Source organism: Marseilla massiliensis (genome assembly GCF_023336985.1).
GTDB lineage: Bacteria > Bacteroidota > Bacteroidia > Bacteroidales > Bacteroidaceae > Prevotella > Prevotella intestinigallinarum.
Window position 1 is genome coordinate 115,343 of sequence record NZ_JAMBLP010000007.1, and the last position, 45,440, is coordinate 160,782.

36 protein-coding genes and 2 pseudogenes (1 of these 38 cut by a window edge) are annotated in these 45,440 nt (G+C 49.4%); 31 read left to right on the plus strand and 7 right to left on the minus strand.

Annotated features, from left to right (window positions below; all coding sequences use genetic code 11):
- The 6 genes from M3089_RS07390 to rodA all read left to right on the plus strand — a co-directional run.
- Window positions 1-512, plus strand: the 3' portion of a protein-coding gene (locus M3089_RS07390; RefSeq protein ID WP_249082998.1) for an IMP cyclohydrolase. Its footprint begins 82 nt before the window's first position; 512 of the gene's 594 nt are visible here — the last part of the coding sequence; the start codon falls outside the window, past its left edge; it ends in the stop codon at window positions 510-512.
- Between the two features lie 39 nt (window positions 513-551).
- The gene (locus M3089_RS07395) at window positions 552-1,574 is read left to right on the plus strand and encodes a rod shape-determining protein (RefSeq protein ID WP_205110838.1); all 1,023 of its coding nucleotides are present in this window, start codon (window positions 552-554) and stop codon (window positions 1,572-1,574) included.
- Between the two features lie 175 nt (window positions 1,575-1,749).
- Window positions 1,750-2,616 (plus strand): rod shape-determining protein MreC, encoded by an 867-nt coding sequence (mreC, locus tag M3089_RS07400; protein ID WP_205110836.1) that lies wholly within the window; start codon window positions 1,750-1,752, stop codon window positions 2,614-2,616.
- 26 nt (window positions 2,617-2,642) lie between these two features.
- Window positions 2,643-3,143: a rod shape-determining protein MreD gene (mreD, locus tag M3089_RS07405; RefSeq protein ID WP_205110835.1), complete on the plus strand. Its 501-nt coding sequence runs from the start codon at window positions 2,643-2,645 to the stop codon at window positions 3,141-3,143.
- Window positions 3,140-4,990 carry a penicillin-binding protein 2 gene (gene mrdA, locus M3089_RS07410; protein ID WP_249083001.1) on the plus strand — a complete coding sequence of 617 codons (1,851 nt, stop codon included), beginning with the start codon at window positions 3,140-3,142 and terminating at the stop codon, window positions 4,988-4,990. The genes mreD and mrdA overlap by 4 nt, the downstream gene beginning before the upstream one ends.
- Window positions 4,971-6,440, plus strand: a complete 1,470-nt coding sequence (gene rodA, locus M3089_RS07415) for a rod shape-determining protein RodA (RefSeq protein ID WP_205110832.1) — start codon at window positions 4,971-4,973, stop codon at window positions 6,438-6,440. Before mrdA ends, rodA begins: the two co-directional genes overlap by 20 nt.
- 323 nt (window positions 6,441-6,763) lie before the next feature.
- Here rodA and M3089_RS07420 read toward each other — a convergent pair whose 3' ends face one another.
- From M3089_RS07420 to M3089_RS07435, 4 genes are all read right to left on the minus strand, one after another.
- Entirely contained in the window at window positions 6,764-7,231 is a 468-nt protein-coding gene (locus tag M3089_RS07420; RefSeq protein WP_249083003.1) for a gliding motility lipoprotein GldH, read from the minus strand.
- Window positions 7,218-8,588: a PSP1 domain-containing protein gene (ricT, locus tag M3089_RS07425; RefSeq protein WP_249083006.1), complete on the minus strand. Its 1,371-nt coding sequence runs from the start codon at window positions 8,586-8,588 to the stop codon at window positions 7,218-7,220. The genes M3089_RS07420 and ricT overlap by 14 nt, the downstream gene beginning before the upstream one ends.
- A 61-nt stretch (window positions 8,589-8,649) precedes the next feature.
- Window positions 8,650-9,789: a DNA polymerase III subunit gene (locus tag M3089_RS07430; protein ID WP_249083008.1), complete on the minus strand. Its 1,140-nt coding sequence runs from the start codon at window positions 9,787-9,789 to the stop codon at window positions 8,650-8,652.
- A gap of 321 nt (window positions 9,790-10,110) precedes the next feature.
- Window positions 10,111-11,073 (minus strand): methylenetetrahydrofolate reductase, encoded by a 963-nt coding sequence (locus tag M3089_RS07435; protein ID WP_205110826.1) that lies wholly within the window; start codon window positions 11,071-11,073, stop codon window positions 10,111-10,113.
- A gap of 303 nt (window positions 11,074-11,376) precedes the next feature.
- Here M3089_RS07435 and M3089_RS07440 point away from each other — a divergent pair, with 303 nt between their 5' ends.
- The gene (locus M3089_RS07440) at window positions 11,377-13,368 is read left to right on the plus strand and encodes a KUP/HAK/KT family potassium transporter (RefSeq protein ID WP_249083010.1); all 1,992 of its coding nucleotides are present in this window, start codon (window positions 11,377-11,379) and stop codon (window positions 13,366-13,368) included.
- An 84-nt stretch (window positions 13,369-13,452) separates the two neighbouring features.
- On the opposite strand, the gene M3089_RS07445 is transcribed toward M3089_RS07440, so the two are convergent.
- From M3089_RS07445 to M3089_RS07455, 3 genes are all read right to left on the minus strand, one after another.
- Window positions 13,453-15,429, minus strand: coding sequence for an alpha-L-arabinofuranosidase C-terminal domain-containing protein (locus M3089_RS07445; protein WP_249083012.1), 1,977 nt, complete (start codon window positions 15,427-15,429; stop codon window positions 13,453-13,455).
- Between the two features lie 46 nt (window positions 15,430-15,475).
- Window positions 15,476-16,114: an energy transducer TonB gene (locus M3089_RS07450; RefSeq protein WP_249083015.1), complete on the minus strand. Its 639-nt coding sequence runs from the start codon at window positions 16,112-16,114 to the stop codon at window positions 15,476-15,478.
- Between the two features lie 1,319 nt (window positions 16,115-17,433).
- A complete protein-coding gene (locus tag M3089_RS07455; RefSeq protein WP_249083018.1) occupies window positions 17,434-18,756 on the minus strand; it encodes a histidine phosphatase family protein in 1,323 nt (440 codons plus the stop codon).
- 253 nt (window positions 18,757-19,009) lie between these two features.
- Here M3089_RS07455 and xylE point away from each other — a divergent pair, with 253 nt between their 5' ends.
- The 24 genes and pseudogenes from xylE (at window position 19,010) to M3089_RS07575 (ending at window position 44,806) form a co-directional block, all read left to right on the plus strand.
- Window positions 19,010-20,470, plus strand: coding sequence for a D-xylose transporter XylE (gene xylE / locus M3089_RS07460; protein ID WP_249083021.1), 1,461 nt, complete (start codon window positions 19,010-19,012; stop codon window positions 20,468-20,470).
- Between the two features lie 465 nt (window positions 20,471-20,935).
- Window positions 20,936-21,805 (plus strand): head GIN domain-containing protein, encoded by an 870-nt coding sequence (locus M3089_RS07465; protein ID WP_249083022.1) that lies wholly within the window; start codon window positions 20,936-20,938, stop codon window positions 21,803-21,805.
- 674 nt (window positions 21,806-22,479) lie between these two features.
- Window positions 22,480-23,055 (plus strand): UpxY family transcription antiterminator, encoded by a 576-nt coding sequence (locus M3089_RS07470; protein ID WP_249083025.1) that lies wholly within the window; start codon window positions 22,480-22,482, stop codon window positions 23,053-23,055.
- A gap of 156 nt (window positions 23,056-23,211) precedes the next feature.
- Window positions 23,212-24,441, plus strand: a complete 1,230-nt coding sequence (locus M3089_RS07475) for a lipopolysaccharide biosynthesis protein (protein ID WP_249083029.1) — start codon at window positions 23,212-23,214, stop codon at window positions 24,439-24,441.
- On the plus strand, window positions 24,438-25,754 hold the full coding sequence (locus M3089_RS07480) for a hypothetical protein (RefSeq protein ID WP_249083032.1): 1,317 nt from the start codon (window positions 24,438-24,440) through the stop codon (window positions 25,752-25,754). The genes M3089_RS07475 and M3089_RS07480 overlap by 4 nt, the downstream gene beginning before the upstream one ends.
- A 146-nt stretch (window positions 25,755-25,900) precedes the next feature.
- Window positions 25,901-26,530 carry an LbetaH domain-containing protein gene (locus tag M3089_RS07485; protein ID WP_249083037.1) on the plus strand — a complete coding sequence of 210 codons (630 nt, stop codon included), beginning with the start codon at window positions 25,901-25,903 and terminating at the stop codon, window positions 26,528-26,530.
- 18 nt (window positions 26,531-26,548) lie between these two features.
- Window positions 26,549-28,303 carry a glycosyltransferase gene (locus M3089_RS07490; RefSeq protein ID WP_249083039.1) on the plus strand — a complete coding sequence of 585 codons (1,755 nt, stop codon included), beginning with the start codon at window positions 26,549-26,551 and terminating at the stop codon, window positions 28,301-28,303.
- A 148-nt stretch (window positions 28,304-28,451) separates the two neighbouring features.
- Complete coding sequence (locus M3089_RS07495; RefSeq protein WP_249083041.1) at window positions 28,452-28,772, plus strand: acyltransferase family protein; 321 nt, start codon at window positions 28,452-28,454, stop codon at window positions 28,770-28,772.
- On the plus strand, window positions 28,724-29,446 hold the full coding sequence (locus M3089_RS07500) for an acyltransferase family protein (RefSeq protein WP_394802262.1): 723 nt from the start codon (window positions 28,724-28,726) through the stop codon (window positions 29,444-29,446). Before M3089_RS07495 ends, M3089_RS07500 begins: the two co-directional genes overlap by 49 nt.
- A gap of 15 nt (window positions 29,447-29,461) precedes the next feature.
- Window positions 29,462-30,508, plus strand: a complete 1,047-nt coding sequence (locus M3089_RS07505; protein WP_249083045.1) for a glycosyltransferase — start codon at window positions 29,462-29,464, stop codon at window positions 30,506-30,508.
- Window positions 30,509-30,879: 371 nt separating this feature from the next.
- A pseudogene (locus M3089_RS15925) lies at window positions 30,880-31,131 on the plus strand (DapH/DapD/GlmU-related protein); the annotation flags it as partial.
- The gene (locus tag M3089_RS07515; protein ID WP_249083049.1) at window positions 31,128-32,405 is read left to right on the plus strand and encodes a glycosyltransferase family 4 protein; all 1,278 of its coding nucleotides are present in this window, start codon (window positions 31,128-31,130) and stop codon (window positions 32,403-32,405) included. The pseudogene M3089_RS15925 and the gene M3089_RS07515, both read left to right, overlap by 4 nt.
- A 39-nt stretch (window positions 32,406-32,444) precedes the next feature.
- A complete protein-coding gene (locus tag M3089_RS07520) occupies window positions 32,445-33,725 on the plus strand; it encodes a glycosyltransferase family 4 protein (protein WP_249083052.1) in 1,281 nt (426 codons plus the stop codon).
- Window positions 33,726-34,236: 511 nt separating this feature from the next.
- A pseudogene (locus M3089_RS15930) lies at window positions 34,237-34,425 on the plus strand (DapH/DapD/GlmU-related protein); the annotation flags it as partial.
- 120 nt (window positions 34,426-34,545) lie between these two features.
- Window positions 34,546-35,679 carry a DUF1972 domain-containing protein gene (locus M3089_RS07530; RefSeq protein WP_249083055.1) on the plus strand — a complete coding sequence of 378 codons (1,134 nt, stop codon included), beginning with the start codon at window positions 34,546-34,548 and terminating at the stop codon, window positions 35,677-35,679.
- 25 nt (window positions 35,680-35,704) lie between these two features.
- Window positions 35,705-36,613: a glucose-1-phosphate thymidylyltransferase RfbA gene (rfbA, locus tag M3089_RS07535; protein WP_249083057.1), complete on the plus strand. Its 909-nt coding sequence runs from the start codon at window positions 35,705-35,707 to the stop codon at window positions 36,611-36,613.
- A gap of 4 nt (window positions 36,614-36,617) precedes the next feature.
- Entirely contained in the window at window positions 36,618-37,178 is a 561-nt protein-coding gene (gene rfbC, locus M3089_RS07540) for a dTDP-4-dehydrorhamnose 3,5-epimerase (RefSeq protein WP_249083058.1), read from the plus strand.
- Between the two features lie 12 nt (window positions 37,179-37,190).
- On the plus strand, window positions 37,191-38,102 hold the full coding sequence (rfbD, locus tag M3089_RS07545) for a dTDP-4-dehydrorhamnose reductase (RefSeq protein WP_249083060.1): 912 nt from the start codon (window positions 37,191-37,193) through the stop codon (window positions 38,100-38,102).
- 27 nt (window positions 38,103-38,129) lie between these two features.
- Window positions 38,130-39,266, plus strand: a complete 1,137-nt coding sequence (locus M3089_RS07550) for a dTDP-glucose 4,6-dehydratase (protein ID WP_249083062.1) — start codon at window positions 38,130-38,132, stop codon at window positions 39,264-39,266.
- 23 nt (window positions 39,267-39,289) lie between these two features.
- A complete protein-coding gene (locus tag M3089_RS07555) occupies window positions 39,290-40,441 on the plus strand; it encodes a galactokinase (RefSeq protein ID WP_249083074.1) in 1,152 nt (383 codons plus the stop codon).
- A 5-nt stretch (window positions 40,442-40,446) separates the two neighbouring features.
- The gene (locus tag M3089_RS07560; RefSeq protein ID WP_249083064.1) at window positions 40,447-41,181 is read left to right on the plus strand and encodes a nucleotidyltransferase family protein; all 735 of its coding nucleotides are present in this window, start codon (window positions 40,447-40,449) and stop codon (window positions 41,179-41,181) included.
- 144 nt (window positions 41,182-41,325) lie between these two features.
- Window positions 41,326-42,435, plus strand: a complete 1,110-nt coding sequence (gmd, locus tag M3089_RS07565) for a GDP-mannose 4,6-dehydratase (protein ID WP_205110791.1) — start codon at window positions 41,326-41,328, stop codon at window positions 42,433-42,435.
- Window positions 42,436-42,486: 51 nt separating this feature from the next.
- The gene (locus tag M3089_RS07570; RefSeq protein WP_317236429.1) at window positions 42,487-43,431 is read left to right on the plus strand and encodes a GDP-L-fucose synthase family protein; all 945 of its coding nucleotides are present in this window, start codon (window positions 42,487-42,489) and stop codon (window positions 43,429-43,431) included.
- 7 nt (window positions 43,432-43,438) lie between these two features.
- Window positions 43,439-44,806 carry a sugar phosphate nucleotidyltransferase gene (locus M3089_RS07575; protein WP_249083067.1) on the plus strand — a complete coding sequence of 456 codons (1,368 nt, stop codon included), beginning with the start codon at window positions 43,439-43,441 and terminating at the stop codon, window positions 44,804-44,806.
- Window positions 44,807-45,440: the final 634 nt, after the last annotated feature.

A 45,440-nucleotide genomic window follows, 5' to 3' on the forward strand; every position in this document is an offset into this window, starting at 1 on the left:
ATTCAGAAGGCGTTAAATTCCTCTCGACGGGAGGCACGCAGAGTTTCATTGAGTCGCTTGGCTATGAGTGCCAGAAGGTAGAGGACGTTACAACATACCCCTCAATCCTCGGCGGGCGCGTAAAGACGCTCCACCCGAAAGTGTTTGGCGGCATCCTTGCCCGCCGCGACAACGAAGGCGACCGCGCCCAGATGGCCCAATACGAGATACCCGAGATAGATCTCGTCATCGTCGACCTGTACCCGTTTGAGGACACCGTTGCCAGTGGGGCAAGCGATGCCGACATCATCGAGAAGATAGACATAGGCGGCATCTCGCTCATCCGTGCCGGTGCAAAGAATTTCAACGACGTGGTAATCGTGCCGAGCAAGGCCGAGTATGGCGTGCTTCTTGACATACTCAACAAGAAAGGCGCACAGACCGACCTGGCCGACCGGAAGATGTTTGCCGAGCGTGCCTTTGGCGTAAGCAGCCATTACGACACGGCCATCCACAACTGGTTCGCACGTTAATCCCGCATATCAATCATATATAAGCATCAAGGAGGGTTTATGGGATTCTTTTCTTTCGTCCAGGAAATAGCAATGGACCTGGGCACAGCTAACACTATCATCATCAGCGACGACAAGATTGTGGTCGACGAACCGTCGGTCGTTGCGCTCGACCGCCGCACGGACAAGATGATTGCCGTGGGCGAGAAAGCCAAGATGATGTATGAGAAGACACACGACAACATACGCACCATCCGCCCGTTGCGCGACGGAGTGATAGCCGACTTCTCGGCTTGTGAGCAGATGATGCGCGGACTTATAAAGATGGTTCATACGGGCAGCCGGCTCTTCTCGCCGTCGCTCCGCATGGTCATCGGCGTGCCTTCGGGCTCAACCGAGGTTGAGCTGCGCGCCGTGCGCGACTCTGCCGAGCACGCCGACGGCCGCGACGTCTACCTCATCTTCGAACCCATGGCGGCTGCCATAGGCATAGGCATCGACGTAGAGGCGCCCGAAGGCAACATGATTGTCGACATCGGAGGCGGCTCAACCGAGATTGCAGTGATATCGCTCGGCGGCATCGTGAGCAACAACTCGATACGCATAGCCGGCGACGACCTCACTGCCGACATCCAGGAGTACATGAGCCGCCAGCACAACGTTAAGGTCAGCGAGCGCATGGCAGAGCGGATAAAGATTCATGTGGGCTCGGCGCTCACCGACCTGGGCGAGGAGGCTCCCGAGGATTACGTTGTCCACGGCCCCAACCGCATCACGGCCCTGCCCATGGAGGTGCCGGTGTGCTATCAGGAGATAGCCCACTGCCTCGACAAGACCGTGGCAAAGATAGAGAATGCGGTGCTCTCTGCCCTTGAGAACACACCGCCCGAGCTGTATGCCGACATCGTCAAGAACGGCATTTACCTCAGCGGCGGCGGCGCATTGCTGCGCGGTCTCGACAAGCGCCTTGCCGACAAGATAGGCATCAAGTTCCATATTGCCGAAGACCCGTTGCACAGCGTGGCCAAGGGCGCGGGCATTGCCCTTAAGAATGTGGACCGTTTTTCGTTCCTCATGCGATGAGGTCATTGCGCAACCCGTGACCGTCAATCCATTATCGGCTGCTCCGCGGACGGCTCGTGCCGGCCATGGCAGCGGCGGCGCCTTGCGGCGTGGCTCTGCTGCCATGCCGTAAGGCGTCGGCAGTGCAGCCGGTTGTGGGTTGTGGGTTGTGGGGCGCAGGGTTAAAACATCTGTTATGCGAAACCTCTTAGAGTTCCTTGCAAAATACAATCATTGGATAATCTTCGTACTGCTTGAGGTGGTCAGCGCGGTGCTTCTGTTCCGTTACAACACCTATCAGGGCAGCGTATGGTTTTCCACGGCCAACGCCGTGGCAGGCAAGGTGTATGAGTGGAACTCGGCGGTTGAGTCGTTCTTCTCGCTGACCCGCGTCAACGAAGAGCTCGCATTGCGCAATTTCTACCTCGAGCGGCAGGTCAACCAGCTGTCGAGGCTGTACGGCGAGCTCACCCGCGACACGTCTTTCCTCGAGCGCAGCGAGCGCCAGTTGCTGTCGCAGTATCAGCTGTTGCCGGCCAAGGTGGTCGACAATTCGCTCGACAAGCCCTACAACCTCATGACCATCAACCGCGGGCGGCTCGACGGAGTGAAGCCCGACATGGGCGTGGCCTGCGGCAACGGCGTAGTGGGCATAGTCTACCTCGTGGCCGACCATTACTCTGTGGTCATGCCGGTGCTCAACCTCAAGTCGCGCATAAGCTGCACCATACGCCGCCGCGGCTACGTGGGCTACCTGGCGTGGTATGGCGGCGACCCTACGGTGGCTTACGTTGAAGACATTCCCAGGCACGCCCGCTTCCGCCGTGGCGACTGGGTCGAGACGAGCGGATACTCGTCGATATTCCCTCCCGGCGTGCTCGTGGGAAAGATACTGCAGGTGTACAACTCGCGCGACGGCCTTTCATACAGGCTCAAGGTGCAGCTTACAACCGACTTCAGCAACCTGCGCGACGTGCTGGTAATTACCGACAGCACCGTGGCCGAGCGCGTCAAGCTGCTCGACGCGGCACGCGACTCACTGCGCATAGGTGCCGATGATTAGTTTGTTTCCCTAATGTCAACTGTAAAATGGCTATAGATATACTGAGGCGATTGCTGCTTTTGTGCGTCTTTTGCGTGGCCCAGGCACTGGTGTTGAACCACATCCACCTGTTTGGCTTTGCCACCCCTCTGCTTTATGTCTACATGGTGCTGTCTTTCCCCATGGGCTATCCGAAGTGGGCGGTGTTGCTGTGGAGCTTCGCCCTGGGCCTGGCCATCGACACATTCTCGAATACCCCGGGTGTGGCTTCGGCCTCGCTGACGCTCATCGGGGCCATCCAGCCTTATTTCTTCGCCCTGTTCGTGCAGCGCGACGAGCCCGAGAGCATACGCCCGTCGGTGCAGTCGCTTGGACTGATGAAGTATTCGTTCTACGTGTTTGTGCTCGTACTGCTTTATTGTGTTGTCTTTTTCGCGCTCGAGATGTTCAGTTTCTTCCACTGGCTTTGGTGGCTCGAGTGTGTTGGGGGCAGCACTCTGCTTACCGTTTTGCTTGTGTTGACATTAGAGAGCGTTAGGAAGCGGTGAAAGACTACGAGCTCAGCAACAGGCGATACGTCATCGGCGGCGTGGCGACATTTATCGTTGTCGTCTACATCATACGCCTCTTCACGCTGCAGATAATGAGCGATGACTACAAGAAGAATGCCGATTCAAACGCATTCCTCAAGCGCATCGACTATCCGTCGCGGGGCATAATAACCGACCGCAAGGGCCGCCTGATGGTTTACAACCAGCCGGCCTACGACATACTTGTGGTGATGAACGAGGCCCGGGGGCGGCTCGACACCATGGAGTTTTGCCGCACGGTGGGAATGACCAAGGAAGAGTTTGTGGCCCGCATGGACGCCATCAAGGACAGGTCGAAGAATCCAGGCTACTCGCGTTTCACCCAACAGCTCTTCATGGGGCAGATACCCGACAAGGAGTTCAGCCAGTTCAGGGAGAAGATATTCAGGTTTCCGGGCTTTTACATACAGAAACGCAGTGTCCGCCAGTATGAGTACCCGTATGCGGCCCATGTCATCGGCGACGTGGCCGAGGTGTCGCCGTCGGACATAGAGAACGACGACTACTACCAGCCGGGCGACTACATAGGCAAGCTCGGCGTAGAGCGCAGGTATGAGAAGCAGCTGCGCGGAGAGAAGGGCGTGCAGATTCTGCTGCGCGACGCCCACGGACAGATACAGGGGCGCTATCAGAACGGGCGCTTCGACCGCTCTCCCGTGCCGGGCAAGAACCTCACCCTGAGCATCGACCTCGAGCTCCAGGCTTTGGGCGAGCGCCTGCTTGAGGGCAAGATAGGCAGCATAGTGGCCATCGAACCGTCGACGGGCGAAGTGCTGTGCATGGTGTCCTCGCCTACTTACGACCCGCGGGTAATGTCGGGGCGCAACCGCAGCAAGAATCACTCACGGCTGGCTGTCAACCCATGGAAGCCGCTGCTCAACCGCAGCATCATGGGCCTTTATCCGCCGGGGTCGACGTTCAAGACCACCCAGGCCCTCACTTTCCTGAGCGAGGGCATCATCTCTCCGGGCACGATGTTCCCCTGCCACCACGGCTTCTACTACCGCGGACTGCACGTGGGCTGCCACGGCCACAAGTCGCCGCTGGCCCTTGTTGATGCCATCAGCACCTCGTGCAACGCCTATTTCTGCTGGGGGCTGTACTACATGATAGGCAATCGGAGCAAGTATCACGACGTGCAGCAGGCCATGAACACGTGGCGCGACTACATGGTGAGTATGGGATTCGGCTACAGGCTGGGCATCGACCTGCCCGGCGAGAAGCGCGGGCTTATACCGAATGCCGAGTTTTACGACAAGGCATACAACGGTTCGTGGAACGGGCTTACCGTGATAAGCATATCGATAGGGCAGGGCGAGGTGACGCTCACGCCGCTGCAGATAGCCAACCTGGGTGCCACCATTGCCAACCGAGGCTATTATTACATACCCCACGTTGTGCGCAAGGTGCAGGGCGAGCCGCTCGACACCGCCTTCACCCGCCGCCATTACTCCATGGCCAGCCGCTCGGCATACGAGACGGTGGTGCAGGGCATGCGCAGTTCGGTGATTCGCGGCACATGCCGGGCTGCCAACCGGCCCGAATACGAGGCATGCGGAAAGACCGGAACGGCCCAGAACCGCGGCCACGACCACTCGGTGTTCATGGGCTTCGCCCCCATGGACAATCCCAAGATAGCCATTGCCGTTTATGTTGAGAACGGCGGTTGGGGTGCCGACTACGGCGTTCCCATTGGCTCGCTCATGATGGAGAAGTACATCAACGGGCACCTTTCGCCCGAATCGGAAAAGAAAGCTGATGAATTTCAGCACAGACGTATAGCGTATGACTCAAGGAACAGATAAGCAACCGGGCGTTTTGCGCTCGCTCGACTGGTGGACAATAGGCATATACCTCGCGCTGCTCACTTTCGGGTGGCTCAGCGTTTGCGGCGCGAGCTATACGTATGGCGACACCGACATATTCAGCCTCGACACGCGGTCGGGCATGCAGATAGTGTGGATAGGCACGTCGGTGTGCCTCGGCTTTGTGCTGCTGATGCTCGACGACAGGTTTTACGACACCTTTGCCTACGTCATCTTCGGGGCCCTCTTGCTGCTCCTTTTCGCCACCATATTCAATCCCCACCAGATAAAGGGGTCGCGTTCGTGGCTTGTGCTCGGCCCTCTGCGGTTGCAGCCCGCCGAGTTTGCCAAGTTTGCCACGGCCCTGGCTCTGGCCAAGTTCATGAGCACCTACGGCTACAACATACACCGTTGGAAGCATTTCGTGGCCACCCTGGCCATCATACTCACCCCCATGCTCTTCATCATCCTGCAGCGCGAGACGGGCTCGGCGCTCGTTTACCTGGCTTTTTTCCTCGTGTTCTACCGTGAGGGCATGCCCGGTTGCGTGCTGTTCACGGGCGTGGCCGCAGTGGTTTATTTTGTTGTGGGCATACGGTTTGAGCAGGTTCTGCTGCTCGACACGCCCACGTCGGTGGGCAAGTTTGTGGTGTTGCTGCTCGTCCACATATTCACCGCGGGAATGGTGCGTGCCTACACACCATTGCGCGGCATGGCCTGGGCCATGCTGGCCTATAGCGTTGGCATCACGCTGGTGGCCCTGCTGTTCTCGGTCTTCGTCATACCGTTCGACGTTGTGTGGGTTCAGTTGGGCGTGTCGGTGCTCATGGTGGGCTGGCTTGTGGTGGTGGCGCTCGGCACCCGCATGCGCAACTTCTGGCTCATCACGGCGTTTGCCATAGGCTCGATGGCCTTTTTCTATTCTGCCGACTATGTGCTCAACAATGTGCTCGAGCCCCACCAGCGCGTGCGCATCAACGTGTTGCTCGGCCTCGACGAAGATTTGTCGGGGGCAGGCTACAATGTCCACCAGAGCGAGATAGCCATCGGGTCGGGCGGCCTCGAGGGCAAGGGCTTCCTCAACGGCACGCAGACAAAGCTGAAATTCGTGCCGGAGCAAGACACCGACTTCATTTTCTGCACCGTGGGCGAGGAAGAGGGCTTTCTCGGGTCGGCCGGAGTGCTGATACTTTTCCTTGCCCTCATATTGCGGCTCATCCACCTTGCCGAGCGCCAGCCGTTCCGTTTCGGGCGCATTTACGGCTATGCGGTGCTGTCAATATTTCTTTTCCACGTGTTCATCAACGTTGGCATGGTGCTCGGCCTTACTCCTGTCATTGGCATACCGCTGCCGTTTTTCAGCTACGGGGGGTCGTCGCTGTGGGGATTCACCTTCTTGCTCTTCATCTTTCTGCGCATCGACGCAGGGCGAAACCTTGTGCGCACGTAGCCTGCGCCATTGCCGGCTGAGGGCGGTGGTTGTAAAAATGGTTTACTGCCGGCCATGCCTTGCGCAACGCCCTCGCCGACAGAGGGTTGCGCAAGGGCCTGTTTTGCGTTGCCGTATGGCCCGTTTGGGCCGGCCGAACGGCCTGTATTGCACTGCATTCCGGCCCGTCCGGGCTTGCGCTACGGTGCCGGTGTGCATACGACGGGTGGCTTGTAATGATTTGTTGATGTAAAAATGACAATGGCAAAGGAAGCCGGCCGTGGGCCGTGTCCTTTGCCATTGCTTTTTGTTGTCGGCGCTGCAGGGGGCAGCCATGGCCCGTCTCACCGCCTTGTCACCTTGATGCCGATGTCTTCCAGACCCGGCAGCGTCTCGCGTTTCATGTGATGCCTCACATTGACGAATAGCGAGTCGCCCTTTTTCAGCCTGCACTGTGATGTGGCAAACAGGTATTGGTAGTTGCTGAGCCCGTGGCCGAGGGCATTGCCTCGTTTGTCTATCAGCTTGCAGTTCAGCGTGTCGCTGTGCCTTATGTCGCCGGGCATGATGCGTCTGTCGACAATGATGCAAATGCCAGTAAACGGGTATCGCGCGTTTATTCGCAGTCCCACTTCGGTTGTGTAGGTGCCTTCGGCCTTGGCCTGTGGCACCGCGAATTTCACCGTGTCGGTGCGTTCCCACACTCCTACAGGCCTGTAGCTGTTGTAAACCGTGTTTTCGTCGCAGGCCGACAGGGCGGCAAGCGCGGCAGCCATGGCGGCCAGTGCCTTGCAAACGCTATTCCTTGGCATCCTGCTGCTGGCCGTTAGAAGTTTGCTGGCCGCGCTGTTGCCTGTTGGGCTGGCGCCTTCCGGCACCCTTTTGCTGCCCTTCCTTGTCTTGCGTGTTGCGCGGTTGCTGTTGTTGCCTGTCTTGCTGCCGCTCGGCTTTGGGCTGTTGCCGTTCGTTGCGCGGTTGCTTTTGCGAGTCCTTGCGGTTGTCGGCCTTGCGTGCGGCCGGTCCCTGCGCCTGCTGCCTTTCGCCGTTTGCAGCGGCCTTCTGTGCGCCCTTGTTGCCTTGCTTGCGCTTCTTCTTGTTCTTGTCGAAGCGCGTTATGTTCTCGTTGGCCAGCAGGTCTACGGTCTTCCTTGTCTCCTTTATCTTTCCGTCTTCCTGCAGCGAGAGCGGTTTTTCGCCGTTGCGGTTCATCTCTATTATGGCCTTGGCCCTGTCGGCAGTGATGGTCTCGAGGTTCGATGCAATGTTCTTGTCTGTCGAATAGGTAACCATTCCGGTCAGGATGTCGGCCTTGAAGAAGTAGTAGTCGGCGTCTTGCGTCTGCAGCATCACCTCCTTGCTTGGCAGTTTGCGGCCCGCTTCCACGTAGTTGTCTACTTCGTAGTTGAGGCAGCACTTCAGTTTTGCGCACATGCCGGCCAGCTTTTGCGGGTTGAGCGAGATGTCCTGGAAGCGTGCCGAGTTGGTGCTCACGCTCACGAAGTTCTTCATCCATGTGGCGCAGCACAGCTCGCGGCCGCACGGCCCGGTGCCACCTATGCGCCCGGCTTCCTGCCTTGCGCCTATCTGCTTCATCTCAATGCGCACGTGAAACGTCTCTGCCAACACCTTGATGAGTTGCCTGAAGTCTACGCGCTCGTCGGCAATGTAGTAGAAAATGGCCTTGTTGCAGTCGCCTTGGTACTCAACGTCGCCTATCTTCATCTGCAGCCCGAGCCTCTTGGCTATCTCTCGGCTCTCTATCATGGTGGCGTGCTCGCGCGACTTTGCCTCGTGGAATTTATCCATGTCTACCGGCCTGGCAATCCTGTATATGCGCTTGATGTCGTCGGGCGACTTGATGTTGGCTTTCTTGAGCTGCATCTTTACCAGCCTTCCCGTGAGCGTCACCACCCCGATGTCGTGGCCCGGGCTGGCTTCCACGGCCACGATGTCGCCTTTTTTCAGCTCGAGGTTGTTCACATTGTGGTAGTATCCCTTGCGGGTGTGCTTAAACTGCACCTCCACAAGGTCGGTGCTCATGGCGTTGCCGGGTATGTCGGCCAGCCAGTCGTAAGTGTTCAGTTGCCTGTCCTGCCTGCCGACGGCCCTTTTGCAGAGCCCCCTATCGCAGTCGTGGCATATTTCGAATTCTTTGTTGCTATAGTCCATATATTGTGATTTGATGGTTTCGTTGTTTCGTCTCTGCTGCCGTTGCGCCGTTGTGCGGGCGTCACTTGGCCAGCAGCAGCACTATCATTTGCATCGCCATGTCGAAGAATACAATCTTGGCGTTGGCGTTTTGGCTTATGTCGCGTATGGCGCGGTTGCCCAGCTCGTTCATCTGCAGCACGTTTTTCTCGTTGACAAAGCGTGCGAAATTGCGCGCGAAGTCTTCTTCCTGCTGCGTCATGTAGTTCAGTTCCGGCTGCATGAAGTTGTATGCGAAGTTCTCGCGCACCAGCCTGAGGAAGTATGCAAGAAACCGTTTCTGCTTCTCCCTTCCCATTGTCTGCATGGCCTCGCTCCACTGTTTCAGCTCCTTCACCTTGCGCGAGTAGGCCAGTCGCATCAGCTTTTGGAACATAATGAGAAACTGTTCGTTCTCGTTGTCGGCATCGAGGGCGCCTACAGCCTTTAGCCAGCTGCCGTTGGCAATGCGCGTGATGCGTGTGGCAGTGTCGGCGTCGAGCCCGCGGCGCTCCATGAGCGCCTGCCTGATGCTCGCGTCGTCAATGAGTTTGATGTCAATGCGCTGCGTTCGGCTGCGTATGGTGTCGAGCAGCTTGTCGGGCTCTTCGCACACCATGATGAACACAGTTTGGCTTGGTGGCTCTTCGATGAGCTTCAGGAGCTTGTTGGCGCATTCCGCGTTCATTCGCTCCGGCAGCCATATCAGCGACACCTTGTAGCCGCCCTGGCTCGACTTTATGCTCAGCTTGCGCGACAGTTCGTCGCTCTCGCCGGCCGTGATTATGGCCTGCTGGTTTTCGGCGCCTATGGCTTCCATCCATTGGTTCAGCGAGAAATACGGGCCCGATGCCAGCAGTTGTCGCCACTGGGCTGCGAAGTCGTCGCTCACGGGCTTGTGTTCGGGGCTCATCGACGGAAGCTTTATGGTTGGGAAAGTGAAGTGGAGGTCGGGGTGTGCCCATTTCCTGAGCATGGCGCATTGCCTGCATTGGCCGCACGAGTCGTCGGCGTCGCAGCGCCGTTCGCACAGCAGGTAAGAGGCGAAAGCCAGTGCCAGCGCCATCTTTCCGCTGCCCTCGGGGCCGCAGAGCATCATTGCGTGGGGCAGACGGCCGTCGGCCACCATGCCCTTAAGTCTCTTCTTGGCCTCTTCCTGGCCTATCACCTCGCTGAATCTCATACCTTGTGGTTTGTTTGCCTACCGCATCTCGGCGTGCGTTTCGTGGCGCCTGCCATGCGTATACGGCCGTCTTTGCCTTTTAACGTTTTACATTTAGCTCCTGTTTCCACCGCCTTCCGCCACTTGGCGTGACCGGCCTTCGGGGCCCATGGTTGCCTGGTGGCAGTCTTTGCCGGTGGCTATGGCGGCCATGTGGCGGCCGCCCCCTTGTCTTGTCTCTTTAATATTGTTCCCTTACCCCTTAATCCTTGATACTTAATCCTTAGTTTTCCGCCCCTTTGATTCTTGACTTTCAAATCTTAGTTATCAATCCTTCATCTTTCAACTTCTAAGCAGTCTTTGTGCTATCTCGGCCACCGAGTCGACGGCCGACACCGTGTAGAAGTGTATGTTGTTCACTCCGTGGGCGTAAAGTTCGCGGCATTGCGCCACGGTCCACTCAATGCCAAGCTGCCGCGCCTCTTCGTCGGTCTTGCACTTTATGGCCTCCGAGGCCAGCTCCTGGGGTATGTCGCAGTGGAAAGTCTTCGGTACCACGCCCAGCTGGCTCAGCTTTGCCAGTGGCTTCAGGCCCGGAATGATAGGTATTGTTATGCCCATGGCGCGTGCCTTTGCCACGAAGTCGAAGTATTTCTTGTTGTCGTAGAACAGCTGCGTTACCGCATATTGCGCCCCCATGTCCTGTTTCATCTTGAGAAAACCCATGTCCATCTCCATGTTTGGCGCCTCGTCGTGTTTCTCGGGGTAGCATGCCACGCCGAAGTCGAACGTCTCTCCGGGCACTTTTATGGGCTCGCCGTCGGCAAAGAAGCCTTTGTTGAACTGAGTGACCTGGCGTATCAGGTCGGTGGTGTGCTCGTGGCCGCCGGGCGTCGGGGTGAAAAACCGGTCTTCCTTTGCCTTGTCTCCGCGCAGCAGAAGCAGGCTTGTGATGCCCAGAAACTGCAGGTCGAGCAGCTCATACTCAATGTCTTCCACCGTTGCGCCGCTGCAGATGATGTGTGGCATCACCGGTATGCCAAACTTCTGCTGTATTGCCGCCGCAATGGCTATGGTGCCCGGGCGCCGGCGTATGCGGCGCCTTTCGAGCAGTCCGTTGTCGAGTTGCTTGTAAACAAACTCGCTATGGTGGGTTGTTATGTTGATGAACAGCGGGCAAAACTCCTTCAGCTTGCCTATGGTGGCAAAGAGCTTGTCGGTCCCTGTGCCCTTCAATGGCGGCAGGACTTCGTAGGAGAAGTGCTTCTTGTCTGTTTCTTTGCTTAATAATTCTGCAACTGTCATTTGGCGTAAATATACAATTCGCTGCAAATTTACGAAAAAAAAACGTAACGGCGGGGGCGGAAAGATAATTTAAGAAAACCTCGGGCGCCAGCCGGGGGCGATTGCCGTGGTTGGCCGAGGGGTTGCGGACACTGGCGTAAGGAGGCTTGGCGGACATGTTGTGGGGATGGCTGTGCATGGCCGACAGAAGCCGTTGCACAACCGAAACACGCGCAAAAAAACTCTAAAACGAATGTTTTTATGGATATATGTCTTAATTTTGCACGATGTAGACGATTATTATAGGTATTAAAAAGCAATGAAATGACACAGCTATCTCAAGAAAATGCGGCCTCAGCTACAGGCCGCGCAGGGCTGGCGGGGCTGCTCATGACGCTCGGCATCGTGTTTGGCGACATCGGAACGTCGCCGCTCTACGTGATGAAAGCCATCACCCACACCGGCGAGACGCTCACCGACGACTATGTGCTCGGGGCGTTGTCGTGCATAATCTGGACGCTCACGCTGCAGACCACCGTAAAGTACGTGCTCTTGGCGCTGCGGGCCGACAATCGCGGAGAGGGCGGAATATTGGCTCTCTATGCTCTGTTGAGGCGCCACCGGCGGCGTTGGATATATGCCATAGCCATCATCGGGGCGAGCACTTTGCTTGCCGACGGGGTGATAACTCCGGCCATCACCGTCACCACGGCCATAGAAGGCTTGCGCGGCATCAGCCCCGACCTGCCGGTGTTGCCCGTGGCCCTGGCTGTCATCACGGTGGTGTTCTTCGTCCAGCGCTTCGGTACGCAGAGCGTGGGGCGCTCGTTCGGGGCGTTCATGCTTGTGTGGTTCCTCATGCTCGGGGCGCTCGGCGTGGTGTGGCTTGCGGGTTGTCCGGCCGTGCTCAAGGCGTTCAGCCCCCACTATGCGGTAATGCTCTTGGTGCGTTCGCCCGGTTGGTTTCTCATACTCGGCGCCGTTTTCCTGTGTACAACGGGTGCCGAGGCGCTCTACTCCGACCTCGGCCACTGTGGCAGGCGCAACATAACGGTGAGCTGGATGTTTGTCAAGGCCATGCTCATACTCAACTATCTGGGGCAGGGGGCGTGGGTGTTGTCACATCCGGCCGAGGCCGCCGGGGCCGTAAACCCGTTCTACGCCATCATGCCGCAGGCCATGCTGCCTTTCGGGGTGGCCATGGCCACAGGCGCGGCAATAGTGGCCAGCCAGGCGCTCATAAGCGGTTCGTTCTCTATTCTGAGCGAGGCCATGAACCTGCACTTCTGGCCCCGCATGAGGATAAAGCACCCCACAAGCGTCAAGGGGCAGCTTTACATACCGCTGGTAAACAACGTCATGTTTGTGGCGGTGGTGCTTACGGTGGTCGTTTTCAGAGACTCGGCGCGCATGGAGGCCGCCTACGGGCTTGCCATCACGGTGACCATGCTGATGACTACGCTGCTCCTGGCGTTTTATATGCGCATGATGGGGGCTTCACGCCTTGTGTCCGGGCTCTTCCTCGGCTTCTATGCAGCTGTAGAGGGGCTGTTCCTGGCAGCCAACCTCTCTAAGTTTGCGGCCGGCGGATGGTTCACCCTGCTCATCGGAGGGCTGCTTTGTTTCGTCATGTTTGTGTGGGTCGGGGCGCGGAACATACGCCGTAGGTACATGCACTTGAAGAAAATGTCAGACTACTACGGCATCATCTCGGCCATAAAGGCAGACGACAGCATACCCAAGTATGCCTCGAACCTTGTCTACGTGAACCATGCGCCGGGCGAGGACGAGGTAGACGACAAGCTGCTATATTCGATAATAAACAAGCAACCCAAGCGAGCCGACCACTACTGGCTGCTGCATCTCGACTTCGTGGACGAGCCGGAGACCCTTGAGTACACCGTCAGGCAGCTCGTGCCGGGCACGCTTTTCAGCGTCAACCTGCGCATAGGGTTCAGGATAGAGCCCCGTGTAAGCCTTTACCTGAGGCAGGTTGTGGAAGACCTGGTGAGCTCGCGCGAGCTTGAACTGACCAGCACTTACCCCTCGCTCCGCAAGAACGGCATACCGGGCGACTTCCGTTTCATCATCATCCACCACATCTACTACCCCGAAGACTCGTCAAACCGCCGCCAGAACATGCTCATGAGCCTTTACGCCATTATCCGGAAGATAGGCATCGACGAGCCCAAGGCATTGGGGCTCGACACGTCGGTGGTGGTGGTTGAGCGCGTGCCGCTCATTGTCTCGGGGCGTGCCAGGCACCTGAGGCGCATTGTGCGCACATGGCCCGAGGCCGGACATGGCCAGGGCTGACGCCGCCCAATGCGGCCTGAAAACGGCGAAAGCCGCGACGTCCCGTTGTCGGGAGGCCGCGGCTTTCGCTGTTTCAATCCACGTTTACTTCTTTACCTTGTAGATGCGGAAGGTCATCGGTGCTATCTCGTCGTTGATTACGGTGTTCTTCTTGCCTGCCTCGCAGTTGAGAGAGCCCTCCTGCGGAACAATCTTCTCTGGCTCGTCGAGAGTGTTCTCGGCCATCATGTCGGTGCAGGTCAGCGTTATCGTCTCAGCCTTGCGCTCGCCCTTAATCCCCGAGAGGTTGATGCTCACGGGCTGCTTCTGCTTGTTTGTGTTGATGACTTTCACGATAACGGTGCCCGACGTCTTGTCGATGACAGAGCTGGCAAACAGTCCGTCCTGTCCCTCCTGGCCTGCTATGGGCTGCCCGTCCATGGTCATGGTGAGCACGTTGGTGCCTTTGTTCATGGCATACATCTGCTGTACGTAGTAGCTTACAGACTTGAACAGGCGCACGTTGTCATACCATATCAGGTCGGGACGCCACTGCCAGCCTTCCACGTGGGCCAGCATCGGGGCGTAGGTGGCCATGTGCACTATGTCGGCATTGCGCTCAAGGTCGGTCATGAAGGCCGCTTCGTAGAGCGAAGTCTCGTAGTGGTTCCACTTCTTTCCCTTGCCGTGGCAGGCATATTCGCCAGCAAACACCTTCGGGCCCTTGCGGTCGTATTTCTCGTAACGCAGCCCGCTGGTGAGGAACCACGACTCGGGGCGGTAGAAATGCTCGTCTACCAGGTCTACCTTCTGGCGCTTCATGGCCTCCCATCCGAGGTCGAAGTTCTTGCCTTCGGAGTCGGGTCCGCTCGTGCCTATTATCTGAATCTTGGGATACTTGGCGCGTATGGCGTCGACAAACTTCTGCATCCTGACGAAGTAGAAGTCGCCCCACTGCTCGTTGCCCACTGCAATGAACTTGAGGTTGAACGGTGCCGGGTGGCCCATCTCGGCGCGCTTCTTTCCCCATGTGGTAGTAGTGTCGCCGTTGGCAAACTCAATCAGGTCGAGACAGTCTTGTATATAAGGGTCGAGTTCGTCCACGGGCACATGTGCTTTCTCGTTGTTCCGGTTCTGGTACTGGCAGGCCATGCCCACGTTGAGCACCGGCAGCGGCTCGGCGCCGATGTCTTCCGAGAGTTGGAAAAACTCGAAGAAGCCCAGTCCGTAGCTCTGGAAATAGTCGGGATAGTAGCGGTGTTCGAAGGTGAACTCCCAGCGGTTGCGGTTCAGCGGCCGGTTTTCCACCGGGCCGATGGTGTTCTTCCACTGGTAGCGGTTGTCGAGGCACTCGCCCTCGACGATGCATCCGCCGGGGAATCGGAGCACGCCCGGGTGCATGTCGGCCAGCGCCTGGGCTATGTCGCGGCGCATGCCGTTCTCCCGGTTCTTGAATGTGTTGACGGGGAAGAGGCTGATGTGCTCGAGGGCCACGGGGTTCTTGCCGTCGAGGAAGATGCGCAGCGAAGCCTTGTTGTCGGTTCGCGGCGACTTGATGCGCACCTCATACTTCTTCCATTCCGTGCCGTTGACGTCGAGTTTTGCCGTGGCGAAGTCCTGGCGTTCGCCCATGGTGTTGGCGTCTATTAGCTGTACGCGTATGCGTGCCGTGCCCTTGGGCGCCTTGGCCCAGACCGTGAAGCGGTATTCTTCGCCCTTAATCACGCCGATGCCGAAGTAGCCTTCGTTCACCAGGCCCGTGCGGCGCTCGGAGTGTCCGGCGTAGCCCAGCTCCACATAGTGCGGGCATCGCTCAAACGGGCCGTCGTTTTTGAGCGTCACGTTGCCGAATGTCTGCCAGCCCATGAAGCTCTGCGGAAACTCGAAAGAGCGGTTTTTCACCAGCTCGCCGTACAGACCGCCGTCAGCGGCATAGTTGATGTCTTCGAAAAACAGGCCGTACATGGTGTTCTGGACTGTGGCTCCCGCCTTCTTCGTGTTCACGTCCATCACGTGGGTTTGCGCGAATGAGGCCATGGCTGCGGAGAGTGCGAGTGCACAAGTTAGCAGTTTCTTGTTCATATTCAAATACAGTTGGTATATAAGTTAATGCCACAAAGTTAGCAATTTATTTCTGTTTTGCTTCCTGTTTGCCCGTTTTTTTGCTGCTTTTCTCCTTGTTCGGCCGTTTCATGCCTGTGCTGTCTCGTTGTGCTTTCAGGTATCTCCGCCATTCCTGATAGGCTTTCGGGTCGACTATGGTGCCCGTTGGCATTTTGAAACTTATGGGCAAGGTGTATTTCACGCTCATGTTCTTGCCTTCCCTCCGGCCCGGCTTCCAGTCGGGCATGCCCCTGGCCACCCTCTCGGCCTCGGCGTCGAGCAGCGGATGTACCGACCTTACGGTCTTTACATCAGTCACCCTACCGTCTTCATCTACCACGAACTGCAATACTACCCGGCCTTGTGCGCCCGATTTCATGGCGCCCTTGGGGTATCTGACGTTGTTGCTCAGGTATTTCATCAGGGCCTTTTCTCCGCCCGGAAACTGCGGCATTTCATCTATGTGGCATACAAAAACACCCTTGTCGCGGCCTTTCCCCTTTGCCGTTGCGTTGTTTGTGCTGTCTGTGGCAGCAGTTGCTGTCTGCGCGCAAAGCCCGGCCTGGGGGCAATCGGCGGTGGTGGATTTGGCTGTGGATTGGGCATTTGCAGCCTGTGACAATGCCAGCAGCAATGAAATCAGCGTGAGATAGGTTTTCGTCATTGTTCCTTTTGTTTATATGTATGGTTAATGTTTGCCGTAGGTAGGCAGGGGGCGCCATGGCCGCAAAACGGCCATGGCAAGCAATATCACTACTCCTCGCCATGGCCTACGGTTTGTCTGGCATGCCAACCACTCGAATAGAGTGTGGTGTAGCCGCCGTTGCAGTGGCTCCGGCCAGACCCGGCCAGTCCGGCAACAGTGTGCGGCCGGCATGTGGCACGGTGCCCGTCGGCCGCGGCCCGGATGGCCCGGTTACTGCTTTTGCATTAGTTTGATAGCAGAGGTTAGATGTCAGGCATGATGGCATGATGCCTTTCTGTTGTCGGGCCGCGGCGCCATGGGCCGCGGTGTCGTTTGGCCCGGGCGCTGAACGCATGGTTGCGTTTGCCACATCCTACCGGCCGACGGCATCAATACTTAAGGTGTGGCACCATGGATTTTTGCATTTTTTAGTCGTATAGGCATTGGACGTATGTGTAAATACATTATTATAACCGATGCAAATATACACATTTTATGGATAAATACATACGTATTTGCTTTTTTTATGATTTGTTTTTTGTTTCCGGGCCTGTATTGCTGCGGTTTGGCTGTGGGATTCTGTCGTTGTGTTGAGGTGGTGGGCGCGCTTCGGGGCAGTGCTTCGCAAACTGTTCCATGCCCTTTCCGGCACATTGCTTTCTGCCCTGCATCGGTGCAGTATGCTGTGCTTTAGGTTGGGGCGGCAATCAATATTCATTGAAATATATGCCAATCTCGTGGGTTGCCGCCGTTGTGGCAAGGGCGCGGTGGGCCGGTTGGCTTGCAAGTAGTGGATGGCGGTGGCGGTAGTTTTGCACGTGTCGGTTGTTGGGGCCCGGCGTGGTTCGGTGCTGTTGCCGTTCAGATAGTCAGTCCGCTTAGCCTAAGGAGCGGCGGTTCAGGCTTAGGCAAAGCGGCCGGAAAGATGCTGACAACGGTGTGAAAGCCCTTTGAAGGCTGTGAAAAACCACAAAAGCATGCCACCGGCTGTGTGACGACCGACACGGGTTTTTGTTGCCATCGAGTGCAAGCGCAGGCGGTGCAGCCATGGCGCCTGCCGTCCGCCGGTTGCCCGTGAGGGCAGCATGCTATTGCAGTATGGGCCGTTCGGGCTTGCGATATGGGCCGTTTGGCATTGCCAAACGGCCCATATCGCGCTGTAAAACAGGTCTTGTTGCAACGCGCTGACAGTCAGACGGTTGGCCGCCGTGTGCCCGGCCTGACGCCGCTGCCGCCGCGCGTGGCCCCGTGCCCGCCCATGTTGGCCCGGCCGGGGCTTGCCCGTTGGGCCGTCGGCGTCAGTCGGTCTTCATGCCTTCCGGCTTCTTGGGCAGCGTGATGCTCTCTACCGTATGCATCCATATCCGGCGCAGGTCGGCCCAGTGGTAGAAGGGCCACACGTCGGTAGTGGCGTTGGCCAGGCGTACCTCGCGCTCGTTGAGCAGCGGCTTTACCAGTATGTCGGCGCTGCCCGCCTTGCGGAAGAACACCAGCTGCACGTTGCCGCACATGGGTATGATGCGGTAGGTTTGGTAATACTCGGCTATCGAGTCCCAGTCGGCGGTGGGCCGGTCGAACGTTTCCATCTGCATCAGTGCCACGAGAGGCGCCAGGTTGGTGTCGTGGCCGAAGCGCAGCGTGGCCGCCGGGCGCCCCGAGGCCAGGCAGGTGTCGGCCGTCTCAACGATGTTGCGCAGCAGGTTGCGGGCCAGTCGGGGCATGTGGCCTCCGCTCAGTGGCGACGGGCCTTGCTCGTAGTACCACTCGAAGTTGTTGAGTTGCCACAGGTCGAACAGCTCTTCGGTGGTGAACAGGAAGCCGAGGTCGGGCTGGGCGTATGAGCTCTGGCTTATGCCGTGATACTCGAAGAGGTCGACCATCAGTTGCTGCGGGTCGTCAATCTCGGCCAGGTAGTCGTCGGCAAACAGACTGCGCATCAGCCTTTCGGGCCTGACAAACCGCTCGCGCGCGGCGGCGAAGGCCGAGTCGGCGTTTTGCTGGCAACTGTCTGAGTAGACGGGGTTCTTGTATTTTAGGTAGTAAGCGTCGTGCTCGCTGGCGTCGGTGGTTATGTTGAGGCGCGGGTTGAGCCCTTTCAGTTCGATGCATGCCGCAGCCATCGACAGGAAGGCGCGCGTCTTGTATGTAGAGCGTGCGTCGACATGGGTGCCGTCGGCAAATATCTCCGGATAGTTTGCAAACATGCGGTCGGCCAGGGCGCGGTGCTGGGCGGCCCCCTTGGGCGTCAGTTCGCCGTAGCGGTCGCCGCATTCTTCGGCCAGGGCCTCGACCACGGCCAGCGCCCGCTTGCCCTTGGGCGTCAGCGCGCCGCGGCGGTCGGCCTCGGCCAGCGCCGTGAGCGCCGGCCCATACTTGTCTTCGCCGGTCAGGTAGCGCGAGCCGTGGCGGGCGTAGGTGCTTATGTAGCAGGGGCTGTAGCCCTCGGGTGGCGGCGTGGGGCGCCCCTGCGGGGCCTCATACGCCATATACTTGCCGGCGGCCAGGCGCGGGTTGGCTTCTATTTCGCGCTCGGCGCGCGTTTGGGCCGTGGCCGTGAGCGCGAGCATCATGCCGGCGGCACAGGCCATCATGGCTGATTTAATGTTTGCAGTGGTATTCATCTCGTCGACTGTTTGTTAAAACCGTGCAAAAGTAATCAATTCGCCCGACGTGCCGGTTGCATTCCGTGTTACAATGTTATGAATAAACCCCGCCGGCCACCGCAGGCTGAGCTGCCCCCGGCCGGCCAACTTTCTTCGGGGGGATATGGCCGTTTATACGTATTATTATATAGCCGGCCACAGGCCCGGGGCATCCGTCGGGGCCCGGCCGGCAGGCATACGACAATTGAAAACCTAAAATAACAATAAGACAATGGAACAAAAAGAGAAGGGTAGCATGGGCTACCTCATTTCAATCGTGCTGGTCGCCGTGCTCGGCGGCTTGCTGTTCGGCTACGATACCGCCGTAATATCGGGGGCGGAGAAGGGCCTGCAGGCGTTCTTCCTCGGAGCCGACGACTTTACATACACCGACGCGTGGCACGGATTCACTTGCGCCAGCGCCCTGGTGGGATGCATCATCGGCAGCGCCATCTCGGGCTACCTGGCTTCAAACTGGGGCCGAAAGAAGTCGCTGTTCTTTGCAGGCGTGATGTTTTTCATATCGGCCTTGGGGTCGATGGAGCCCGAGTTCCTGATATTCGAGCATGGCGTGCCAAACTTCGAGCTGCTCGTGGCGTTCAACATCTACCGCATCATCGGAGGCGTGGGCGTGGGCCTTGCCTCGGCCATCTGCCCCATGTACATTGCCGAGGTGGCGCCGTCGAACATACGCGGAACGCTCGTCTCGTGGAACCAGTTTGCCATCATCTTCGGCCAGCTCGTGGTCTACTTCGTCAATTTCATCATCCTCGGCGAGAACGCCAACCCGGTGATTGAGGCCATGAAGGTGCTCAACGCCGACGAGGCCGCATGGACCATATCTACGGGATGGCGCTACATGTTCGGCAGCGAGGCCGTGCCGGCAGGGCTGTTCACGCTGTTGATATGCCTCGTGCCGGAGACTCCGCGCTACCTTGTCATGGCCGGGCGCGACGACAAGGCCCTGGCCATACTGCAGCGCATCAACGGAGCCACCGTGGGCAGCGAGATTCTGCACGAGATAAAGACCACCATCACCGAGAAGACCGAGCGACTGTTCACATACGGCGTCATGGTAATCTTCATCGGCATCATGCTCAGCGTGTTCCAGCAGGCCGTAGGCATCAACGCCGTGCTGTACTATGCTCCGCGCATCTTCGGCGACATGGGCATGACCGACCCCATGGTCAACACCGTCGTGATGGGCGTTGTCAACATCCTGTTCACCCTCGTGGCCATCTTCACCGTCGAGAAGTGGGGCCGCCGGCCGTTGCTCATCACAGGCAGCATAGGCATGGCCGTGGGAGCCTTTGGCGTGGCCCTCACCTTCGGCAATGCCTCGATGAGCATGGTGTGCATGGTGAGCATCATGGTCTACAGCGCATCGTTCATGATGTCGTGGGGCCCGATATGCTGGGTGCTCATTGCCGAGATATTCCCAAACACCATACGCGGCAAGGCCGTGGCCATCGCCGTGGCGTTCCAGTGGATATTCAACTGGATTGTAAGCTCTACGTTTGTGCCAATGTTCAACATGAAGACGGCCGGCGACCCCGACTTCGGCCACTGGTTCACTTACGGACTCTATGGCGTGATATGCGTGGTTGCGGCATTCTTCGTCTGGAAGCTTGTGCCCGAAACCAAGGGCAAGACGCTCGAAGACATGACCAAGCTATGGAGCAAGGGCCGCTGACCGGTATGGCCGTGGCCTGACTTTCGGGGCAAGGCAACCGCAAACACAGGCGGCGCGGCGGGGTGGGGCAGCAGTGCCCTGCTTGCTGTCAGCGCTGCCGCAGGTGTGGCGGCAGCCTTGCCCCGCCTTGTCTTAGGGCGGCGCCCGTGGTGGGGCGGTGCGGCTGCGTGATGTTGGCGTTTGTGGGGCATGATGCGGATGGCGGAACAAACATTCTGCGCATGGTGGCCTGTTGCAGGTAATTTCAGAAACAGGCCATGGTCTGTATGATGCCCGGTTGCGGCCTGGCAAGTCTGTTTTTGCCGCATTCGGTGAAATGGCGGCGCAGACGGTGGCCCTGGCTTCCACCGTTTGTTCTGTTGTGCGGATATTTTGCAGCATCGGATAAATATTTAGGTTCCGATGCAACATTTGTTTCTTCCAATGCGTCTATATAATATAAGTATTAACCAAAAACAGTGTATTATGAGATTGATGGCATTTTTATTTGCCTCTGTAGCGCTTTTATCGCTGGGGGCTTGCACTGAAAAATCAGCGCAGACGGTGCTGCATCAGATTGGCAGCGGAGGCAAGTCTATAAAGGCAAGCGGCAACTATGTGACAAAGAGTTACAGCGTTGGCAAGTTCAGCACCATAGAGGCCTCGGGTGTGGCCACGGTGGTTTACACCCAGACTTCAGGCCCGCAGAAAGTGGAGGTTTGCACGTCTGACAACCTGATGGAATATGTTTATGTTAAGGTTAACGACGGAAACCTCTTGGTGGGCCTTAAGTATGATGGCGCCATACAGTCGCTCGACAAGTTTGAGGTGCGCGTTTCGTCGCCGTCACTCAGTGGGGTCGATCTCAGGGGAGCGTCAAGGTTTGTGGCCGACGGTGCCATATCGGCCCGCACGCTGGACTTGTCGCTCTCGGGCGCTTCAAGGTTTTCGGGGGCATCGGTCAGCTGTACCGACCTCGACGTCGATGCCAGCGGCTCCTCAAACCTGTCACTTGGCAAGCTGAAGGCCAAGACGGCATCGTTTGACATGTCGGGGGCGAGCAAGGTAGACGTAGACCAGCAGGTGGAGAAATCAACCATCGGCCTGTCGGGCGCCAGCAAGGCCTTTGTGAAGGGCACGGCCGTCGACGCCGACTATTCCACCTCGGGCGCGGCGAATGTCAATGCCGAGAAGTGTGTGGCCCAGCGCGTTTCGGCCTCGGCCTCGGGCGCCAGCAAGGTTAATTGCCATGCGGTGGCCTCGCTGAAGGTCGACCGCAGCGGTGCAGCCTCTATCGGTTACAAGGGCAATCCGAAGATGGACGTGCCGTCGGCGAAATGGCTGCACAAGCTTTAAACCGCATCTTGTGGCTGCCGTAGCCCGGCCCTCGGCGGCGGAATGGGGCGCCACGCAAATGTGAATGCGGCCTGCCGGCGTATACCTTGCCGGCAGGCCGCAAACCTGTTCATGGGTGTTGTAGCGGCCGGGCGGCATCCGCCGTATGGGCCGACGTGGCCTGCGCCGCCGCCTGCCTTGCGCCGGGTTATTCGGGCGGCCCGGCTCTTGTGGCTTGGTGGGCCCGGCCAAATGTTAAAAATAAGGTGAGAAACGCATTTTACTTCTGTTTTGTAATATAATTAAAGTGTTGAAGGACAATCCAAAAAACAGTCGCCGCCATACTCTTTTCCCTACTCGTGTGGCCATAATCTATATTAGAACAATTTTCAACATGCGCTTATTTTAGCATTGAAAAGGCCGCCGTCTCAAGTATTTTGTGTATTTTTGCACGCGAAAAAGCCTGCTGCGCATAGGGCGCCATGGCGCCACAAGCTGTGATGCGTGCCTGAGTGATGTGGCCCGGGTGGATTCCCGGACAAGGCTTTAAACAAAGATAAAATGGCAATCGCATTTTGCCCGCAACTTCTTAATGATTCTATTGTAACTTCATGGCTTTCAGTAAGATACACTGCCGTGAGGTACTAAAAGGTTTACTCTTTGGGCAAGAATGACACATACGTAACCCCTTTCTTATGTGCAGCGTTGACGACAGTGTGACGGCTTTGCCTAACGAAGAGTCAGGCGAGCGGAGGCAGTGGTTTGTGCTATGCGACATGAAGCCGGTGCACGCCAAGTTGCCGGCCTACAAGTTGCTTGCCATGCGTGGAATTGTATGTTTCACGCCCATGCACGAGCGCGTATTCACGCAGGGGGGGAAACGGCGGCGGGAGTTGGTGCCTGTGGTGCAAGACTTGCTCTTCGCGCGTTCCACGCTGTCGGTGCTCTCGCCCATCATCGAGGCCACGCCAACATTGCGTTACCGCTTTGTGCGCAATTACCACAACCGCCACATGACCGTGCCCGACGAAGAGATGGAGCGCTTCATGCGTGCGGTAAATACGGCCGACAGTCCACGCTATTACCGCCCCGACGAGATAACGCCGACAATGCTCGGACGCACAGTCCGCATCGTCGGAGGCCCCCTCGACGGCTACGAAGGCCGGCTCCTCAAGCTGCGCGGCACACGCACCCGCCGCCTGCTCGTAGAGCTGCCCAACCTCCTCTCCGTCGGCGTCGACGTCAGCCCCGAGTATGTCGAGGTGGTTTAGTGTTGCTGTTCGTGGTGTGGGGCAAAAGGCTTCAATGCAACGCGTTTTTTTATTCGCGATGCTGTAGTTGTTGACATGATGGGCAGTTGCAAGGCATTTTTCATCAGTGCATTTGTATAATAGTTTGTACAACTAAACTTTCCTTTTTTTTCACTAATGGTGTTGAGCAAGTCAAAAAAACAAATTGTATATTTGTATTGTAGTACGATAGGAGGTGTTTTATTGGGTGTATTGGTTTCAATATTAAACACTCGCTTCTTAATTCCTTCTGAATATGGTGATGTTAGATATGTAAATAACATCATAAGTTTTTTTTCTGGTATTTTTTTGTTTGGATATTTCGTTTCGGGTAGTAGGCTTTTGGCTTTGTCGGAAAGCAAAGAAGAAGCTAGTAGAATAAAGGGAGCTCTTGTTTGCATTTTAGGAATTACTATCCTATTGATGATGATTGTAATGCTGCTTAGTGGAGTCATTCATAATTTTGTTTTGCACAAACCATATTATAGTCTCTTTTATTTCGCCATACCTGTGTGTGGCTCAACTCTGCTTTTAAATTACATCAACACATCTTCGCAAGGTGATAATAGCATTTCTACAATTGCTGCTGCCAGAATATGGCCGCAGTTAATGTATTTATTAACTGCATTTTTAGTTTATAAATATTTTGGTGCGACAAGCAAGCGAATGATACTCATCCAGAATGGTATTTATGCACTTGTCCTTGCAATCTTGATATTTAAAAATTCTCCTAAGTTTTCACAACTCAAAGAAACGTTTAAAAAACTAAACGAGGAAAATAAAAAGTATGGCTTTCAAGTGTATGTAGGCAGTTTAGCTAATGTATCCGTGCAATATATAGCAGGCATGAGTTTAGGTGTATTAAGTAATGACAATACAAATGTTGGATTTTACACCTTGGCACTAACTGTTACCACGCCTCTAATGATGTTGCCCAATGTTATAGGAACTACTTATTTCAAACAGTTTGCCCATCAAAAATTTATACCTCGCAAGGTTATATTAGGCACCTATACAATGTCAATTGTTACATTGGTAGGTTTTTGTGTATTAATATTTCCGATAGTAGATGTACTTTACAATGAATCATATTCAAATGTTGCATTGTATGCTAGTGTATTGGCTATTGGATTCACAATGCATGGTTTAGGAGATGTATATAATCGTTTCTTAGGTGCTCATGGTTTGGGAAAGTATTTGCGAAATGCTGCTTTTATTAGTGGCGGTATTGCATTGGCCGGCTATACAGTTGGCATTTATTTTGGAGGAATAACAGCAGCCATAATAACAAGGATACTAAGTTCTTCAATTTATTTTCTTGTGTTGTTGTTGTATTATAGAAAAGTAACGACGAAAAATGTTATATGAAATTCAAGACTTTGTTTTCGCAATATGGCCGTTTTGAGGTGCTATATATGTTTGTCATGGTCATCTATATGGCTCAGGCAACCAAAGAAACAGGGCGCATGGTCGGTTCCATATCAGGCAATCCCATACCTTTTTTGATACCAATAGTCCTGACTTATTTGTTGTGCAAGAGACATCCTATATCATTTAATAATAAAAATCTTTATATAGTATTGGCAATCTATGCCATTTGGGCATTTTGTTCATTGATTAAATATAATGTTTTTACTACAGAAGAATTATCATACCATTTCTTTATGGTGTATGCTATAGTAATTGCTTATATTCATGTTCAGGTATTTGGGCGCAAATTAATTCCGTTATATGAAAACATACTGGTACTGTTGTGTAAGATTGCAGTAGTCGGATGGTTGATTGCTGTTATTCTTCCCATGTCTTCTTCTTTGTTTCGCTTATTCCCTGAGACGGTTTATGGGAATCATGTTATTTATTTGTTTAATTGGATGGATCCAGTAAAAGGGCAAGTTTATTCTGGTTTGTTGCGAAATGCTGGCTGCTCATGGGAACCTGGGCGTTTTGCGATAATGGTTGTTTTGGCCATCTTTTGTAATTTATGCAGAAATGGAATAAAACTTAAAAATAATAATAACCTATTATGGCTTTTGCTTACGTTGCTTACAACTCAATCGACTACAGGGTATTTTACTGTAATTGCTCTTTTTCTGATTTTTGCAATAAAAAAATTAACTCTTAAGAATGCTGCATTTTTAATACTGGTATTTTTCCCAATTGTTTATGGAATATTTAAACTTGATTTTATGGGAGAGAAAATCACAACAAGAATAGAAGCATCTAAGGATATGACGCGTTTAGACCAGTCTTTTGAATGGCATTCTATGCAGTCGGAGGATGGCGAATATTTAGGTTCGTTAGATAGATTTGATGCTATGGCTTTTGAATGGATTAATTTTATTCATGATCCTATTCTTGGATATGGAATAAACTTTAAGCATTCCTATTTTTATAATAATATCTCTTCTAATTTCAGACTGGCTAATGGACTGATGAATATTCTTTCTGTTTATGGAATATTTCTTGGTTTATTCTTTTTTTATGTTTTGTTAAAATCCTCAAGAGGGATTTCAGAAGACTTTTATGAGAGTAAAAGAATGGCATTGTTTATGCTATTGTGTTTATGTGCTATTTCATACAAAATTTTAGCAATTCCCGTTTTTACAAGTTTTTGGTTTTATGGATATTTTAGAAAGGGTCTAGAGGCTAAAAGTGCAATTAAGAATTTTGATAAGATATAGCTCTTTGGTATTTGTGAGGTGTCTAATTCTTAATATGATATAAAATGAATTTGCGAAAGATTGTTGAGGTTCTTGTTTTATATTCCTAACTAGATTTTTTTGTTTGATTTGAGTTCGATTTATAAGTACCAATATTTTATCAAAATATGATTAAGTCTAAAAAACAACTTTCTTTCTATATCAAAGCAGACCGAATAATGAATGGGCTTCCGAAATCTCGGTCATTTAGAGAAGTGTTAGGCATTGCTCTTACCCCTACCCAGAGGATAGCTAAATTCATGTTGAATATGCGAAGATTAAGTTATTACTCTGCACGTAAGAATAAATCTCTTGCTGAATTTATTGGATATTATATAAGTTCACGACAATATAGAAAGTTATCTCTTCAGCTTGGTTTTTCGATAGGATATGATGTATTTGGCTATGGTCTTTTGATTCCACATCATGGAACAATAGTTGTCAATGGTGGCGTAAGGGCAGGTAATTACTGTGTTTTACACACATCAACATGTATAGGAGGAAGTGATAAAACCATAGGAAATGGACTTTATTTGTCGTCTGGTTCAATGATTATGGGAAAATTGACAATTGGAGATGGAGTTTCAGTTGCCGCCAATAGCCTTGTAAACAAAAGTTTTGGAAATAATGTTCTTTTAACTGGGTCTCCAGCAAATGTAAAACGTAAAGACTATCCAATGTGGTATGTACGTGATGGTGAAAAGTATTCAAAAAGGGTAGAGGCTGTTGAAAAATTGAAAATACAGATGTATGAATAAATTTATGGTTTAAAGATAATGAAAATACATTTTTATATAAATACATCTTTTCCTTATGGCATGGCGGCGGCCAAGCGGATATTGTGCTATGCACGTGGTCTGATGGCGGCTGGTAATAATGTTGACATAGTGGTGTGCCAAAAATGCTTTGAGCAAGGCGAGTATGATAACTTGCCAGCTAAAGGCACTTATCGTGGTGTTTCATACGAATATGTTTGTGGCAAATACAAGCACGCTAGGGGAAACAGGTTTATGAGAGGCATTGACTATCTTGTTTTGGATTATGTGCGTTCATTCTTCTATGCATTGAAGCACGTCCATCACGGTGATGCTGTATTCGCCTATTATTATCCCTTATTCCTGCAAATACTCATTATCATTGCTGCCAAAGTCAAGGGGGCAAAGATTGTAAAGGAGACATGTGAGCATCCTTCTGCTTTAGGTAATGTGAACTCTCGCTTGCATAAGTTTTGTAAATGGTTTGAATACCATTGTGTCATGCCTGGTTACGATGGATTCATTGTCATTTCCCGAGAGCTGAGTAAGTTTGTGATGCGCTATAAGTCTCGTTCTGCAAAATGTATCATAGTACCGATATTAGTGGAGAATCCTTTTGAGACCATTAACATTATCGAAATAAAGAGTGAATATGATGTTCCTTATATTATCCATACAGGAACAATGCAAGAGCAGAAGGACAGTGTATCCAAGATACTCAAAGCTTTTGCACGATTCAAAAAAGCATCCAAGTCTCCTTGCCGGCTTGTTTTTACTGGGCCTCACGCAAATGAAAACTGCAGTTATTTGCCGATGATTAAAGAACTGGGGATTGACGATTGTGTAGATTTGCTCGGGATGGTAAGTATAGAGCGCGTGGTAACTTTGCAGAGCCATGCTGCAATGACAATAATATACAAGAGTGACAATCTGCAAACTCGCAATTGCTTCCCGACAAAATTAGGAGAAATGCTGATATGCGGAGTTCCTATTATTACAACCACTATCGGCGATACCAACCTCTATCTTGAAAATGGTAAAAATGCGTTCATTGTAGAAGAAGATGATGATGAATCATTAGTTTCTTGTATTAAAGAAATATTAGGAAATCCTGCGAAGGCAAAGATAATAGGTGAAGCCGGCAAAAAAGTGGCTGAAAAATATTTCAATCCATTGTTTCAGGGCGAACGATTGTCGGATTTTTTGAATAATTTAAATAACGGTAAGGGTATGTTGAAGAATGCAAAATCGAGTTATATTCGAAAATTATATAAAAGGCTACTCAGTCCAGAAAATTATGCAAGGCTGATAGGAGTGAATATAGGCACAAACAATTTTATTCCGGATAAAAATTGTTGGTCATCGGAACCATATTTGATATCCGTCGGTAGTCATTGTCAAATTACAAATGGTGTGCGAATTTTTACTCATGGAGGTGGACATGTCGTTAGAAAGGCTAATCCTAATTTTGATGTTTTTGGCAAGGTTGTAATTGGTGATTGGGTATATATAGGCAATAACAGCTTGATAATGCCAGGCGTAACGATTGGCAATGGCTCACTGATAGCAGCTGGTTCTGTAGTAACTAAGTCTGTTCCACCAGGTGTTGTTGTTGGTGGAAACCCTGCGAAGATAATCACAACGGTTGATAAATATATAGAACATAATATTAAATATAATTTGGATTCAAAAAGCCTTTCTGTCGAAGAAAAAAGAGTTGTCCTTTGTTCTCTACCAGAAGATAAGTTCATAAAAAAAATGGAATTGAGGCAATAATAATATGTTTGGCTAATTTACACCAATGAGCGTATTTATGAGTTATCTATTTGTATCAGAAAGTCAACACAATGCATTATCGTTCAGTTGTAAGTCCACGCTTCTGATTTTTATCGCATCATGCTTATTAAGCAAGAATATTTAATTTATGGATTTAAATTTATTGAGCAGATACCGCACTATTTTGATGGGATTTGCAGCCATAATGATTATCATGTGTCATGCACCGCAATATGGTGTTGCAATGCCTGAGGTGGTCAGTAGCATACTAAGTCGAGGAGGGTTGGGGGTTGATATATTTCTTTTCCTTTCTGGCTTGGGCTGTTGGTATTCGCTCTCAAAAGGCGGGCCATTGAAACGATGGTATTACAAACGTTTCATTAGGATATTCGTTCCATATTTTTTAATTCAGATACCATTTTGTTTTTTTATTTATGCATTGGGGAATTTGATTGGCGTCATGAGTTAACTGTTTTTTCAACGGCTGGCTTCTGGCTATGGCATGAAGGAGCGTGGTATGTAGCATTATTACTGCCATTATATCTTCTAACCCCTTTAGTTTATAAACTTTTACAGAATGATAAACGGTTGTTAATATCCATAATTTTAATAATATCATTAGTATCTGTTTGTATGTTGAACATTAAATGTGTCAATGGAACAACTCATGAAATATTTAGTAATCTTCAATGGGCTTTCGGTCGTGTGCCAAGTTTTGTAATGGGAATGGCCATAGCTCCTTGTGTAAAGAATGGAATCAAGGTAAATTACCTTTTAATCATATTTTGCTCACTAATTACATATGTATCTATTCACCAGTTTGTCAGCAAAGACGCGCCTACACAATGGTGCTTAGTCCCGCCTGTGCTGGCTGTCATGATATTTTTGCTCAACAACTTAAAAAACTTTAAATGGTTTTTTGTTATCATAGGATGGATGGGAGCAATCTCATTGGAGTCATACCTTGCCAATATTTATCTTCCAAATATTGTTAAGTTTTATTTTGTACCGTACAAAAGTGGATGCCAAATTTTATATGGGGGATACTTGGAATATTTTTTAGTAGGTGTCATAGGAATCGCTTTGGCTTGGGGTATACATTCTCTTTCAAACCCTATAGTATATAGATTGAGCAGCAAATAAAAAAATGATTATAAAGTGAAAAGAAAAGCTTTGTTTTTTATTCCTCCTACTTGTGGCGGAGCGGAGAGGGTAACTATTACGGTAGCAAAATTGCTTATTAACAACGGTCTTAATATTGAATTTGCTATTGTCGGGCAACAGGGCGGAGACATAGAAAAGTTTATTCCTGGTGAATGCGCATTACATTATGTTAATATAAAGAACATCATGGACTTTACGACATTGAAGATTTATTCCTTGTTGGGTAAAGTAAAACCAGACGTTGTGTTCTCGTCGCTATGTTATATTAATTCAAGAGTAGCATTGGCAGCCCATTTGAGAAAGGGTGTCAAGGTAATTATTCGGAACAACAATAATTATTTTACAGAAAAGAATCTGGTTACGAAACTTTTGCGGAGATGGTGCTATCCTTTTGCTGATGAGATTATCATGCAAACAGAAGAAATGCGGGATGAATTCGTTAATTTTTTTCCAGCAAAATGCAAGAGTATTAGGGTTATACATAACCCCATTGATACTGAGGCTATAGTTAGAAAGACAAAAAATGTAGAAAATCCTTTTGATGACAAGTTTAAGAATTACGTATATGTTGGGCGTATTACAGAAGTTAAAGGCGTAGATTTTCTCATCTCCACATTTGTAAAGTTCCATAATGATTATCCAGATAGTCGCTTGTACATAATAGGGAAAGTAGAAAAAAAAGACAAGTTCTGTAATTCTGTAATTGAATATGTAAAGAAAGAGGGACTAGAAAGTTCTATCATATTTGTTGGGTTCACAGCTAACCCATATCAATATGTAAACTATGCGGATAGTCTGATTTTGGCTTCAAGAAATGAAGGTTTACCGAATGTTGTTCTTGAGGCGATGTATTTGAGATGTCCTGTAATTGTAACTAGAAGTATTCCGATTATTGATAGAATTGTCAGTCCAGAACGCGGGATTGTGATAGATGTTGATGACGAGGCTGGCTTATATAAAGCAATGTCAGACATTCTAACATATAAGATAACTACTCGTTATCAGAGTGATAGCGAAAAGATGTTTGTAGAATTGTTTTAATAACTAAAATAATGTGTGTGATGGCCGTATTAAAAATCATAGGAGAATTTTTCAGTTTCTTATATAGGGTGCTGGATCGATTCATAATGTTGTTTATGAGAGCGCGCTTTGCGAAGTGCGGTAAAAATGTTAAGTTAAAGCCATTATCATCTGATTTCGTATATAAGAATATTGAGATTGGGGATAATGTGAGGATTGGTGAGCGAGCAAGTTTTCAGACTTGGATAGCAAAGCTTCGCATTGGGAATAAAGTCCTTTTCGGACCTAATGTAACGATACGCGGAGGAATTCATCCATACTATGTGGCTGGAAGATTTATTTATGATATAGGAGAAGGAGAGAAGAACCCTGAAGATGATGCTGATGTCATAATTGAGGATGATGTCTGGGTTGGATGTAATGTCACCATACTGAAGGGTGTCACTATAGGTAGAGGTGGCATTGTGGCTGCTGGTGCAGTGGTAACCAAATCAGTTCCTCCTTACACAATTGTGGGAGGTGTGCCCGCAAAGAAGATTGGGAATAGATTCAAAACAGTGGAGGATACTATTTACCATGATAGTAAATTATTTGCAAACAATCGTATCCCCAATAAATTAATTGAATCAGAATTCACTCGATGAAAACAATCGCTCTAATTGCTTATGCTGTTTCCAACAGAGCAGGCAGTGAATACGCTGTGGGATGGGATTTTGTCAAACATATGGCAGAAACAGGGTTGTACAACATCACTGTTTATTATGGAAGTTGCATGCCAGGAACAATGGGTAAAAGCGAAAGTTTTCCATTGCTGAAAAACGTGACATGGAAGTGTGTGGAATTACCGAATGACCTGAAAAATAAATTCTTTTGGTTTGTACGTTGCAAGGTCTATTATGTATTTGGGTTCTATTTTCAATTCAAAGAGTGGCATGAACTCGTATTCAAAGAGATAGAGCGAGATAATAATTTGAAAAAATATGACGTAGTACACTATTTAAACCCGATTGGAATTAAAGAACCTGGATATGCCTGGCTGCTGAATATTCCTTATGTATGGGGCCCAGTTCAAGGTGTTGAGAGATGGCCGAAATGTTTATTACCTGTTCTCGATATAAAGGGTAAAATAGAAGCTTTGATTAGGTATGTATTGCAAAATCATAATCTTAAGCATTCCATCAGATTATATAAGGCCATGAATAGAGCTGATGCTGTCATTAGTGCTACTCCTAATACTCAGTTGCAGTTAAAGGCTATCTTTGGTAAGGAATCTGTTTACCTGCCGGAAAATGGCTTAAGAGTAGAGGATATTAAGAGGAGTTGCTCTTTAAAGAAGTATGATAAAACTACAAAGCTTGAGATAATATGGGTTGGTGAACTAAGTAACAGGAAAGGATTGGTTTTGCTATTAATGGCTTTAAATCAGATTCAGGAAAGTTTACATAATGTTCACTTGTCTGTTTTGGGGGAGGGAACTCAGAGCCATCATCTCAAAGAGTATGCTATTAAGCATAACTTAACATCAGTAGTTTCTTTCTTTGGTAAATTGAGTAGAGATGAAGTTCTGAAAAAAATTTCGAATAGTCATCTACATGTAATTACCTCATTAAGTGAAGCCACAACAACAGTAATATGGGAGGCTAAAGCTAATGGCGTGCCGACCATGACATTAGATCATTGTGGCATGTCAGGTGTTGTTACAGAAGAATCAGGAATTAAGATACCTGTCATTTCTTTGGCACAAGTTGTTAATGATATAGCTTCTCATATTGTGGAGATAATTAGAGAGCCGGCAATAATAGAGAGATTGTCTGCTGGTGTTATTAAAACAAATTCGTTATACACATGGGATAAGCGTTGTATGGTATTTCATACAGTCTATCAAGATGCCATAGAATCCCATGAGTCAAGATTTTAATGCATTCTGTCATTTTATAATTGCTAACTACATCAGGTTATGAAAATAGTGCTGGTAAATTATAGATACTTTTTTGCAGGAGGTCCGGAAAGGTATATGTTCAACATCAAGCAACTTTTAGAAGATGTTGGACATGAGATTATTCCTTTTAGTGTCCAAAATTCTAAAAATGTTGAAACTTCATATAGTAAATACTTTCTGTCCCCAATCGGTTCTGGAGATGATGTGTATTTCAGTGACATAATCAAAGGAAAGAAATCTCTCTCAGATCAATGGAAAGGATTAACCCGGATGATTTATTCTTATGAGGCAAAAAAGAAATTTAAGAAATTGCTTATTGACACTAAACCGGATTTAATCTACATGCTCTATTTTCAAAATAAGATTTCATGTAGCGTAGTACAGGCTGCCTATGAATTAGGAATTCCTGTGGTGCAGCGAATATCTGATTATTCATTACTATGTCCTTGTAGTATATATTTTAGACAAAACGATTGTCAAATTTGCGAGTTATGTACAGAGAAAACGAAGTTATATGCAGTTAAAAATAAATGTGTATATAATTCCTCCCTGTATTCGTTTATCAAAGCCTTAGCAATTGACGTTCAAAATATTGTTGGGGTACGAAAGAAAATAAAAAGATTTATTTTCCCATCATCATATACTATGAGTAAATTCATAGAAAATGGCTTTGAGAAAAATAAATGCGTTCATGTTCCAACATTGTTTAATGGTACAGCTTTGAGAACAGATTTACCGATAGAGTATAGGCCTTTTGCTTTATTCATTGGAAGGACGGATCCAGACAAGGGTTTGATGACACTATTGGATGCTTTTATAGGAACAGATTTTAATCTGAAGATAATTGGATTTTCAAGTGTAGCAGGATATTATGAAAAATTACAAGATTATGTCAAGGGGAAAAAGCACAATGTTGAGTTTCTCGGACGTATGGAGTTTAATCAAATGCAGGAATATTTGGCAAGTTGTTTATTTACTGTAGTTCCTTCTGAGTGGTACGATAATCTGCCTAATACAATTCTAGAAAGCTATGCGATGAAAAAGTGCGTAGTTGCTACTCGGGTAGGAAGCTTAACTGAAAACGTCTGTGATGGTGAGACTGGATTGTTGTTCAACTATAAAGATGCCATTGACCTAAGAGATAAGATAAGTTATCTGTTTAATAATCCATACAAGGCAAAAGAGTTTGGCAAGAATGCAGTTCGTTTGATAAACACGAAATATAGTATAACAAAGCATATTGATTCACTAATTCATGTATTTAAGGAGGTTGTAAATGCTGAAAGCAATAGCAAATAGACTTATACGGCATCTAGGGAAAGAAGGCTATGCCATTGATGACGCTATATCTAGCCTTGATTTAATTAAGGTTCTCTGGTCAAAATTTTTCGATGGAATTAGAGGACAGTGGCTCAGGTTGAGGACAAAAGAATCAGCAGGTCTGGTGTTTGTGGGCAGGCATACCGTAATAAAGCATTGTGGACATCTTAAATTAGGCAGGTCTGTTACTATAGGACCTAATGTTCACATAGATGCTTTGTGTCGAGGAGGAATTTGTGTCGGAAATAATGTTACAATAAAGGAAGGTAGTATTATTGAAGGATATGGAGTGTTAAGGAACCTTGGTGAGAGCCTAAAAATAGGTAATAATGTTGGTATATCGCAATATTGCTTTATAGCTATTCGAGGAAATGTAACAATTGGAGACAACACTATTCTTGGCCCCCATGTTTCTATTTTCTCGGAAAACCATATTGCAGATAGTCTAGAAATACCTATTGTTAATCAGGGGGAAGTCAGGGCGGATGTGGTTATAGGAAATGGCGTTTGGATAGGGGCAAGAGCAGTTATACTATCTGGTGTTACGATAGGTGACGGTGCAATTGTGGCCGCAGGGGCTATTGTTACAAAAAATGTTGCCCCTTTCACCGTTGTTGGCGGCGTGCCAAGTAAATTAATTAAAAATCGAGGCCGCAACAAATATATGTATAATCCGTAAGGTTAAATGACGACAGGAAAATGAATTTATTAGTTTCTAACTAAAAAGGGAAAATAACAGCTTAGTCTTTGTTCTGTTGTGTAAAAAACTTGCCAAATAATCATACATCAAAATATAGTCATGAAAATAGCATTTGTTAGTACTCGTGGTATTCCAAACAATTACGGGGGCTTTGAGCAGTTTGCGGAATATATCTCCGTTGGCCTAGTGAAAAGAGGACATGAAGTTGTAGTTTATTCTCCAAGGTTTCACCCATATCAAGGGGATACTTATAAGGGGGTAAGAATAAAGCATATATATAGTCCTGAAACGTGGATCGGAAGCTCTATAGGAAGTTTCTTTTATGATTTTTCTTCTTTGCGTGACGCCTTGCAAAAAGAAAACTTCGATATAATTTATGAGGCTGGTTATACTAGCATTATACCTGCTTATATTTGGTTTAATGTGAAAAAGCGGAAACGACCGATATTTACGACAAATATGGATGGATTGGAGAACAAAAGGTCAAAGTTTAGTCCGATAGTGAGGCGTTTTCTTGATTGGGAGGAAAAGATGGCTGTTAGATATAGTCATTACTTGATAGCAGATAATATGGGTATCCATGATTACTACAAAGAAAAATATGGCAAAGAAAGTAAGTTCTTAGCTTATGGCGCAGATGTTCACGATAATTTCAGCGAGGAATATTTAAAAGAATATGCTTTGACCCCAGAAAATTATTACATTCTAATTGCTCGTTTAGAGCCCGAAAATAATATTGAAATAGCAATAGAAGGGTATCTGCGTTCGAGTGAGAAAGGGCGCAGGCCGTTAATTGTTGTTGGTAAGACCACCACACCACATGGTAAGGAGTTGTTAAGTAAATATGGAAATGAAAGTGATGTTAGATTTCTTGGTGGTATATATGATTTTAAAAAACTTGATTCTGTTCGTCATTTCTCAAGAGCATATTTTCATGGACATAGTGTAGGGGGGACAAATCCATCACTGCTTGAAGCAATGGCTTCAGGTTGTTTCGTGTTGGCTCATGAAAATCAATTCAACAAAGCTGTGCTAAAAGACAATGCTATTTATTATTCTTCTGCCATTAGAGTGACAGAACTGTTAGATGGTATGGATGACATTATCTCACGGTACAAAGCTGAATTTGTGAAAAACAATATAGATGTGATACGACGTGAATATTCGTGGGAACATCTTGTAGATGAACATGAGAGGTATTTCTATTGGTTGTTGGAAAAAGGCGTAAAATAAGATGCGCAAACAGATAAGTTTTACTATGAAAGGAATCGTTCTCGCCGGTGGTAGCGGTACACGTCTTTACCCCATCACCAAGGGCATCAGCAAGCAATTGCTGCCCATCTTTGACAAACCGATGATTTACTATCCCATCTCCGTGCTGATGTTGGCCGGGATTAGGGATATACTTATTATATCCACGCCATATGACCTGCCGGGTTTTAAGCGTCTGCTTGGCGATGGTAGTGGCTACGGAGTTAAGTTTGAATACGCAGAGCAGCCATCTCCTGATGGTTTGGCTCAGGCCTTCATTATCGGCGAGGAGTTCATCGGTGACGATTGCGCCTGCCTTGTTCTCGGCGATAACATCTTCTATGGTGCAGGATTAAATAATTTGCTTGACCAAGCTGTACGAGCAGCCGTGGAGAATGGTAAGGCCACAGTGTTCGGATATCGCGTCAGCGACCCGGAACGATATGGCGTTGCTGAATTCGATTCGGAAGGCAACTGCTTGAGCATTGAGGAGAAACCGGCCAAACCAAAGAGCAACTACGCAGTGGTTGGATTGTATTTCTATCCCAACAAGGTGGTAAACGTTGCCAAGAATATCAAGCCTTCGACACGAGGAGAACTTGAGATTACCACTGTCAATCAGGTATTCCTGCAAGACCACGAGTTACTTGTACAGACTATGCCACGAGGATATGCCTGGCTCGACACAGGCACACACGACTCTCTTTCTGAGGCCAGCACATTTATTGAAGTACTGGAGAAACGTCAGGGACTCAAGGTGGCCTGCCTGGAAGGCATAGCCTACCGTAAGGGCTGGATAACAGCCGAGAAACTTCGTAAGCTCGCACAACCTATGTTGAAGAACGACTACGGAAAGTATTTGCTTTCAATATTGGATGAACCGGTTGACGCCGTAGTTAAGAATTTGGAGTATTAATGATATGGAAGTCGTAAAGACAGAGATCGATGGCGTGGTGATCATAGAGCCGCGCATATTCAAGGATGCCAGAGGCTATTTCTTCGAAAGCTTCTCAAAAAGGGAGTTTGAAGATAAAGTAGGCAAGGTTGACTTTGTTCAGGATAACGAGAGTATGTCATCATACGGAGTGATGAGAGGTCTGCATTTCCAATGTCCGCCGTTCACGCAAGCCAAGCTGGTACGTTGCGTTAAGGGAGCCGTGCTTGACGTGGCTGTTGACATACGCAATGGTTCCCCTACCTATGGCAAGCACGTTGCCGTTGAACTGACCGAGGATAACCACAGGCAGTTCTTCATTCCCAAAGGCTTTGCACATGGATTTGCTGTGCTTAGCGAAACGGCAGTGTTCCAATACAAGTGCGATGAGTTTTATCATCCAGAGGCAGACGGAGGCATCAGCATACTAGATGACAGTCTCGGTATTGACTGGTGCATACCTACAGAGCACGCAATTCTTAGCGAGAAGGACACCAAGCACGCGTTGCTGAAGGATTTTGACACGCCGTTTGTTTATTCAAAGTAACGGAGGGGAACTATGAACATACTTGTTACAGGCGCAAACGGGCAGCTCGGCAATGAGATGCGCATTGTCAGCAAGGAAACAGCTGACAATTACACCTTTACAGATGTTGTAGAGATAGATGGCCTTGAAACCACCATCCTTGATATGACAGATGCGAACGCAGTTAAGAATATAGTCACGGGAAAGAACATTGGTTGCATCGTAAACTGCGCGGCTTATACCAATGTGGACAAGGCTGAGACGGACGTGGCTTTGTGCCACAAACTAAATGCAGATGCACCGAAGATTCTTGCCGAGGCAATGAAAGAGGTGAGCGGGCTGCTTATTCATATCTCTACCGACTATGTTTTTGGTGGCGATCCATATAACACCCCTTGCCGTGAAGATCAAAAAGGCACTCCTACTGGAGTTTATGGCAAGACAAAACAGGAGGGAGAGAAGAACATTGAGGCAGTTGGCTGCGACTACGTGATTATACGAACTGCCTGGCTTTACTCAGAGTTTGGGAAGAACTTCGTCAAGACGATGATCAACCTCACAGCAACTAAGCCGAAACTGAATGTTGTCTTTGACCAAGCTGGTACACCTACCTATGCTTATGACCTTTCCTTAGCTATAAAGGCTGTATTAGAAGACTATGCGGAGGAAAATCACAAACTGGGATATAGTAAGACTGGCATCTATCATTTCAGCAACGAGGGCGTTTGCTCGTGGTACGACTTCACGAAGAAGATAGCCGAACTTGCCGGAAATACCAACTGTGACATCCAGCCCTGCCATAGCGACGAATTTCCTAGCCCGGTGACGCGCCCTGCTTATTCTGTTTTGGACAAGACAAAGATAAAACAGACCTTTGGTCTTGAGATTCCTTATTGGACAGATTCCCTTAAAGTCTGCATGAGAAATATGGGGGCAATGAAGTAATTAATTATTCTCAAAAGGAGTAAAGAAATGGATTTTAAGAGAAATATCATCATAACAGGCGGTGCCGGCTTTATTGGCAGTCATGTGGTTCGCCTTTTCGTGAACAAGTATCCGAAGTATCGTATCATCAACCTTGATAAGCTGACCTATGCAGGCAACCTGGCTAACCTCAAGGATATTGAGAATAAAGAGAACTATGTCTTTGTAAAGGCTGACATCTGTGACTACGAGGTAGTGAAAGACTTGCTGGTGAAGTACAACGTAGACGGCATCATCCACCTCGCAGCTGAGAGCCACGTGGACCGTTCCATCAAAGACCCGTTCACCTTCGCACATACCAATGTCATTGGTACGTTGACTTTATTGCAGGCTGTCAAGGAATACTGGGAGAGTCTGCCCGAGAAATACAAAGGTAAGCGTTTCTACCACATCTCTACGGACGAGGTGTATGGTGCGTTGGAGTTGACCAATCCCGAGGGTATTGAGTCTCCGTTTAGCACAAAGGCAAGTTCTGAGCATCACCACGCCTACGGCACTGAGTTCTTCACCGAGGAAACGAAATACAATCCACATTCGCCATATTCCGCCTCTAAGGCCAGCAGTGACCACTTCGTGCGTGCCTTCCACGACACCTACGGAATGCCGACCATCGTGACAAATTGCTCGAACAACTATGGGCCGTACCAGTTCCCGGAGAAGCTAATCCCTCTGTTCATCAATAATATCCGCCATCGCAAACCGTTGCCTGTCTACGGCAAAGGAGATAATGTGCGCGACTGGCTATATGTAGAAGACCATGCACGCGCAATAGATTTGATTTTTCACGAGGGCAAGGTAGCCGACACATATAATATCGGTGGCTTCAACGAATGGAAGAATATTGACATTATCAAGGTGGTGATTAAGACCGTTGACCGCCTGCTTGGTCGCGCAGAGGGAGAAGATATGGGCTTGATAACCTATGTTGCCGACCGAAAAGGTCACGATATGCGCTACGCCATCGATTCACGCAAGCTCCAAAGGGAACTTGGTTGGGAGCCGAGCCTCCAGTTTGAGGAAGGAATTGCGAAGACTGTGCGTTGGTATCTTGACAACCAAGAGTGGATGGACAACGTTACGAGTGGCGACTATCAAAATTATTATGAAGATATGTATAAAATGTAATATAATCATTTGTGTGGTTGAAAATGTCAGGAATTTACAAATATCACATATTCGCTCCATATCGTGTATGTCCTATTGGGGCGCATGTTGACCACCAACATGGAATAGTCACTGGTTTTGCCATCAATAAGGGGGTAGACCTTTGGTTTACGCCAAATGATGACGGGCATGTGCATTTGGAGTCGCTAACTTTTGGCGGTACTGTTGATTTTGATGTCACACAAGCATCGCAAGTTAGGGAAAAGCATTGGGGGGATTATGCTCGTGGCGTGAAGTACGCATTGAGAAAACGATTTGCATTAAAAAAAGGTATCAATGGCATTGTGCAAGGTTCTCTGCCTGTAGGTGGATTGTCATCAAGTGCTGCTGTGCTGGTGGCTTATACCATGGCATTTGCAAAAGCAAACAATATAGACTTGGCACCTTTTGAGGTGGTAAGTATTGCATCCGAGGCAGAGCGCGAGTATATTGGTCTTAGTAACGGCATCCTTGACCAAGCGTGTATAACGCTGGGCAAGAAAGACGGGCTGCTGTTCTTAGATTGCGACAGCAATGATTGGCGCGTGATTAAGCGCAATCCAGATATGCCAGACTTTGAGATAGGCATTTTTTTCTCTGGCTTGACCCGCAGCCTCGTTAACAGCGACTACAACTTGCGTGTGTATGAGTGCAAGACGGCGGCGTGGAACATGCTGGCATACACCGACCAGCCGTTGCGCCCATTTGACAAGACATTCTTGCGCGATGTGCCAAAGGCCACATTTGAGAAAACTCGCATTGCCATGCCGCAGCGGTTTGCCCATCGTGCAGAGCATTTCTATTCTGAATATCGTCGTGTTCGTCAAGGGGTGACGGCTTGGGAAAGTGGCAATCTGAAACTTTTTGGCAAACTATGCTTCGATAGTTGTGAGAGTAGCATTCACAATTACGAATGCGGCTCTCCTGAGTTGATAGCGATATATGAGATAATGCGCAAGTTGCCCGGCGTATATGGAGGTCGCTTCTCCGGGGCTGGTTTTAAGGGGGCTTGCATTGCTCTTGTGAATCCTATGTACAAGGAGGAGGTGGAAAAGGAACTGACTCAACGATATCTTGAGCAATTTCCTGAATATGAGAACACATTCAAAATTTATTTTGTCAAGCCAGACGATGGGGCGAGATTTATAACAGACTAATAACAATGAAGAATATAGTGATTGCAGCGGGCTATGCGACAAGGTTAGGGGAATTGACGAAGAATTTTCCCAAGCCATTGCTGAAGATTGGTAATAACACTATTTTGGGGCGGATGATTGACGACATTGACAGCATCCCTGAAATAACTGAGCACATCATTGTGACCAACCATAAGTTTGCCGAAACATTCAGGCAATGGGCATCTGAGCAGCATTATTCTAAGCCGGTGACCATCATCGACGATGGTACGGAAACTAACGACACAAGGCTCGGTGCTGTATGCGACTTATTGTTAGCGATTGAAAATTGCCGTATAGATGACGACATGCTGGTAGTGGCTGCTGATAATCTGCTATTCTTTACGTTTAAAGACTTCGTGGACTTTGCCAATCAGAAGCAAACATCGTGTATCATGTGCCATGAGCAACCCGATTTGGACAAGTTGCGCCGTACTGGGGTTATCGTTGTGGATGACAAGATGAAAGTGCTCGAGATGGAGGAGAAGCCACAAGAACCCAAGAGTACGCTTGCTGTGCCGCCATTCTACATCTACATGAAGAAAGACCTTGCACTTGTGAGACAATCGGTGGAGAACGGCTGTGGCAAGGATGCGCCAGGAAACCTTGCACATTATATGGTTGGCAAGACAGAAATGCATGCCTGGCCAATGAATGGGGGACGTTTCGATATAGGTAGCATCGATACGTATAAAGAAGCATGTGAGATGTTTGGAAAATGATGAGCAATCTTATTGAATAGATATAGTAGGTTTATATATCCCTAGGAAAAGTCCAACTTAAGGCGGAGTTTGTTGGTTTTATCTACTGTGTGGAATATTAACATCCCAACACGAAATAATGAAAATAGTATATTAATAAGAGTTATGAGAAAAGTAGCATTGATTACTGGTGTTACCGGTCAGGACGGTTCTTACCTGTCTGAATTTTTGATGTCAAAAGGTTATGATGTGCATGGAATTATCCGTCGCTCGTCGGTGGACTACAGGGAAAGGATTGCCCATTTGGAAGGCCAGCCCAACTTCCACCTCCATTTTGCCGATTTGGGTGACTCCATGTCGATTGTAAAGGTGGTGGACAAGGTGAAACCTACCGAGATCTATAACCTTGCCGCACAGAGCCATGTACAGGTGAGCTTTGACTCGCCTGAGTTCACCGCAGATGTGGACGCCACGGGCGTGCTCCGCGTGCTGGAGGCCGTGCGTGCCTGCCATCTGGAGGACACCTGCCGCATTTATCAGGCTTCCACCTCTGAGCTTTATGGTAAGGTGGAGGAAGTTCCTCAGAACGAGAATACGCCGTTCCACCCTTATAGTCCTTATGCCGTGGCCAAGCTTTATGGTTACTGGATTGTGAAAGAGTATCGTGAGGCTTACAATATGTTCTGCTGCTCGGGTATTCTGTTCAACCATGAGAGTGAGCGTCGGGGCGAGACTTTCGTTACGCGAAAGATTACACTTGCTGCAGCACGCATTGCACAGGGGAAGCAGGAGAAGCTCTATCTTGGTAACCTTTCGTCGCTTCGCGACTGGGGCTATGCCAAGGATTATGTGGAGTGCATGTGGCTAATTCTGCAGCATGAGAATCCTGAAGATTTCGTGATTGCCACAGGAGTTCAGCACAGTGTACGTGAGTTCTGTCAACTGGCATTCCGTTATGCAGGCATTGAACTGGAGTTTGAGGGCGAGGGCGAAAACGAGAAGGGCATCTGTGTGTCCGGTCCCGAGAACCTTGTTGGCAAAACACTTGTTGAGGTATCGAAGGACTTCTATCGCCCGACTGACGTTGTGAACCTCTGGGGGGATCCCACCAAGGCGAAGGCAAAACTCGGTTGGAATCCACAGAAGACATCTTTCGAGGAACTTGTGCGCATCATGGTGGATTATGACATGCACAAGGTGGCAGCTGAGGATGCGAGCGAGAAGGTACGCAAGATGAACCTTGCCGAATATCTTGAGAAGGGTATTGTAAAATAACAAATCTTTGTTCCGTCGGATTTACAGTCCGGCGGAACTTAGCATTAATGCATTATGGAAAAGAACTCAAAGATATATGTTGCCGGCCACCGTGGAATGGTTGGCTCGGCCATTGTGCGTGAGCTGGAGCGTCAGGGATATACAAACATAATCACTCGCACGCACAAGGAACTTGACCTGACAAGGCAGGAGGCCGTGGAGGCTTTCTTCGCTGATGAGAAGCCAGAGTATGTGTTTCTCGCCGCTGCCAAGGTGGGCGGCATCGTTGCCAATGAGTCGGCGCTGGCGGATTTCATGTATGACAACATGATTCTTGAGATGAATGTGATTCATTCTGCTTGGAAGAACGGTTGCAAGAAGTTGGAGTTTCTTGGTTCGTCGTGCATTTATCCTCGAATGGCACCTCAGCCTATGAAGGAGAGTTGCCTGCTCACTGGTGAGCTGGAGAAAACCAACGAAGCTTATGCTTTGGCGAAGATTAGCGGACTTAAGTATTGCGAGTTTCTGAACCGTCAGTACGGTACCGACTACATCAGCGTGATGCCTACCAACCTCTATGGCCCGAACGACAATTACCACCCCGAACACAGCCACGTGCTGCCAGCACTTATCCGCCGATTCCACGAGGCAAAGGAGGCTGGCGCAAAGAGCGTTACCTGCTGGGGCGACGGTTCTCCGTTGCGTGAGTTTCTGTATGTAGACGACCTTGCGAATCTCTGTGTGTTCCTGATGAACAACTACAGCGGAAACGAGACAGTCAATGCCGGTACTGGCAAGGAACTCACTATCAAGGCTCTGACGGAACTGGTGGCAAAGGTTGTTGGCTACGATGGTGAAATCCGTTGGGACACTACGCGGCCAAACGGTACGCCACGCAAACTTCTCGACGTATCAAAAGCCACAGCCTTGGGCTGGACATATAAGACGGAGCTCGAAGACGGCATCCGCCTTGCATATCATGACTTCCTAACTAATCCGATGAGGGCAGAAAGGTAATATAAATATGCAACTTGTTCTTTTATCCGGCGGCTCAGGCAAACGCCTGTGGCCGCTTTCAAACGATTCTTATTCAAAGCAGTTTCTGCGTCTCCTGCCTGCACCAGACGGTGGTGAAGAGTCGATGGTTCAGCGGGTAGTGCGCCAGATAAAATCGTCTGCGCTTGGGGCAGACATAACGATAGCTACCGGCGAGTCTCAACGTGATGCCATTAGCTGCCAGCTTGGTGATACCGTGGGTGTTGTGACAGAACCCGAACGCCGCGACACTTTCCCTGCAATTGCTTTGGCATGCCTTTATCTTTCCAAGCAAAAAGGTTGTGCTGCCGACGAACCGGTGGTCGTTATGCCAAGTGACCCATATATTGATGATAGCTATTTCGATGCTATTGGCCGGATGGTTGAGGCTGTGGAGGGTGATGTTGCCAATCTGGTGCTCATGGGAATCCGTCCTGATTATCCTTCCACTAAATTTGGTTATATTGTACCAGAGGCGGCTTCCGGCAGCAATGTAGCCGACGCGATGAGGGTGAAGCGTTTCACGGAGAAGCCTACAGCGGAGAAAGCCGTTGAACTTATATCTCTGGGAGCCTTATGGAATGGGGGTGTCTTTGCTTTCCGACTTGGTTACCTTCTTGAAATTATTTCCAAATATGTGGACTGTGGCCATAGCTTTGATGAGTTGCGTTCGTGCTATTCTTGTTTTCCGAAGATTAGTTTCGATTATGAGGTGGCTGAAAAGGCAGACTCTGTTGCTGTTGTGCCATTTGCCGGGGTATGGAAGGATCTTGGCACATGGAATGCATTAAGCGAGGTTCTTGGCAGTAGCACTATCGGTAAATCTACACTCGACTCGGCTTCTGTAAATACTCATGTGGTAAACAGACTCGGTATACCGTGTCTTTGTATTGGGGCCAAGAACTTGGTTGTTGCTGCCAGTCCTGACGGAATTCTCGTTGCAGACAAGGACTGCTGTGAGTCAATCAAGCCTTATGTTGAGTGCCTGTGTGCACGCCCGATGTTTGAGGAGCGCCGCTGGGGAACATATAAGGTGCTTGAACACCATAATGGTGGAGAATCAAACTCCGATACGCTTGTTAAGCACATTTTCCTCAATGCGGGTAAAAACATTAGCTATCAAGCCCATAACCATCGCTCAGAGGTTTGGACATTTATTGAAGGCGAGGGCGAACTGATGCTTGATGGTGAGGTAACAACGGTTCGTAGGGGTGATGTTGTCAATATTGCAGTCGGGCAAAAGCACGCCGTACGGGCGGTGACAGATCTTCGTTTTGTTGAAGTGCAACTAGGCTCTCCTCTTATTGAAGAGGATATTGTGAGATATGAGATGTCTTGGCCTGTTAATCATGGTTGATGCTCTCAATCTGTGAGATAAACTCCGAATCAATCATACAGTCCAGAACACGTCTATTATATCGTTGTCCAGACAGGTTGTTTGCTGTGCCGATGGCTTTGTTGGGCTACGTCGCGACATTTGTGTAAGCGTGTTTCCGCTGTGAATGGGCCTTGTATTAATGTGTTAATAACCATGCGGCTGTAATGAGTAGTATTGGGCTTATTGTGACAATTCTACGTGGCAAAGGCAAAATGAAGAGGTTGTTCATGGTGTGTGAGACTATGCAGTACATTGGCATTGTCGTTTTGTCGTGTTTTTCTGCTTTGTTACTATTGGGTAGTGGAAAGAGAATGAGCTAGTCTGCAATGAGCAATTCGTTTAATGCTTTTGTAGACTCTATTTGAAATAATGTTATCTGTATTCACTGTAATAGCTGAGGTTATTTAGGGTAATAATGCAACAGTATGACGTAATGGGTTTCCGATGTATTCAGTAAATGAATACAATAACGTTAATCCTCACAGCCAGGTGGCTTATTATTAAGCCACCTGGCTGTTTTTCTATACTATTGTTTGAGACATCCGAAAAGCACAGGGTAATTTTTGTTGATGTTATATCCGGCTTGCCCATATCCAAGTAATCCCCAGAAAAA

Coding starts and splice junctions, on each gene's coding strand:
- M3089_RS07550 (WP_249083062.1), top strand. CDS start 38,130: ATGGATTTTAAGAGAAATATCATCATAACAGGCGGTGCCGGCTTTATT.
- M3089_RS07430 (WP_249083008.1), bottom strand. CDS start 9,789: ATGAGATTCAGCGAGGTGATAGGCCAGGAAGAGGCCAAGAAGAGACTT.
- rfbD (WP_249083060.1), top strand. CDS start 37,191: ATGAACATACTTGTTACAGGCGCAAACGGGCAGCTCGGCAATGAGATG.
- M3089_RS07485 (WP_249083037.1), top strand. CDS start 25,901: ATGATTAAGTCTAAAAAACAACTTTCTTTCTATATCAAAGCAGACCGA.
- ricT (WP_249083006.1), bottom strand. CDS start 8,588: ATGGACTATAGCAACAAAGAATTCGAAATATGCCACGACTGCGATAGG.
- rfbA (WP_249083057.1), top strand. CDS start 35,705: ATGAAAGGAATCGTTCTCGCCGGTGGTAGCGGTACACGTCTTTACCCC.
- mreD (WP_205110835.1), top strand. CDS start 2,643: ATGGCTATAGATATACTGAGGCGATTGCTGCTTTTGTGCGTCTTTTGC.
- M3089_RS07470 (WP_249083025.1), top strand. CDS start 22,480: ATGTGCAGCGTTGACGACAGTGTGACGGCTTTGCCTAACGAAGAGTCA.
- M3089_RS07435 (WP_205110826.1), bottom strand. CDS start 11,073: ATGACAGTTGCAGAATTATTAAGCAAAGAAACAGACAAGAAGCACTTC.
- M3089_RS07530 (WP_249083055.1), top strand. CDS start 34,546: ATGAAAATAGCATTTGTTAGTACTCGTGGTATTCCAAACAATTACGGG.
- M3089_RS07465 (WP_249083022.1), top strand. CDS start 20,936: ATGAGATTGATGGCATTTTTATTTGCCTCTGTAGCGCTTTTATCGCTG.
- rfbC (WP_249083058.1), top strand. CDS start 36,618: ATGGAAGTCGTAAAGACAGAGATCGATGGCGTGGTGATCATAGAGCCG.
- M3089_RS07515 (WP_249083049.1), top strand. CDS start 31,128: ATGAAAACAATCGCTCTAATTGCTTATGCTGTTTCCAACAGAGCAGGC.
- M3089_RS07520 (WP_249083052.1), top strand. CDS start 32,445: ATGAAAATAGTGCTGGTAAATTATAGATACTTTTTTGCAGGAGGTCCG.
- M3089_RS07450 (WP_249083015.1), bottom strand. CDS start 16,114: ATGACGAAAACCTATCTCACGCTGATTTCATTGCTGCTGGCATTGTCA.
- M3089_RS07555 (WP_249083074.1), top strand. CDS start 39,290: ATGTCAGGAATTTACAAATATCACATATTCGCTCCATATCGTGTATGT.
- xylE (WP_249083021.1), top strand. CDS start 19,010: ATGGAACAAAAAGAGAAGGGTAGCATGGGCTACCTCATTTCAATCGTG.
- rodA (WP_205110832.1), top strand. CDS start 4,971: ATGACTCAAGGAACAGATAAGCAACCGGGCGTTTTGCGCTCGCTCGAC.
- M3089_RS07475 (WP_249083029.1), top strand. CDS start 23,212: ATGGTGTTGAGCAAGTCAAAAAAACAAATTGTATATTTGTATTGTAGT.
- M3089_RS07495 (WP_249083041.1), top strand. CDS start 28,452: ATGGATTTAAATTTATTGAGCAGATACCGCACTATTTTGATGGGATTT.
- M3089_RS07440 (WP_249083010.1), top strand. CDS start 11,377: ATGACACAGCTATCTCAAGAAAATGCGGCCTCAGCTACAGGCCGCGCA.
- M3089_RS07395 (WP_205110838.1), top strand. CDS start 552: ATGGGATTCTTTTCTTTCGTCCAGGAAATAGCAATGGACCTGGGCACA.
- M3089_RS07560 (WP_249083064.1), top strand. CDS start 40,447: ATGAAGAATATAGTGATTGCAGCGGGCTATGCGACAAGGTTAGGGGAA.
- M3089_RS07420 (WP_249083003.1), bottom strand. CDS start 7,231: ATGCCAAGGAATAGCGTTTGCAAGGCACTGGCCGCCATGGCTGCCGCG.
- M3089_RS07455 (WP_249083018.1), bottom strand. CDS start 18,756: ATGAATACCACTGCAAACATTAAATCAGCCATGATGGCCTGTGCCGCC.
- gmd (WP_205110791.1), top strand. CDS start 41,326: ATGAGAAAAGTAGCATTGATTACTGGTGTTACCGGTCAGGACGGTTCT.
- M3089_RS07575 (WP_249083067.1), top strand. CDS start 43,439: ATGCAACTTGTTCTTTTATCCGGCGGCTCAGGCAAACGCCTGTGGCCG.
- mreC (WP_205110836.1), top strand. CDS start 1,750: ATGCGAAACCTCTTAGAGTTCCTTGCAAAATACAATCATTGGATAATC.
- M3089_RS07480 (WP_249083032.1), top strand. CDS start 24,438: ATGAAATTCAAGACTTTGTTTTCGCAATATGGCCGTTTTGAGGTGCTA.
- M3089_RS07490 (WP_249083039.1), top strand. CDS start 26,549: ATGAAAATACATTTTTATATAAATACATCTTTTCCTTATGGCATGGCG.
- M3089_RS07445 (WP_249083012.1), bottom strand. CDS start 15,429: ATGAACAAGAAACTGCTAACTTGTGCACTCGCACTCTCCGCAGCCATG.